Origin of the sequence: Streptomyces sp. NPDC003038 (assembly GCF_040611115.1) — a bacterium.
Classification (GTDB): Bacteria; Actinomycetota; Actinomycetes; order Streptomycetales; family Streptomycetaceae; genus Streptomyces.
Window position 1 is genome coordinate 1 of sequence record NZ_JBEXNN010000009.1, and the last position, 56,224, is coordinate 56,224.

The window sequence follows — 56,224 nt, forward strand, 5'->3', positions numbered from 1 at the left end:
GGGTCTCCGGGGGCCGGGGGGGGGACCCCCCGCGGGGGGGCCGGGCGGGGCGCGGGGCGGGCGGGGCCCGGCCGTGGGTCACGGCCGGGCCCGGCCGTGACCGACGTCCGGGCCGGACCCGTCACCCCCTCCGCAGCAGGCGGGACGCACCCGCCGCCACCGTCGTGGCCAGGATCCAGCCGAGGACGACGAGGGCTGCGGCGCCCCACTGCCAGCCGCCCGCCACCTTCCAGTGGCCCTCCTGGCCGAGGTCGATCACCGGCAGCAGCAGGTCCAGGGCGTACAGGGCGGCATTCCACTGCGGGTGTTCGCCGGCCTTGATCGGGGGCGGATCGTGCTGGGAGAACAGCAGCGCGCCCGCCGCCCACAGGACCGCCATCCACAGCGCCGCCCGGCCGGGGCGGTACCCGTAGACCACCGTCCAGTCCTGGACGTGGCCCCAGGCCCTGGCCGCCGCGGGCAGGGTGGCCCTGCGCCGCCGCTGCTTCGCCAGCAGCACCTCGCGGGCGTCCGCGTCCTCACCGCTGGCCCGCAGGACCGTGGCCAGCCGCTCGTACGGCTCCGGCGAGTACTCGGGGGTGGCCGCCTCGACCCAGGCCAGCCGGCGCGACAGCGGGAAGTGGCCGCGGGGCGCGAGGTTCTCGTAGACGAAACCCTCGATCGACACCCCGCCCGGGCCGGGCCAGCTCGTGGCGGTGTCGACGAGCTTGACCACCTTGGCCCCGGACACCACCACGCGACCGTGCTCCGGCCGCTCGCCCACGAAGCGGAACTCGGGCGTCTGGATCCGGCGCAGGGATATCTCCTGCTCGGCGGTGAGCAGGAACCGCGAGCCGTAGAAGTCGACGGCGTCGCCGAAGCGCCCGTCGTCCAGCCGCAGCCCGCCCCGGCACTCGAAGCGCTGCGCCCGCTGTCCGCGCGTCGGCGTCTGGCCCAGCCCGTACGGGGGAGTGGAGGAGCCGGAGCCGCCGGGGACGTAGTCCAGGGCGATCGAGGTCAGGTACAAGGTCCGCTCGACGGTCAGCTGCGGGGCGTTCAGGGCGTACCGTCCGTACGCGTTGCGCAGGCGGGCCCCGCGCAGGTTCATCGACACGCCGACCTTCGCGCCCCGCAGGCTCACCTCGCCGTACGTCTCCAGCAGCTCGCCCTGGAAGTCCTGTGCGACCGACATCCCGTCGGCGGCGATCGCCCGGCCCTTGGTGTCGCGCTGCACCACGGCCTGGCTGATCAGCAGGTCGGTGCCGATCTGCGCGTCGGTCAGCCGGATGCCCCGGGCCACCCGGCAGCGCGGCAGGTGCAGATCCCCCTCGGTGTGCAGGCGGGCCGCGTCCAGCCGGGGAATCGCGCAGTTGACCAGGCGCAGCGTGCCGAAGCGGGCTTCGGACAGCTGTACCTCGCTGTCGAAGCGGCAGGACTGGAGCTCCACATACGGCGTCACCGTGCCGCCGGACAGGTCGAGCCGCCCGGTGATCCGTACGCCGCGCAGCTTGAGCGAGGCCACCCGGCCCGGGACGGGCGGCGGCCCGTGGAGCAGCAGCAGGGCCACGATCTGGGCGCGGACGCCGCGCTCGGGCCCCCACGCCCGGTCACTGTGCGGATCGTCACGGTCGGCGGCGCGGGCACTGAGGTCGCAGACGCTGCCCGTGCGGTAGGCGTTCCACATCCGGCGCTCGGGACCGGTGAGATCCGCCGGTTCCCCGTCCGCGCGTGCCTCGGTCATGGCGGCCCCCCTCCGCTGTGTGCTGCGTGTAAGGGAACGCTAACGGGCGGGTGTGACAGCCGGGGCTCGTATCAGCCAGTGATACAGGGGAACGGTGCCGCGAGCCGGTCTGAGAGAATTGTGGCGTGATCTCTCGTATCGACCTGCGCGGTGACGCCCTCCCCGAGGGCGGCGCCCTGCGCGATCTGCTGCCCCGTGCCGAGTTCGACGTAGAAGCTGCCCTGGAGAAGGTGCGGCCCATCTGCGAGGACGTCCATCATCGTGGCACGGCGGCGCTGATCGAATACGCGCAGAAGTTCGACGGTGTCGAGCTCTCGCAGGTACGGGTGCCCGTGGAGGCCATCGCGGCCGCCCTGGAGCAGCTGGACCCGGCCGTCCGCGCCGCCCTGGAGGAGTCGATCCGGCGCGCCCGGATCGTCCACCGCAACCAGCGCCGCACCGAGCACACCACCCAGGTGGTCCCGGGCGGCACGGTGACCGAGAAGTGGGTTCCGGTGGAGCGCGTGGGGCTGTACGCCCCGGGCGGCCGCTCGGTGTACCCGTCCTCCGTGGTGATGAACGTCGTACCGGCGCAGGAGGCCGGCGTCGAGTCGATCGCGCTCGCGTCCCCGCCGCAGGTCGAATTCGACGGCCTTCCGCACCCCACGATCCTCGCCGCCTGCGCCTTGCTGGGTGTCGACGAGGTGTACGCGGCCGGTGGCGCCCAGGCCGTCGCGATGTTCGCGTACGGGACCGAGGAGTGCCTGCCCGCGAACATGGTGACCGGCCCCGGCAACATCTGGGTCGCCGCCGCCAAGCGCTACTTCACCGGCAAGATCGGCATCGACACCGAGGCCGGCCCGACCGAGATCGCGGTCCTCGCGGACTCCACGGCCGACCCGGTGCACGTCGCCGCCGACCTGATCAGCCAGGCCGAGCACGACCCGCTGGCCGCGGCCGTCCTCGTCACGGACTCCGCCGAGCTCGCTGCCGCCGTCGAGAAGGAGCTGGAGCCGCAGGTCGCGGCCTCCAAGCACATCGAGGACCGGATCAAGCCGGCCCTCGCCGGCCGCCAGTCCGCGATCGTGCTGGTCGACAGCCTGGAGGACGGGCTCAAGGTCGTCGACGCCTACGGCGCCGAGCACCTGGAGATCCAGACCGCCGACGCCGCCGTCTGGGCCGCCCGGGTCCGCAACGCCGGAGCGATCTTCGTCGGCCCCTGGGCCCCCGTCTCGCTCGGCGACTACTGCGCCGGCTCGAACCACGTGCTGCCCACCGGCGGCTGCGCCTGCCACTCCTCCGGCCTGTCCGTGCAGTCGTTCCTGCGCGGCATCCACATCGTCGACTACACGCGCGACGCACTCGCCGAGGTCGCCCACCACGTGGTCACGCTGGCCGAGGCCGAGGACCTGCCGGCGCACGGCGCCGCAGTGAAGGCGCGTTTCGCCGGAGGCGAACAAGACGAGCACAGTGCCGGAGGCGAACAAGACGAGCACAGTGCCGGAGGCGACCAAGGTCAGCCCAGTGGGTGGAGGGTTCCACAGTCATGACCGGCACCATCGGCATTGACGATCTCCCCATCCGGGACGAACTGCGCGGCAAGACCCCGTACGGCGCCCCGCAGCTCGACGTGCCCGTCCAGCTGAACACCAACGAGAACCCGTACGAGCTGCCCGAGCCCCTCGTGCGGCGCATCGCCGAGCGCGTCGCCGACGCGGCCCGCACCCTCAACCGCTACCCCGACCGGGACGCGGTCGAGCTGCGGACCGAGCTCGCCGCCTACCTGACCCGTACGGGCAAGCACCCGGTCGCGCGGGAGAACGTATGGGCGGCCAACGGTTCCAACGAGGTCATCCAGCAGCTGCTGCAGACCTTCGGCGGGCCCGGCCGGACGGCGATCGGCTTCGAGCCCTCGTACTCGATGCACGGCCTGATCGCCCGCGGCACCGGCACCGGCTGGATCTCCGGCCCGCGCCGACCCGACTTCACGATCGACGTCGAGGCGGCCGAGCGGGCTATCGCAGAGAACGCGCCGGACGTCGTCTTCATCACCTCCCCCAACAACCCCACGGGCACCGCGGTCGAGGCGGAGACCGTCCTCGCCCTCTACGAGGCGGCCCAGGCGGCCAAGCCGTCCCTCGTCGTCGTGGACGAGGCGTACGTCGAGTTCAGCCACCGGGACTCGCTGCTGCCCCTCATCGAGGGCCGGCCGAATCTGGTGATCTCCCGGACCATGTCCAAGGCCTTCGGCGCCGCCGGCCTGCGCCTCGGCTACCTGGCCGCCCACCCCGCCGTGGTCGACGCCGTCCAGCTGGTGCGCCTGCCGTACCACCTGTCGGCCGTCACCCAGGCGACCGCACTGGCCGCCCTGGAGCACACCGACACCCTGCTCGGCTACGTCGAGCAGCTCAAGGCCGAGCGGGACCGCCTCGTCACCGAGCTGCGGGCCATCGGCTGCGAGGTCACCGACTCCGACGCGAACTTCGTCCAGTTCGGGAAGTTCGCGGACTCCCACACCGCCTGGCAGAAGCTCCTCGACCAGGGTGTCCTGGTCCGGGACAACGGCGTACCGGGCTGGCTGCGGGTCACCGCGGGCACCCCGGCCGAGAACGACGCGTTCCTGGAAGCGGTTCGCGCACTGAAGAAGGAGCAGCACGCATGAGCCGCATCGGACGGGTCGAACGGACCACGAAGGAGACCTCGGTCGTCGTCGAGATAAACCTCGACGGCAGGGGCGACGTCGCAGTGTCCACGGGTGTGGGCTTCTTCGACCACATGCTCGACCAGCTCGGCCGCCACGGCCTCTTCGACCTCACGGTCAAGACCGACGGCGACCTGCACATCGACACCCACCACACCATCGAGGACACCGCCCTCGCGCTCGGCGCCGCCTTCAAGCAGGCGCTCGGCGACAAGGTGGGCATCTACCGCTTCGGCAACTGCACCGTGCCCCTCGACGAGTCCCTCGCCCAGGTGACCGTCGACCTGTCCGGCCGCCCCTACCTCGTGCACACCGAGCCCGAGAACATGGCGCCGATGATCGGCTCGTACGACACGACGATGACGCGGCACATCTTCGAGTCCTTCGTCGCGCAGGCCCAGATCGCGCTGCACATCCACGTCCCGTACGGCCGCAACGCCCACCACATCGTGGAGTGCCAGTTCAAGGCCCTCGCCCGCGCCCTGCGCTATGCCGCGGAGCTCGACCCGCGCGCGGCCGGCATCCTGCCCTCCACGAAGGGCGCCCTCTAGCCGTGACCGGCCTGAACACCATCCTCATCGTCCTCGGCCTCTTCCTGGCCGGCGGCGTCTACTCCTTCCAGAAGCAGCAGATGCCCAAGTCGGTCGTCGTGCTGCTCGCCATCGGCTCCGCGATGTGTCTGCTCGCCGGAGTCCTGCGGATTCGAGGGATCTGGGAATGAGCGCAAACAAGACCGTCGTGGTCTTCGACTACGGCTTCGGCAACGTCCGCTCCGCCGAGCGCGCCCTCGCACGCGTCGGCGCGGACGTCGAGATCACCCGTGACTACGACAAGGCCATGGACGCCGACGGACTCCTCGTCCCCGGCGTCGGCGCCTTCTCCGCCTGCATGCAGGGGCTCAAGGACGTCCGCGGCGACTGGATCATCGGCCGCCGGCTCTCCGGCGGCCGCCCGGTCATGGGCATCTGCGTCGGCATGCAGATCCTCTTCGAACGCGGCATCGAGCACGGCGTGGAGACTTCAGGTCTCGACGAGTGGCCCGGCACGGTCGGCCCGCTCAAGGCCCCGATCGTCCCCCACATGGGCTGGAACACGGTCCAGGCCCCGTCCGACAGCCAGGCCTTCGCCGGCCTGGACGACGACGCCCGGTTCTACTTCGTGCACTCCTACGCGGCGCGCGAGTGGACCCTGGAGGTCACCAACCCGCTGATCCGTCCTCCCAAGGTCACCTGGGCCACTCACGGCCAGCGCTTCGTCGCGGCGGTGGAGAACGGTGCCCTGTGGGCCACCCAGTTCCACCCCGAGAAGTCCGGCGACGCCGGCGCCCAGCTCCTCACCAACTGGATCGAGACCCTGTGATGACCGCACGCACACTTGAGCTCCTGCCCGCGGTCGACGTCCGCGACGGACAGGCCGTCCGCCTCGTGCACGGGGTGTCCGGCAGCGAGACCTCCTACGGCTCCCCGCTGGAGGCGGCCCTCGCCTGGCAGCGCTCCGGTGCCGAGTGGCTGCACCTGGTCGATCTGGACGCCGCCTTCGGTACCGGCGACAACCGCGCCGTGATCGCCGAGATCACCCGCGCCATGGACATCAAGGTCGAACTGTCCGGCGGCATCCGCGACGACGCCTCGCTCGCCGCGGCCCTCGCCACCGGCTGCACCCGCGTCAACCTGGGCACGGCGGCCCTGGAGACCCCCGAGTGGGCGGCCAAGGCCATCGCCGAGCACGGCGACCGGATCGCGGTCGGCCTCGACGTGCGGGGCACCACCCTCAAGGGCCGGGGCTGGACGAGCGAGGGCGGCGACCTGTACGAAACCCTCGCGCGCCTGGACTCCGAGGGCTGCGCCCGGTACGTCGTCACCGACATCGGCAAGGACGGCACGCTGACCGGCCCCAACCTGGAACTGCTGCGGAACGTCTGCGCCGCCACCGACCGGCCCGTCGTGGCCTCCGGCGGCATCTCCTCGCTGGACGACCTGCGAGCACTGTCCGAGCTGGTGCCGCTGGGCGTCGAGGGCGCGATCGTCGGCAAGGCCCTGTACGCCAAGGCCTTCACCCTGGAAGAGGCGCTGGAGGCGGTCTCCGCATGAGCTCGTCCGACGCGGTACGCCGCATCTCCTCCGGCGGCCCCTACGAGGACGTCATCGGCTACTCCCGTGCCGTCCAGCTCCCGAACGGACTCGTCCTCGTCTCCGGCTGCACCGCGGCCGAGGGCGGCGGCCCGTACGAGCAGGCGATCACGGCCTTCGGCGTCGCCTTCAAGGCGCTGGAACAGGCCGGGCTCGGCCCGGAGCACGTGGTCCGTACCCGGATGTACCTCACGCACGCCCGGGACGTGGACGACGTGGGCCGCGCCCACAAGGAGCTGTTCGACGCGGTCCGCCCCGCCGCATCCATGATCATCGTCTCAGGCTTCGTCGGCCCCGGCATGGTCGTCGAGGTCGAGGTCGAAGCCTTCCGCGCCGAACCGGGAGAATCAGCATGACCCTGGCCGTAAGGGTGATCCCCTGCCTGGACGTGGACAACGGCCGCGTCGTCAAGGGCGTCAACTTCCAGAACCTGCGCGACGCCGGCGACCCGGTGGAGATGGCGAAGCTGTACGACGCCGAGGGCGCCGACGAGCTGACCTTCCTCGACATCACGGCGTCCTCGGGCAACCGCGAGACCACCTACGACGTGGTGCGCAGGACCGCCGAGCAGGTCTTCATCCCGCTGACCGTGGGCGGCGGCGTCCGCACCGCGGACGACGTGGACAAGCTGCTGCGCGCGGGCGCGGACAAGGTGGGCGTGAACACCGCCGCCATCGCGCGCCCCGAGCTCATCCAGGAGATCGCGGAACGCTTCGGCCGCCAGGTCCTCGTCCTGTCCGTCGACGCGCGCCGCACGGCCACGGGCTCCTTCGAGGTCACCACGCACGGCGGCCGTGTCGGCACCGGCATCGACGCCGTCGAGTGGGCGCACCGGGCGGCCGAACTGGGCGCCGGGGAAATCCTGTTGAACTCGATGGACGCGGACGGCACGAAGGACGGCTACGACACCGAGATGATCGCGGCCGTGCGCAAGCACGTCACGGTCCCGGTGATCGCCTCGGGCGGTGCGGGCGAGCTCGCGCACTTCCCGCCGGCGATCGCGGCGGGCGCCGACGCGGTGCTCGCGGCGTCGGTGTTCCACTTCGGCGACCTGCGGATCTCCGAGGTCAAGGCCGCCCTGCGCGAGGCGGGCCACCCCGTCCGCTGACCGCCCCCGGCCCTCAGCCCCGTCGGCGGGCCCTCGGCCTCGCCGGCGTTTGAGGCGCGGGGTCTGGGGCGGAGCCCCAGGGATCCCGGCTCCGCCGGGCACCGGGCGCCGCCCGGACTCGCGCCTCGAACGCCGGCGAGGCTGAGGTGCGGGGATCCGTCAGATGCCCAGTTTCGCCGTGGCCAGGCGGGCCACCGCGTCCTTGTCCCCGTCCAGCGTCACAGCGACAGCGTCCTGGCGGCCGAAGCAGAACAGCATCAGCTCACCCGGCTCCCCGGTCACCGTCACCACCGGCGTCCCCTTGTGCGCCACCGCCGTCTGGCCGTCCGGCCGGCGCAGCACCAGGCCCACCGGTGAGCGTCGGCCCGTCAGGCGGGCCAGTTTCTCCAGCCGGGACCACAGCGCGTCCGAGAAGACCGGGTCCAGCTCCCGCGGCGACCAGTCCGGCTGGGCCCGCCGCACGTCCTCGGAGTGGACGTAGAACTCCACCGCGTTCGCCGCCTCGTCGATCTGCTTCAGCGCGTACACGGACATCTTCGGCGGGCCGGTCCGGATCAGCCGGATCAGTTCCTCGTACGGCTTGGCGGTGTACTCCTCCATCACCTTGTCCAGCCGGGCCTTCAGCACGTTGAGCAGCAGACCGCCCGCCGCGTCCGGCCGGCTCTCGCGGACGACCACGTGGGCCGCCAGCTCCCGCGTCGTCCAGTTGTCGCACAGCGTCGGCGCCTCCGGTCCGGCCGCCTCCAACAGGTCCGCCAGCAGCAGGCGTTCACGCTTCGCATGGGTAGACATACGGGCCAGCCTACGGCCGGAAGACGCCGTCCGCCTGCTCATCAGGCGGACAGGGGCCCGTGGTCACCGCTCCCGCCCGGCACAATGGCCGCATGAGTACGTCCCCCCGCTCCGGCAACCTCGACCCCGCCATCGCCGCGCGCCTCAAGCGCTCCGCCGACGGCCTGGTACCGGCCATCGCCCAGCAGTACGACACCGGTGAGGTGCTCATGCTGGGCTGGATGGATGACGAGGCCCTGCACCGCACCCTGACCACCGGCCGCTGCACCTACTGGTCCCGCAGCCGCCAGGAGTACTGGGTCAAGGGGGACACTTCCGGTCACTTCCAGCACGTGAAGTCCGTCGCCCTCGACTGCGACGCCGACACCGTGCTCGTCAAGGTCAACCAGGTCGGGGCCGCCTGCCACACCGGCGCCCGGACCTGCTTCGACGCCGACGTCCTGCCCCTCGCCGCCGCGCCCGGCCAGTCCGCCGAATAGGTAGGGTCCCACGCCATGGATCTTGAGACGTTCCGCAAGCTCGCGGCCGACCGCCGCGTCATCCCCGTGAGCCGCAAGCTGCTGGCCGACGGGGACACCCCCGTCGGGCTCTACCGCAAGCTGGCCGCCGAACGCCCCGGCACCTTCCTGCTGGAATCCGCCGAGAACGGCCGCTCATGGTCCCGCTACTCCTTCGTCGGCGTACGCAGCGACTCGACCCTGACGGTCCGGGAGGGCCAGGCGCACTGGATCGGCACCCCGCCCGTCGGCGTGCCCACCGACGGCGACCCGCTCGAAGCCCTGCGCGCGACCGTCGAGGCCCTGCACACCCCCCGCGACCTGGCCGACCTTCTGGGCGGGGCCCTGCCGCCCTTCACCGGCGGCATGGTCGGCTACCTCGGCTACGACATCGTGCGCCGCCTGGAGCGCATCGGCGAGCACGGCACCGACGACCTCCAGCTGCCCGAGCTGACCATGCTGCTCGCCTCCGACCTGGCGGTCCTGGACCACTGGGACGGCACCGTCCAGCTGATCGCCAACGCGATCAACCACAACGACCTGGACTCCGGGGTCGACGAGGCGTACGCGGACGCCGTCCGGCGGCTCGACGCCATGGAGGCCGACCTCGCGCGGCCGGCCCCCTACCAGCCCGCCCCGCTGCCGGCCTCCGAGCCGCCGGGCTTCGCCGACGGCACGGTCTCCGCGCTGTGGGGCGGCGAGAAGTACCAGGCCGCCGTCGAGGACATCAAGGAGCGGATCCGGGCCGGCGAGGCCTTCCAGGTGGTGCCCTCACAGCGGTTCGAGACCCCCTGCCACGCCTCCGCGCTGGACGTCTACCGGGTGCTGCGGGCCACCAACCCGTCCCCGTACATGTACCTCTTCCGCTTCGAGAACGGCTTCGACGTGGTCGGGTCGAGCCCCGAGGCCCTGGTCAAGGTCGAGGACGGGCGGGCCATGGTCCACCCCATCGCCGGCACCCGGCACCGCGGCGCCACCCCGCAGGAGGACCACGACCTCGCCGAGGAACTGCTCGCCGACCCCAAGGAGCGCGCCGAGCACCTGATGCTCGTCGACCTGGGCCGCAACGACCTCGGGCGGGTCTGCGAGCCCGGCTCCGTCGAGGTCGTCGACTTCATGAGCATCGAGCGGTACTCGCACGTCATGCACATCGTCTCCACGGTCACCGGGAAGGTCGCCGAAGGGAAGACCGCCTTCGACGTGCTCACCGCCTGCTTCCCGGCCGGCACCCTTTCCGGCGCGCCCAAGCCCCGCGCCATGCAGATCATCGAGGAGCTGGAGCCCTCCCGGCGCGGCCTGTACGGCGGCTGCGTGGGCTATCTCGACTTCGCCGGGGACTCCGACACGGCCATCGCCATCCGCACCGCGCTGCTGCGCGACGGTACGGCGTACGTGCAGGCCGGCGCGGGGGTCGTCGCCGACTCCGTGCCGCAGCTGGAGGACGACGAGTGCCGCAACAAGGCGGCCGCGGTGCTGCGCGCCGTGGCAGCGGCGAACCGCCTCCACGGCTCTTGAGGGCGTAGGGGATAGTGGGGTGCGTGAGTGCCGCACCCCCGCCCCGTCCCGATGCCGCGTCCGAGAGCCACGAGAGCCCGGAGAGCCGCGGCGGCCGCCGCAGTGTGGCCGTCGCCCTCCTGCTCGGCGCGCTCGGAGCCACCGTCGTCCTGCTCGCCTCCGGCCGGACCTGGGCCCGGGGCACCGCCGCCGTCGGAGGCGGTGCGCTGCCCCTGACCGCGGACGGGCGGGCCGTCACCGGGCTCCCCGCCGCGCTGGCCATCGTGGGGCTCGCCGCGCTGGTCGCCGTCTTCGCCGTCCGCGGCAGGGGCCGGCTGCTGGTGTCCGGGCTGCTCGCGCTGAGCGGCCTGGGTGCGGCGCTGGCCGCTCTCTTCGCCGCCGACGACCGCCGTGCGCTGGACGCGGAGGCCGCCCGTACGACGGCGGACACCGCGGCGCGGGTGGCGGGACTGAGCCATACGGCGTGGCCGTACGTCACGGCCGCCGGCGGCATCCTGATCCTGGCCGCCGGACTGCTGGCCCTGTGGTTCGGCCGCGGCTGGCCCGCGATGGGCGGCCGGTACGAGCGTGACGGCAGCCCCCGGAGGCGTACGGTCGCGGCGGTGGATCCGGACCGGCCGGAAGATCTGTGGAAGGCTCTGGACCGCGGCGAGGATCCGACCCGCTGACCCGGTCCCCGACCCGGCCGCAGAGCCGACCCCCCTGGACGGCGACCCTGCCCGGTGCGGGACAATGGCCACCGAGCATTCGACACAGCACGTGCGACAGAGCAACGAGGAGCAACTCATGGCGGGCACAGACCACGGACACACCAAGGCCGCCTGGACCGGTGTCTTCATCGCCTTCATCGGTTTCTGCATCTCCGGCGCCTTCATGGTGCTGGCGAACCCGCTCGGTTTCTGGGCCGGTCTCGTCGTCGTCGCCCTGGGCGGTGTCGTCGGCATGGCGATGAAGGCCGCGGGCATGGGCGCGCCGAAGCCCGCCCACAAGGACCTGGCCGAGGTCATCGCCGCCCGCAAGACCCCCGCCAAGGTCTGAGTGCGGTCGGCGCGGTCGGCGCGGTCGCATCAGCGCAGCCGAAAGGCGCGGCCCGGTCGGGCTGCGCCTTTTGTCATGACCGGAGAGAATCAGCGGGTGGACGCTTCCCGCACCCCCGATGTCGTGCCGCCGACGGCGCGAGAACAGCCCGAAGGGCGCGACCGGCCCGAACGGTCCGAAGGGCCCGACCGGCCCCCGTGGCCGCAGCAGGCCGGACCGGCGCGAGCGCCGGCGTCCGCGGTACGGCGCTCCCGGGCCCGGCGGCTCGCCGCGCCGGCGCTCACCCTCGCCGCGGCCGCCTCGGCCTTCGCGTACGTGGGCACCGTGGACCCCAACGAACCCGGCCACTACCCCGTCTGCCCGCTGCTGAGCCTGACCAGGATCCTGTGCCCCGGCTGCGGCGGCCTGCGCAGCGCACACGCGTTCGCCCACGGCGATCTCGCTACAGCTTTCGGGGCAAATGCCCTCGCGGTCGCCGGCTATTTCGTCTTCGCCGTCTTCATGGTCCTGTGGCTGGTGCGGGCCTTCCGTGGCGGGCCGCCCCCGCGGCTCGCCCTGAAGCCGCTGTACTGGTGGGGAATCGGCGCCGTCGCGCTGGTTTTCGTGGTGATCCGGAATCTGCCATTCGGCTCCGCGCTGGCGCCCTGAGGGCCCCGGTGAAGCCCGCATGAAGCCCATATTCCGAATGTCCAGTTACTGGGACGGCGTCAACCGCGTGCGGAGGGCAACGCCTCCTGCGGATACCATTTGATTGCTGACCTTGCAGTTGTACGTGTCTGCAAGGCGGCCGACCGTCATCGACCCGGAAGGGGGCCGCTCGCGTGAGTGTGCTCGACGAGATCATCGAAGGGGTCCGCGAAGACCTTGCCGAACGGCAGGCCCGCGTGAGCCTCGACGAGCTCAAGGAGCGTGCCGCCAAGGCGCCCCAGGCCAAAGACGGCGTCGCCGCCCTACGCGGCGACAGCGTCAAGGTGATCTGCGAGGTCAAGCGTTCCAGCCCGTCCAAGGGCGCGCTGGCCGCGATCGCCGATCCGGCCGGGCTCGCCGCCGACTACGAGGCGGGCGGTGCGGCGGTCATCTCCGTCCTCACCGAGCAGCGCCGATTCGGCGGCTCGCTGGCCGACCTGGAGGCCGTCCGCGCCCGCGTGGACATCCCGATCCTGCGCAAGGACTTCATCGTCACGGCGTACCAGCTGTGGGAGGCCCGCGCCTACGGCGCCGACCTCGTGCTGCTGATCGTCGCGGCCCTGGAACAAGAGGCCCTCGTCTCCCTCATCGAGCGGGCCGAGTCCATCGGCCTCACCCCGCTCGTCGAGGTCCACGACGAGGAGGAGGTCGAGCGCGCGGTCGCCGCCGGTGCCAAGATCATCGGCGTCAACGCCCGCAACCTCAAGGACCTCAAGGTCGACCGCTCCACCTTCGAGCGCGTCGTCCCCGAGATCCCGGCCCACATCGTCAAGGTCGCCGAATCCGGCATCCGAGGGCCGCACGACCTCATCGCCTACGCGAACGAGGGCGCCGACGCCGTCCTCGTCGGGGAGTCCCTGGTCACCGGACGCGACCCGAAGTCGGCCGTGGCCGACCTCGTCGCCGCCGGCGCCCACCCCGCCCTGCGCCACGGACGGAGCTGACCCGTCCCATGGCCCCTAGGGAGTGTCGTCAAAGTCCCGTCTGGCTGGTGGGGCCCGCCCTTCGGGCGGCCGACGCTACTTTGACGACACTCCCTGGCCGCCCCTCCGTCCGCACCCGACCCGGCCGACGCGGCCCGGTCGGCGTGCCGACGGCGCACGCGCCGCTGGCGCGCGGCTGCCGCCCCCGCGGCTGCCGCGCCCCGGCCCGGCGTGTGCACGGGCGGCGGGTCCGGTACGTGATCGGCTCCGAGCCCGGTCAGGTCAACGGCATGCGATGGCGTCGCGGAGGCGCGCTGTAACGAGGAATGCCACGCGGTGGATGCCGCGCGGCGCTCCCGTACGGCCTGCCGCCCGGGCCTGACGGCTCCGGGCGCGGGCCGCTCCGTACCGTACGCACGATGCCCCCCGGCGGGGAGCGCGCGTCGCGGGCGGACGGCGCAATACGGTGAAAACCAACCCGCCGCATCTCGCACCCCGTAGGAGCACTGGACATGTCCAGCGAGTTCTTCATTCCGGACCCGGACGGTCACGTCCCCAACGCCGAGGGTTACTTCGGCGACTTCGGCGGCAAGTTCATCCCGGAGGCGCTCGTCGCCGCCGTGGACGAGGTCGCCGTCGAGTACGAGAAGGCCAAGACCGACCCGGCCTTCGCGGCCGAGCTCAATGAGCTCATGGTCCACTACACCGGCCGGCCCAGCGCCCTCACCGAGGTGCCCCGCTTCGCCGAGCACGCCGGCAACGCGCGGATCTTCCTCAAGCGCGAAGACCTCAACCACACCGGCTCGCACAAGATCAACAACGTGCTGGGCCAGGCACTGCTCACCAAGCGCATGGGCAAGACCCGGGTCATCGCCGAGACCGGCGCCGGCCAGCACGGCGTCGCGACCGCCACCGCCTGCGCGCTCTTCGGCCTCGACTGCACGATCTACATGGGCGAGATCGACACCCGGCGCCAGGCGCTTAACGTGGCCCGGATGCGCATGCTGGGCGCCGAGGTCATCGCGGTGAAGTCCGGCTCGCGGACCCTCAAGGACGCCATCAACGAGGCGTTCCGCGACTGGGTCGCCAACGTGGACCGGACGCACTACCTCTTCGGTACGGTCGCCGGTCCGCACCCCTTCCCCGCCATGGTCCGCGACTTCCACCGCGTCATCGGCGTCGAGGCCCGCCGCCAGATCCTGGAACGCGCCGGCCGGCTGCCCGACGCCGTCGCGGCCTGCGTCGGCGGCGGCTCCAACGCCATCGGCCTCTTCCACGCCTTCATCCCGGACGCGGACGTCCGCCTCGTCGGCTTCGAGCCCGCCGGGCACGGCGTCGAGACCGGCGAGCACGCGGCCACGCTGACCGCGGGCGAGCCCGGGATCCTGCACGGCTCCCGGTCGTACGTCCTCCAGGACGAGGAGGGCCAGATCACCGAGCCGTACTCGATCTCGGCCGGCCTGGACTACCCGGGCATCGGCCCGGAGCACTCCTACCTCAAGGACTCCGGCCGCGGCGAGTACCGCGCGATCACCGACGACGCGGCGATGCAGGCCCTGCGCCTGCTCTCCCGTACCGAGGGGATCATCCCGGCGATCGAGTCGGCGCACGCCCTCGCGGGAGCGCTCGACCTGGGCAAGGAACTGGGCAAGGACGGCCTGATCGTGGTCAACCTGTCCGGCCGCGGCGACAAGGACATGGACACGGCCGCCCGCTACTTCGGGCTGTACGACACCGACGGGGAAGTCGCCGAGAACGAGTTCGCCGAGGGGGACGACAAGTGAGCGCCACCACCGCCACCGGGAACGTCGAGCTGCTGAGCGCGACCCTGGCCAAGGCGAAGTCCGAGAACCGCGCCGCTCTGGTCGCCTACCTCCCGGCGGGCTTCCCGACCGTGGACGGCGCCATCGAGGCGGCCAAGGCCGTCATCGCGGGCGGCGCGGACATCGTCGAGATCGGGCTCCCGCACAGCGACCCGGTGCTGGACGGCCCGGTCATCCAGACGGCCGATGACATCGCCCTGCGCGGCGGCGTCAGGATCGCCGACGTCATCCGTACGGTCCGCGAGGCGCACGAGGCGACCGGGGCCCCGATCCTGGTCATGACGTACTGGAACCCCATCGACCGCTACGGCGTCGAGCGGTTCACCGCCGAGCTGGCGCAGGCGGGCGGCGCCGGCTGCATCCTGCCCGACCTGCCGGTCCAGGAGTCCGCGCTGTGGCGGGAGCACGCGCGCAAGCACGGTCTGGCGACCGTCTTCGTCGTGGCCCCCAGCAGCAAGGACGAGCGCCTGGCCACCATCACGGCGGCCGGATCCGGCTTCGTCTACGCCGCCTCCCTCATGGGAGTCACCGGCACCCGCGCGTCGGTCGGCACCCAGGCCCAGGACCTGGTGCGGCGCACCCGCGCCACGACCGAGCTGCCGGTCTGCGTCGGCCTGGGGGTCTCCAACGCCGGCCAGGCCAAGGAGGTCGCGGGATTCGCCGACGGAGTGATCGTCGGCTCGGCCTTCGTGAAGCTGCTCCTGGACGCGCCCGACCTGCCGGCCGGGCTGGCAGCCGTACAGGCGCTTGCGGGCGAACTTGCGGAAGGCGTACGCAGGAGCTGACGCGGAGCGGCTCCACGGCGGGTTCTGTAGCCCGATCGAGTGGAAGTGGGAGCGGGGAGGCACGCGAGTGCCTCCCCGCTTCGTTTGGCCGAACGTGAGCGAGAAGAACGACGGTGCGAACCGCGATGCGACGAAACGATCGGCCCGGGAGCGACTCCTCGAGGAGCGCGAGCGGCAGAAGGCCCGGGACAAGCGACGGCGGACCCTCATCGTGTCGGCGGCGGTGGTCGGCGTACTCGGCCTGGCCGCCGTCGTCGGCCTGATCGCGGCGAACACCGGCAAGAACGGCGGCTCAGCCAAGGGCGGTCCGGTGGTGGCCCCCTCCGGGGCCGCCGGCAAGGACGCCCTCGCCATCCAGACCGGCAAGAGCGACGCCAAGTCCACGCTGACCGTGTGGGAGGACTTCCGCTGCCCGGCCTGCAAGGCCTTCGAGGACAACTACAGAGCCACCATCCACGAGCTGGTGGACAAGGGACTGCTCAAGGTGGACTACCACCTGGTCGCCCTCATCGACGGGAACATGGGCGGCAGCGGCTCGCTGAAGAGCGCGAACGCGGCGGCCTGCGCGCAGGACGCCGGCAAGTTCCCGGCCTACCACGACGTGCTCTTCCAGAACCAGCCGGAGGAGGTCGACGACGCCTACGGCAAGAACGCCAGGCTGCTGGAGCTGGCGGGCACGGTGGACGGGCTGGACACGCCCGCCTTCCGCTCGTGCGTCGAGGACGGCACGCACAACAGCTGGGTGGGCAAGGTGCACGAGGCGTTCCGGGCCGGGAACTTCCGGGGGACGCCGACCGTGCTGCTGAACGGCAAGGACATCTTCTCCGACCAGGCGAATCCGCTGACCCCGCAGAAGCTGAAGGAGCAGGTGGAGGCCGCGGCCAAGGGCTCCGGCGGCGGCAGCGCGGCCGGAGCCCCGAAGGCGACGGCGTCCAAGGCGTCCGCGTCCGCGTCGGCCACGCGCTCGGCTTCGGGCCGCTCGGACTCCGGCTCGGACTCCGGCTCCGGCTCCGGCTCCGGAGCGGGCGCTGCGGGCTCGGGCTCGCCGTCGGGCACCCCGAAGGCATCGTCGACGACCGGGTCGAAGGCGGTGTCGAAGGGGACCTCAGAGGACTGAGGGACACGCCTGGGTCACGCCTGGGTCATGTGTGGATTTGGTTTCGGCTTGCCGGGCGGGTTGCGGTCCGCACCGCCCGGCAGGGTAGCGTCAGCCCTGCCATGGACATTGCTTACATCCCCAGCCCCTCGACCGGCGTGATCCATCTCGGACCGATCCCGCTGCGCGGCTACGCGTTCTGCATCATCATCGGCGTCTTCGTCGCTGTCTGGCTCGGCAACAAGCGCTGGATCGCGCGCGGCGGGAAGCCGGGCACGGTCGCGGACATCGCCGTGTGGGCGGTGCCGTTCGGCCTTGTCGGCGGTCGCCTCTACCACGTGATCACCGACTACCAGCTCTACTTCGGCGAGGGCCGCAACTGGGTCGACGCCTTCAAGATCTGGGAGGGCGGCCTCGGCATCTGGGGCGCGATCGCGGTGGGCGCGGTGGGCGCGTGGATCGGCTGCCGGCGGCGCGGTATCCCGCTGCCGGCCTGGGCGGACGCCCTGGCCCCCGGCATCGCGCTGGCCCAGGCCTGCGGACGCTGGGGCAACTGGTTCAACCAGGAGCTCTACGGCCGGGCCACCGACCTGCCCTGGGCGGTGAAGATCAGCGAAGGCCCGAACCGGGTCGAAGGCACCTACCACCCGACCTTCCTGTACGAGTCGCTGTGGTGCATCGGCGTCGCCGCACTGGTGATCTGGGCCGACCGCCGCTTCAAGCTCGGCCACGGACGGGCCTTCGCCCTGTACGTCGCCGCGTACTGCGTCGGCCGCGGGTGGATCGAATACATGCGGGTCGACGAGGCGCACCACATCCTGGGCCTGCGGCTGAACGTCTGGACCTCGATCGTCGTCTTCGTGCTGGCCGTCGTCTACCTGGTGCTGTCCGCGAAGCTGCGGCCGGGCCGCGAAGAGGTCGTCGAACCGGACAGGCCCGCGTCGGAGCCGAAGGACGGCGTGGCCGACGCGGCTGCGGGTGCGGCGGAGCCGGAGGGCGGCGCGAAGACGGCCACCGAGGCGAAGCCGGACGTTGCCGGGAAGGCCGAGCCCGCGGACTCCGCCGTCAAGGCGAGCCTGCGCAAGGCGGAACCGGCCGGGGACGCGCCCGCGGAGGCCGAGAAGAGCTGACCGGACCGGGTCCGGAGGGGGCGCCGCGCGACGCGGCGCCCCCTCCGCACGCCCGGGGCCAGCCACCCGCCCGCCCGGGGCCAGCCACCCGCCCGCCCGGGGCCAGCCACCCGCACGGTCGGAGACGACGCGGCGACGTCTGCCGGTACGCCCGCGTCACGGGCATCTGCCGCTGGGCCGGCGGCTTCGCGTCGGCGCCCGTGACCGGCCCGGCCGGTCGGCGCTCACCGCATGGTCACCCGCTCCGCCAGCGCCAGAGTGCGGTGCGCCGCCGCCACGACGGCCGGATCCACGAACCGGCCGTCGGGCAGGGCCAGCGCGCCCGGGGTGGCGCGGGCGGCCGCGAGGATCTCCTCGGCGGCCGTCACCTCCGCCGGCGCCGGCAGATAGGCCGCCTCGATCACCGGGAGCTGGCGGGGATGGATCGCCGCCCGGCCGAGAAATCCGAGCGCCCGGCCGCGGGCACAGGAGGCGGCCAGCGCCTCCACGTCCCGGATGTCCGGGAACACCGACTGCGCCGGGGGCACGAGCCCGGCCGCCCGGGCCGCCACCACCACCCGGCAGCGGGACCAGTCCAGGCCCGCCTCCCCGCTGATGCCCAGGTCGGCCCGGAGATCCGCCTCGCCGAGGGAGAGCCCGCGCAGGGCGGGGTGGGCGCGGGCGATCTCGTACGCGCGCTCCACGCCCAGCGCGGATTCCAGCAGGGCATGGAGGCTCACACCGCCGGTGCGGTCGGCGACGGTGGCGATCTGCTCCGGGGCGCTGATCTTGGGCAGCCGCAGCCCGGCCAGGCCGTGCAGCCCGGCGAGGGCGCTGAGGTCGGCGCCGCCCCACGGGGAGTCGAGCGCGTTGACACGGACGTGGACGGGGACCGGGGGCCGCTCGGTGAGCAGCGCGACGGTGGCGGCGCGGGCGAACTCCTTGCGGGAGCACGGAACCGCGTCCTCCAAGTCGACGATGACGGCGTCCGCCCCGCTGCGCAGGGCCTTGGCCACCACTTCCGGGCGGTCGCCCGGTGCGTACAGCCAGGTCAGGATCACACCGCCCCCTCGGTCCGGAGCGCGGCGATCTCGGCCTCGTCCAGGCCCAGTTCGGTCAGGACCTGCTCGGTGTCCGCGCCGTGCGGGCGGCCGGCCCAGCGGATCCCGCCCGGGGTCTCGGAGAGCCGGAAGAGGACGTTCTGCATCCGGAGCGGGCCGAGCTCCGGGTCCTCGATCTCCGTCACCGTGTCCAGGGCCGCGTACTGCGGATCGGCCATCACGTCCCGGACGTCGTAGACCTGTGCCACCGCCGCCTGCGCCTCCTCGAAGGCGGCGATGACCTCCTCCGCCTTGTGCCGGGCGATCCAGCCGCCGACGGCCTCGTCCAGGACGGGTGCGTGGGCGGCCCGCCCGGTGCCGTTCGCGAACCACGGCTCGGCGATCAGCTCCGGCCGTCCGACCAGCCGCATGACCCGCTCCGCGATGGACTGGGCCGAGGTGGAGACCGCCAGCCAGCGACCGTCCGCGCTGCGGTAGGTGTTGCGGGGGGCGTTGTTGGTGGAGCGGTTGCCGGTGCGGGGCTGGACGTAGCCGAGCTGGTCGTACCAGAGCGGGTGCGGGCCCAGCACGGTGAGGATCGGCTCGATGATGGCCAGGTCCACTACCTGCCCGTGCCCGGTGCGGTCGCGGCCGGCGAGCGCGGTCATCACGGCGTACGCGGTGGTCAGTGCGGCGATCGAGTCCGCGAGCCCGAAGGGCGGCAGGGTCGGCGGCCCGTCCGGCTCCCCGGTGATCGCGGCGAAGCCGCTCATGGCCTCGGCCAGGGTGCCGAACCCGGGACGGCCGGCGTACGGGCCCTGCTGGCCGAAGGCCGTGACGCGGGTCAGGATCAGGCGCGGGTTGGCGGCGGACAGCTCGGGCCAGCCGAGGCCCCACCTCTCCAGGGTGCCGGGGCGGAAGTTCTCGATGACCACGTCGGCGGTGGCGGCCAGCCGCAGCAGGGTGTCCCGGCCGCCGGATGTGGACAGATCGAGGGTCATGGTCCGCTTGTTCCGGCCGAGCAGCTTCCACCACAGGCCGACGCCGTCCTTGGCCGGGCCGTGGCCGCGGGAGGGATCGGGGCGTTCGGGGTGCTCCACCTTGACGACCTCGGCGCCGAAGTCGCCGAGCAGGGTGGCGGCGAGCGGTCCGGCGAAGAGGGTGGCGAGATCGAGGACGCGGAGCCCTTCCAGGGGTCCGGAGGGTGGGGCGGGATTGGGGGCGGGCGCGGGTCCGGCTCCGGCCGGGGGGTTCGCCCGGTTCGGGCCCCGAGCGCCGGCCCCCGCCGCCGCGTCGGCGGGTGTCACGAAGCGGCTCCGGAGCCGGTGCCCGCCCGTGGGGCCGGCGCAGGTCCCCCCTCCCGCCCGGCCGACGCGAGCGCGTCCGTCTCGGCGCGGGTCGGCATCGAGTCCTGGGCGCCCGGCCGCTGGACGGAGAGTGCGGCCGCGGCCGAGGCCCAGCCCAGGGCGTGCGCGATGGGACGTCCCTCCCCGAGGGCCACGGCGAGGGCGCCGACGAAGGTGTCCCCGGCCGCGGTGGTGTCCACGGCCCGGACCCGGGGTGCGGGTACGGTCAGCGGCTCCCGCCCGCGAGCCGCGTACAGCGCCCCGGCCGCGCCCAGCGTGATGACCACTTCGGGCACGTCCCGGAGCAGGGCCGCGGCGGCCTGGTACGGGTCGGTGAGACCGGTGAGGGCGGCCGCCTCGTGCTCGTTCGGGACCAGGAGGTCGGTGGCGGCGAGGAGTTCGGCGGGCAGCGGCTGGGCGGGAGCCGGAGTGAGGACCGTACGGACGCCGTGCGTGCGAGCGGCTCGGGCTCCGGCCAGGACGGCCGCCATGGGCAGCTCCAGCTGGAGGAGGAGCGAGTCGGCGGCCGCGATCCGGGAATCGTCGCCCGCCTCCAGGCCGGTGACGTGGGCGTTGGCACCCGGGATGACGATGATGCTGTTGCCGCCCTCGTCGTCCACGGTGATGTGCGCGGTGCCGCTGGCGCCCTCGACGGTACGCAGGGCCGCCGTCTCGACCCCGGCCGCGGTGAGCGCGGAGCGCAGCCGTACGCCGAACTCGTCGGCGCCGACCGCGCCGATCATCACCACCTCCCCGCCGCAGCGGGCGGCGGCGACGGCCTGGTTGGCGCCCTTGCCGCCGGGCACGGTGCGAAACGCGCGGCCGGTGACGGTCTCCCCGCGCCGGGGGGCCTTGGGGACGTAGGCGACGAGGTCCATGTTCGTACTGCCGAGCACGGCGATGGCCGTCATGAGCGTGCTGCCTCCTGTGCGGTGAGGTGAGCGAGGGTGTCGAAACCGATGCCGTCGAAGCCGGGGACGGTGGTGGCGAGGCGGTTCTTGAGGGGTGCGGTCCAGCGGTGCGGGAGGTTCTCCGGCGACCCGGCGAGCAGCCCGGCGAGCGAGCCCGCGGTGGCCCCGTTGGAGTCGGTGTCCCAACCGCCGGAGACCGCCCGGCAGATGGAGTGGGTGAAGTCGCCGTCGGCGTGGGTGAGGGCGGCGGCGATCAGGGCGGTGTTGGGGACGGCGTGCACCCAGTGGTAGTGCCCGTAGCGCTCGTGCAGCCGGTCGACGACACGGTCGAAGTCCTCCTCCTCGACCGCCGCCCGGATCCCGAAGCGGACCGCCTCGGCGAGGCGCGAGCGGGGCGGTACGACCGTCAGTCCGGCCCGGAGCGCGGCGTGGACGTCGGCCCGGCCGGTAGCGGCCTCGGCGATGGCGGCGGCGGTGAAGAGGGCGGCGTACAGGCCGTTGCCGGTGTGGGTGAGGGCCGCGTCCCGGTACGCCTGGGCCGCGGCGGCGGCCGGCTCGCCGGGGTGGGTCCAGCCGTGGACGTCGGCGCGGATGAGGGCGCCGATCCACTCGCGGAACGGGTTGTGGTGGGTGGCGGTGGCGGGTGGCTCCAGCCCGAGGAGGAGGTTGCGGTACGCGACGCGCTCGGCGGTGAAGGTCCGCCCGGCGGGCAGTTCGCCGAGCCACAGACGGCCGACGTCGGCGGTGGTGAAGCCCTTGCCGTGCCGCTGGAGGAGGAGCAGATCGAGGAGGGGGTAGTTGAGGTCGTCGTCCTCGGGCATGCCGTCGATGTTCTCGGCGAGTGAGGTGGGGGCGGAGCGGCGGTTCCAGGGGTACGCGGCCAGCAGCTCGGGCGGGACGCGCCGGGCGGTGAACCAGTCGCCCAGCGGCCAGTTGCCGGCGGCCCGGGCGAGGGCGCGGATGCCGGCCAGGGGGAGCTTCTCCACGGGCTTGCCGAGGAGGCAGCCCGCGGCGCGGCCCAGCCATGAGGCTTCCAGCCGGGGGAGCAGGCGCGGGTCCCGGCCGTACGCACGGCCTGCCGGGAGCGAGCGGGCGGCTCCGCGCTGTGCGGGGCGGACGGCGGTCGCGGCGGAGCCGGGGCCGCCATGCCCCGGCTGCTCCGGGCGGGGCATGGCCTGCCGGAGGCCGAGGGGGTGGCCGGCCGGGGCTCGGTCGGGGGGTCCCGGATCCTCGGGCTGGGCGGGGCCATGGGCGGCCGGTGCCGGTGCCGGTGCCGGTGTCCGTGCCGGGGCGTCATGGCTTGGACCTGCCGTACGGGCGTCCGCGCGCGCGGGAGCCGCGGCGCCGGGCGCGGCCTCGGCCGGCGGGCGCGGAAGCCGGGGCTTCGCCGGGCGGGGTGCGTCCCTCACGCTCCTTCCCGCGGTGTCGGTGTGCGGCTCCGCCGGGTGCCGGCCCGGCCGGGGCCAGGCGGCCTGGATGGCCGCCCACGACTCGGGCTCGTCGGCGGCTCCGGGGGAGGGGAGCCGGGCGAGTTCGTCCAGCAGGCGCCCGGCCAGGGCACGGAGTTCCGGCGGCGCCGGTGCGGGGGAGGCCCCGGCCCGCTCGGGCGCCGGGTGCCCGCCCGCCGCCAGCCAGGCCCGCCGGACGGCCTCCGGGTCCCGGCCGTCTTCGGTCGCCTGGCGCAGCTCGTGGCCGATGAGGTCCTCGGGCTGCGCCCAGGTGAGCCGGACCAGGTCGTCGGCGCCGGTGGGCGGCCGAGGGTCGGTCCCGGACGGGAACGCCGTTGCCGGGCCGGGCGCGGACGGCGGCGGACGGTCCGGCGGGTCCGGCTTCGAGGGGGCCGTCATCGGGGCGAGGAGATCGACGCGAAGGCCGCCTCGTGGGCGCGGCGGCGGGACCGGTCGCGGGCGAAGATCTCCCGGGCCACGGCGGCCAGCGCCCCGGCGGGGGCGTGCAGGTCGAGGCGGCTGGCCTCGGCGACCTGCTTGGCCCAGGCCGCGGGCACCACGCTCTCGCCGCCCAGCGCCCCGGCGATCGCCCCCGCCATGGTGGCGATGGAGTCGCAGTCCCGGCCGTAGTTGACCGCTCCCAGGACGGAGGTCTCGTACGCCCCGTCCGCGACGATCAGCATTCCGAGCGCGATCGGCAGCTCCTCGATCGCGTGCAGCCGGGACGGGCGCCGGGCATCCAGCGAGGGTTTGCGGTAGTCCGGGCCGACCGAGTCGTACGGGGCCACCGCCGCCCGGAGCGGAACCAGCGCGGACTCGAAGTCCCGGTGCCGGTAGGCCACTTCGCAGACGGCGGAGATCGCCTCGCGCGTGCCGTCCTTGGCCAGGGACAGGGCCGTGTCCACCACCGAGGCGGCCGTCGCTCCCGGGAGGCACGCGGCCGCCACCGCCGCCGCGAAGACACCCGCGGCCTCCCGCCCGTACGAGGACTGGTGCGCGCCGGCGACGTCCAGCGCCTCCGCGTACGCGCCCGCCGGATTGCCCGCGTTGGCGATGCCGACCGGCGCCATGTACATCGCCGCACCGCAGTTGACGATGTTGCCGCTGCCGGCCTCGCGCGGGTCGGCGTGTGCGTAGTGCAGCCTGGTCACGATCCACTTCTCGGCGAGGAAGATCCGCTGCAACGGTAGGGCCTCCGCCTCCAGTTCAGGGATCCAGCGCGGGTTGTTCATCAGATCGGGGACCAGGTGCTCGGCGATCGCGTAGGCGTCCAGGTGGTCCCGTACGGCCTCGTAGACCCGTACCAGCGCGTGCGTCATCAAGGTGTCGTCCGTGACGTGCCCGTCGCCCTTGTGGTACGGGGCGATGGGGCGGGCCGTGCGCCAGTTCTCGTACCACGGGCCGACGATGCCGTGCACGCGGCCGCCGTGCCGTTCCACGATCTGGTCCGGGGACCAGCCCTCCACCGGGCCGCCGAGCGCGTCGCCGACGGCGGCTCCGACGAGAGCGCCTGAGGCCCGGTCCTCCAACGTGAGCGTCATGTCCGAATCATCCCCTGGGTCTTGGGTGAGGTGAGCTCCGTACGCGCGAGAAGCGCGGCGAGTTCCACGAGGTCGGTGCCGGCGAGGCGGGGAAGGGCGCAGCCCGAGAGGGTGCGGCAGGCCTCGCGCCAGGCGGCAGGGATCGAGTCGCCGCCGCCGAGCGCGCCGGTGAGGGCGCCGGCGAGGGCGGGGGCGGAGTCCGCGACGCGGGACAGGCAGGCGGCGGCCGGGACGGCCCCGGTCACCTTGCCGCGGGCGGCGGTCGCGAGGGCGAGGGCCACGGGGACGGTCTCGGCGGCGGCGATTCCGTAGCTGTAGACGTGGTCGACGATCTCGTGTTCGAGGGTCGGGACGATGGCGAAGGCGCCGCCGCCTCGGGCCGCGCGGGCGAGCTTGACGGCGTGGCGGGCGTTGCGGCCGATCTCGGTGGCCTCGGGAAGCTGGCCGAGGGCCGCGTCGACGGCGGCGTCGACGTCCGCGCCGGCGAGGGCGGTCGCGATGGCGGCGGCCATGGCGCGGGCGCCGTGGACGCCGTCGCCGTCCTGGGTGTAGCGGGCGTCGAACTCGGCGAGGTCCGCCGCCGCGCCGGGGTCGCCGGGGTGGACGACGGCGAGGACGCAGGCGCGGATGCAGGCGGCGTCGTCGAAGTAGTGCGGGTTGTCGTGGCCGGTGGCCGGCGGGCGCAGGCCGGCGGCGAGATTGCCGAGGCCGGCGCGGACGGAGATCCGGGCACGGAGGGGGAGTACGGCGGACTCGACCTCGGGCGCGCGTTCCGCTGCCGCCGCGACCTCGGAGGCGAGGGCGTTCCACGCCAGGTCGATGGCCGCGCGCATGCGGCGGGACCGGGAGAGGTCGCTGAGCAGCACGCCCGCGGCGGTGAGAACGGACTCGGCGACGAAGGCGGCCCACTCGGCGTCGTCGGACGGCCCGAGGCGCAGGGGCTCGGGGGGCTGGTTGAGGGCGATCGGGACGGGGAGGGTGGTGGTGGCGTTCTGCTCGGCGAAGGTGTCGAGCTCACGGGTGAGGCGCCGGGTCCACTCGGGCATCCGGCTGGCGCGGTGGCGGGCCGCGGGCCACCCGGCGGCGTCGCCTGCGGCGAGGCCGAGGAGAAGCCCCTCGATCCGCCGGGCCCCTGCGGGGGGCTCGGCGGCAACGTCCCCGGGCCCGGTCCCGGGCTCCGCCCAGACGGTGGGGGCGTCGGCCTGCGCGGGCGGTCGCGGGGCGGTACGGGGCTCGGCGGGGGCCGTTTGTGCGGTTGCGGTTTCCGGGCCGGCCCAGGCGGTACGGGGCTCCGGGGGTGCGGTGTCGGGTGGCGCGGCGGGGGATGGGGCGGCGGGGGGTGGGGCGGCAGGGGGTGGGGCGGCGTCGGGTGGGGCCGTTTCCGCCGGCCCGCCTCTTTCCGCCAGTGCGGGCACGCCCCCGGACCTCCGTTCGGCCGGGGCGGTGCGTGCCGCCCGGGGCGTCGGGGCCGGCTGCGGGCGCTCGGGCCGGCCGCCCGGGACCGGCAGGGCAGGCGGGTGTGCGGCCCGGCCTCCTGCCGGGTCCGCCGGGTCCGCCGGGTGCGCCGGGGGCGGGGCGGCGGTGGGGCGGGGGGTGCCCGAGGAGGTGGGGGACGCCGACGGGTCCGGGGCGTACGGGGACGGGGACGGGGTCATCGCGGCGCCTCGTATTCCGGGGTGAGGAGGTCCGCGATGTCCAGGACGTGGTAGCCCCGCATCGAGGGGAGGCAGCTGCCGCGCACCGGGCCGATCGCCGACGCCCAGGCGGCGGGGATCGCCGCCGCGCCCGACATCGCGCCGGACAGCGCGCCCGCCACCGCCGCCGTGGTGTCCGCGTCGCGGCCCATGTTGACCGCCATGAGGACCGAGGCGGAGAAGTCGCCCGCCGAGGCGGCGAAGGCTCCGAAGGCGAGGCCCACCGCCTCCGGGGCCAGGTCCGTCCACGGGTAGCCGCCGATCACGACCGCCGAGCGGACCGCCCGTTCGCCGCGCGGGGCGGCGGTCACCGCCCGGCGCAGGGAGCGGGCCGTCCAGGAGTCCGAGGGGATGACCGACACGGCCGCCGAGATGACGGAGGCGGGGCTGCCGCCCGCCATGGCCACCGCCACGCCGGCCGCGACCGCCTGGCCGCCGTAGATGCCCTCGCCGTCGTGGCTGACGCAGCCGTCGATGGCGACGAGCCGCGCCGCTTCCGCCGGCCGCCCGGCCGCGAAGACGCCGAACGGCGCGGCCCGCATCGCCAGGCCGTCCGACCAGGCGTGCCGGTGCTGGGCCGAGATGGGGGCCGCCAGGCCCCGGCGGAGGTTTTCGAGGGTGCCGCGCTCGGAGAAGCCCGCGCCGCGGAAGGGGCCCTCGTCCAGGTCCGCGATCCAGTGGTGCCACGCCCGTTCCACGTGGGACACGGCGAGCGCCGACCCGTGGCGGGCCAGCAGCAGGCCGGAGAAGATCGCGTACTCGGTGTCGTCCGTGCCCGCCGGGTCCTCCGAGACGAAGCCCTCGATACGGCCCCACTTGGCCCGGATCTCCGACGGCTTCATGTTCTCCGCGGGGGCGCCCAGCGCGTCGCCCACCGCCAGTCCCAGAAGAGCGCCCCTGGCCCGTTCGAGGAGGACCTGCGGATTGGATGCAATCAGCTCCATGGCGCGCCTCTCCACTTGATGGGACTCATGATGAGCCCTTGGGGGATTTGTGCCATGGCATGTGGTTTGTCGCTCGTCGCGAAACACCCCGCACGCGCCCTCGTCACCCGGTCGCCGACCCGCAAAACCGCAGGTAAGTACGGCCTTCCTTGCTGGCGGGCGGCCGAAATCGTGCGTAGTTTCGAGGTGTTCAGGGGGAACGGGAAGCCTCATGAGGTCCGTTCGCGCAAAAGGGGAGATACGCCGCATGTCCATCATCGACATCGAAGCACCACTGCACACCGCCCACCGCGACAACCACACCCACCGCGACGTCAATGGTGGATGGCTGCGGCCGGCCGTCTTCGGTGCGATGGACGGGCTCGTCTCCAACCTCGCCCTGATGACCGGCGTGGCGGGCGGGGCCGTCGCCCCGCCCGTCGTCGCGATCACGGGCCTGGCGGGCCTGGCGGCCGGCGCCTTCTCGATGGCGGCCGGCGAGTACACCTCCGTCGCCTCGCAGCGCGAGCTGGTCCTCGCCGAACTCGACGTAGAGCGTCAGCAGTTGCGCAAGCACCCCGTCGACGAGATGGAGGAGCTGGCCGAGCTGTACGTCTCGCGCGGCGTCGAGCCGGCCCTGGCCCGCGAGGTCGCCATGCAGCTGTCCCGCGACCCGGAGCAGGCGCTGGAGATCCACGCCCGCGAGGAGCTCGGGATCGACCCCGACGACCTGCCCTCGCCGCTGGTCGCCGCGGTCTCGTCCTTCGGTTCCTTCGCGCTGGGCGCGCTGCTCCCCGTACTGCCGTACCTGCTCGGGGCCACCTCCCTGTGGCCGGCGGTGCTGCTGGCGCTGGTCGGGCTCTTCGCCTGCGGTGCGGTCGTCGCCCGGGTCACCGCCCGGTCCTGGTGGTACAGCGGGCTGCGCCAGCTCGTCCTGGGTGGCGCGGCGGCGGGTGTGACGTACATCCTGGGAACCTGGATCGGCGCAGCCATAGGCTGACCGGGCCGGGAGTGAGACACTATGCAGAGCGCAACATAAGTAGTCCGTTACTCGGCGGTTTCGATTCGGTGTCCGCCGGGAATCAGACCAGGACCCCCCGGCTCGCGGCCGGGCCGGTACCTCGCGGGCAATGACGCCCGCCTGCTCATGCTCGGGACCTTCGCCCCGCTCGCCCAGATTCGCACGTGAGCGTCTGCGAAAAGTCCCCTCTTTTCCGCTCATTTCCGCCTCGTACAGTCCGCATGCTGGAATGACGTATCCGCTTCTCGGGATTGTCGTCATCATGTAATCTGCACGAAATTTCGCAGAGGGCCAACGTCGTCCCTCGGCTATGCACATATGCCACGACGACGACGGGAGAGCCGATGCGTTCCGCATCCACGCACTCCGCGACCGGCCTCAGCAACACCGCCTGGTCGCCCATGGACGGTCGCCCCGCCCAGCAGGGCATGTACGACCCTCGCAACGAGCACGACGCCTGTGGCGTCGGCTTTGTGGCCAACCTCAGCGGCGAGGCCAGCCACACGCTGGTCGAGCAGGCGCTGACCGTATTGCGGAACCTCGAGCACCGTGGTGCCACCGGCTCCGAGCCGGATTCGGGCGACGGCGCCGGAATCCTCTGCCAGGTGCCGGACGCGTTCCTGCGCGAGGTGGCCGGTTTCGACCTCCCCGAGGCCGGCGCGTACGCCGTCGGCATCGCCTTCCTCCCTGCCGACGGCTCCGCACAGGCCGTCGCGCAGATCGAGGCGATCGCAGCCGAGGAGAACCTGACGGTCCTCGGCTGGCGCGAGGTCCCGGTCACCCCGGACCTGCTCGGCAACGGCGCCCGCGCCACCATGCCGGCCTTCTCGCAGCTCTTCGTCACCGGCGGAGGGACGAGCGGCATCGAGCTGGACCGCAAGGCCTTCGTGCTGCGCAAGCGCGCCGAGCGTGAGGCCGGGGTGTACTTCCCGTCGCTCTCCGCCCGCACGATCGTCTACAAGGGCATGCTGACCACCGGCCAGCTGGAGCCCTTCTTCCCCGACCTCTCCGACCGCCGCTTCGCGTCGACGCTGGCCCTGGTCCACTCGCGGTTCTCGACGAACACCTTCCCCTCCTGGCCGCTCGCCCACCCGTACCGCTTCGTCGCGCACAACGGCGAGATCAACACGGTCAAGGGCAACCGCAACTGGATGAAGGCCCGCGAGTCCCAGCTGGCCACGGACGCCTTCGGCGAGGGCGCGCTGGAGCGGATCTTCCCGATCTGCACCCCGGACGCCTCCGACTCGGCCTCTTTCGACGAGGTCCTGGAGCTGCTCCACCTCGGCGGCCGGTCGCTCCCGCACAGCGTGCTGATGATGATCCCGGAGGCGTGGGAGAACCACACCTCCATGGACCCGGCCCGCCGCGCGTTCTACAAGTACCACTCCACGCAGATGGAGCCCTGGGACGGCCCCGCCTGCGTCACCTTCACCGACGGCACCCAGGTCGGCGCGGTCCTCGACCGCAACGGTCTGCGCCCCGGCCGCTACTGGGTCACCGACGACGGCCTCGTCGTGCTCGGCTCCGAGGTCGGCGTGCTCGACATCGACCCGGCCAAGGTCGTCCGCAAGGGCCGCCTGCAGCCCGGCAAGATGTTCCTCGTCGACACCGCCCAGAAGCGGATCATCGAGGACGAAGAGATCAAGGCCGAGCTGGCCGGCGCGGCGCCGTACGCCGAGTGGCTGGAGACCGGCGAGATCGAGCTCGAGGACCTCCCCGAGCGCGAGCACATCGTCCACACCCACGCCTCGGTCACCCGCCGCCAGCAGACCTTCGGCTACACCGAGGAAGAGCTGCGCGTCATCCTCGCGCCGATGGCCCGTACCGGCGGCGAGCCCCTCGGCTCCATGGGTACGGACTCCCCGATCGCGGCCCTGTCCGAGCGCCCCCGGCTGCTCTTCGACTACTTCACGCAGCTCTTCGCGCAGGTCACCAACCCGCCGCTGGACGCCATCCGCGAGGAGCTCGTCACCTCGCTGCTGTCCTCGGTGGGCCCGCAGGGCAACCTGCTGGACCCGAACGCCGCGTCCTGCCGCAGCGTCACCCTGCCCTTCCCGGTGATCGACAACGACGAGCTGGCCAAGCTCATCCACATCAACGCCGACGGCGACATGCCGGGCATGAAGGCCGCCACGCTGTCGGGCCTCTACCGGGTCTCCGGCGGCGGCGAGGCGCTGGCCGCCCGGATCGAAGAGATCCGCGCCGAGGCCGACGCGGCGATCGCGAACGGCGCCCGCCTGATCGTCCTGTCGGACCGCCACTCGGACGCCGAGCACGCGCCGATCCCGTCGCTGCTGCTCACCTCCGCGGTGCACCACCACCTCATCGCCACCAAGCAGCGCACCCAGGTGGGTCTGCTGGTCGAGGCCGGTGACGTCCGCGAGGTCCACCACGTCGCGCTGCTCATCGGCTACGGCGCGGCCGCGGTCAACCCGTACCTCGCCATGGAGTCCGTCGAGGACCTCCTGCGCGCCGGTACCTTCCTCTCCGGCCTGGAGCCGGAGCAGGCCATCAAGAACCTGATCTACGCGCTCGGCAAGGGCGTCCTGAAGGTCATGTCCAAGATGGGCATCTCCACCGTCGCCTCCTACCGCGGCGCCCAGGTCTTCGAGGCCGTCGGCCTGAACGACGACTTCGTCGACACCTACTTCAACGGCACCGCCACCAAGATCGGCGGCGCCGGCCTGGACGTCATCGCCACGGAGGTGGCCGCGCGCCATGCCAAGGCGTACCCGGCCTCCGGCATCGCGGCCACGCACCGCGCACTGGAGATCGGCGGCGAGTACCAGTGGCGCCGCGAGGGCGAGCCGCACCTGTTCGACCCCGAGACGGTCTTCCGCCTCCAGCACGCCACCCGCAACCGCCGGTACGACATCTTCAAGCAGTACACGGACCGGGTGAACGAGCAGTCCGAGCGCCTGATGACGCTGCGCGGGCTCTTCGGCTTCAAGTCCGAGGACCGTCCCTCCCTCTCCATCGACGAGGTCGAGCCGGTCGCCGACATCGTCAAGCGCTTCTCCACCGGCGCCATGTCGTACGGCTCCATCTCCAAGGAGGCGCACGAGACCCTCGCCATCGCCATGAACCAGCTGGGCGGCAAGTCCAACACCGGTGAGGGCGGCGAGGACCCGGACCGCCTGTACGACCCGGCGCGCCGCTCCTCCATCAAGCAGGTCGCCTCCGGCCGCTTCGGTGTCACGAGCGAGTACCTGGTCAACGCGGACGACATCCAGATCAAGATGGCGCAGGGTGCCAAGCCCGGCGAGGGCGGCCAGCTGCCCGGCCACAAGGTCTACCCGTGGGTCGCCAAGACCCGGCACTCCACCCCGGGTGTCGGCCTGATCTCCCCGCCGCCGCACCACGACATCTACTCCATCGAGGACCTGGCTCAGCTGATCCACGACCTCAAGAACGCCAACCCGGCCGCTCGCATCCACGTGAAGCTGGTGTCGGAGGTCGGTGTCGGCACCGTCGCCGCGGGTGTCTCCAAGGCCCACGCGGACGTCGTCCTCATCTCCGGCCACGACGGCGGTACGGGCGCCTCCCCGCTCACCTCGCTCAAGCACGCGGGCGGCCCCTGGGAGCTCGGCCTGGCCGAAACCCAGCAGACCCTGCTGCTCAACGGCCTGCGCGACCGGATCGTCGTCCAGACGGACGGCCAGCTCAAGACCGGCCGCGACGTGGTCATCGCCGCGCTGCTCGGCGCCGAGGAGTTCGGTTTCGCGACCGCGCCCCTCGTCGTCTCCGGCTGCGTCATGATGCGCGTCTGCCACCTGGACACCTGCCCGGTCGGCATCGCCACCCAGAACCCGGTCCTGCGCGACCGTTTCTCCGGCAAGCCCGAATTCGTCGTGAACTTCTTCGAGTTCATCGCGGAGGAGGTGCGCGAGCTCCTCGCCGAGCTGGGCTTCCGTACGCTCGAAGAGGCCGTCGGCCACGCCGAGCTGCTCGACACGACCAAGGCCGTCACGCACTGGAAGGCGCAGGGACTCGACCTGGAGCCCCTCTTCTACGTGCCCGAGCTGCCCGAGGGCGCGGTCCGCCACGCCCTGATCGAGCAGGACCACGGTCTGGAGAAGGCACTCGACAACGAGCTGATCGAGCTCGCCGCCGACGCGCTGAACGCTGCCACCGCCGAGGACGCCCAGCCGGTCCGCGCCCAGCTCGCGATCCGCAACATCAACCGGACCGTCGGCACCATGCTCGGCCACGAGGTCACCAAGAAGTTCGGTGGCGCCGGCCTGCCCGACGACACGATCGACCTGACCTTCACCGGTTCGGCCGGCCAGTCCTTCGGCGCCTTCGTTCCGCGCGGCATCACCCTGCGGCTCGAGGGCGACGCCAACGACTACGTCGGCAAGGGCCTCTCCGGCGGCCGGATCGTGGTCCGCCCCGACCGCGGCGCCGACCACCTCGCCGAGTACTCGACCATCGCCGGCAACACCATCGGCTACGGCGCCACCGGCGGCGAGATGTTCCTGCGCGGCCGCACCGGCGAGCGCTTCTGCGTCCGCAACTCGGGCGCGCTGGTCGTCTCGGAGGGCGTGGGCGACCACGGCTGCGAGTACATGACCGGCGGCCAGGCGGTCGTCCTGGGCGAGACGGGCCGCAACTTCGCGGCGGGCATGTCGGGCGGCGTCGCGTACGTCATCGACCTCGCCGCGGAGAACGTCAACGTCGGCAACGCGGGTGCGGTCGAAGCCCTGTCCGACGCCGACAAGCAGTGGCTGCACGATGTGGTGCGCCGCCACGAGGAGGAGACCGGCTCGACCGTGGCCGCGAAGCTCCTGGCCGACTGGTCCGTCGCCGTGGACCGCTTCAGCAAGATCATCCCGACCACGTACAAGGCAGTGCTCGCCGCCAAGGACGCCGCTGAGCTGGCCGGACTCTCGGAATCCGAGACGACCGAGAAGATGATGGAGGCGGCGACCAATGGCTGACCCGAAGGGCTTCCTCACCACCCCGCGCGAGACCGCCTGCACCCGTCCCGTCGCCGAACGGCTGAAGGACTGGAACGAGGTCTACGTCCCGGGCTCGCTGCTCCCGATCATCAGCAAGCAGGCCGGCCGCTGCATGGACTGCGGCATCCCGTTCTGCCACAACGGGTGCCCGCTCGGCAACCTCATCCCGGAGTGGAACGACTTCGCGTACCGCGAGGACTGGACGGCCGCCTCCGAGCGCCTCCACGCCACGAACAACTTCCCGGAGTTCACGGGCCGCCTGTGCCCCGCTCCGTGTGAGTCCGCGTGCGTCCTCGGCATCAACCAGCCGGCTGTCACGATCAAGAACGTCGAAGTCTCGATCATCGACAAGGCGTGGGACAACGGCGACGTCACCCCGCAGCCGCCCGAGCGCCTGTCCGGCAAGACCGTCGCCGTCATCGGCTCCGGCCCGGCCGGCCTGGCCGCCGCCCAGCAGCTGACGCGGGCCGGCCACACGGTCGCCGTGTACGAGCGCGCCGACCGCGTCGGCGGCCTCCTGCGCTACGGCATCCCCGAGTTCAAGATGGAGAAGGTGCACATCAACCGCCGCATCGAGCAGATGCGCGCGGAGGGCACCAAGTTCCGCACGGGCGTGGAGATCGGCCGCGACCTGGACGCCGTACAGCTGCGCAAGCGGTACGACGCGGTCGTCATCGCGGCCGGCGCCACGGTCTCCCGCGACCTGCCGGTGCCCGGGCGCGAACTGCGCGGGATCCACTTCGCGATGGAGTACCTCCCGCTCGCGAACAAGGTCCAGGAGGGCGACTTCCTGGCGCCGCCCATCACGGCCGAGGGCAAGCACGTGGTCGTCATCGGCGGCGGTGACACGGGCGCGGACTGCGTGGGCACCGCCCACCGCCAGGGCGCGGCCTCGGTCACGCAGCTGGAGATCATGCCGAAGCCGTCCGAGGACCGGATCGCCTCGCAGCCGTGGCCGACGTTCCCCATGCTGTACAAGGTGACCTCGGCGCACGAGGAGGGCGGCGAGCGGGTCTACTCCGTCTCCACCACCCACTTCGAGGGCGACGAGGACGGCAACGTCAAGGCCCTGCACCTGGTCGAGGTGGAGTTCGTCGACGGCAAGCTCGTCCAGAAGCCGGGCACCGAGCGCGTCCTCCCGGCGCAGCTGGTCACCCTCGCGATGGGCTTCACGGGCACGGACCAGGAGAACGGCCTGGTCCAGCAGTTCGGCCTGACCCTGGACGCCCGCGGCAACATCGAGCGCGACGCCTCCTACGCGACCAACGTGGACGGCGTCTTCGTCGCCGGTGACGCGGGCCGCGGCCAGTCGCTCATCGTCTGGGCCATCGCGGAGGGCCGCTCGGCCGCCCGCGGCGTGGACCGCTTCCTGACGGGCACGAGCGCCCTCCCGTACCCGGTCAAGCCGACGGACCGCTCCCTGACCGTCTGATTCCGACGCCGTGCTCGCACCGCTCGGCCGCAGTCGGCCTCCCGGGCTTCGACCCGGCTGCGCCGGCCTCCGGCCGTCGGTGCGCGGTCGGCGCCCGTCCCACCGGTAAGACCCCCCTCGGGGGACCCCTCATACGGTCCGTACAACGGTGTGCGGAACTCTGACACAGCGCCCGCCAAGTCCCCGACCAGGGATGGCGGGCGCTGTGGCGTGCGGGGTGAGGCTTGACGAGGGCGTGGGCAAGACTGCTCGGGCCGGCTTCAAACTGGCGCAAGGGTGAGCTGAGCGTTCACCGTCGCGGCGCCCGCCGGCCCCCGAGCGGGGCGGCGGGGGCCGGGGCCGCCTGGCTTGCGTTGTCGCGGGTCGTTCTAGGGTCGGCGGCATGGAGTTTCAGGAAGAGTTGTACGCGCGGGCCGTCGCGGCCGTGGAGGTCGAGGTGAGGGCGCCCCGGGAGGGAGACGTCGAGGTGCTCGCCGAGTTGCGGGCCGAGGTCTTGCGGGCGGATCTGGAGCGGCTCGGGCGCTACGACGAGCTCGGGGTGCGCCGGCGGCTGCGGGACTCGTTCTCCGTCGAGCACTCGTCCGTCCTCGTGGTCGGCGGGCAGGTGGTGGGGTGCTTCACGGTGCGGCCCGACCAGGGCGGGTTGCTGTTGGAGCACTTCTACCTGGCGGCCGAGTACCAGGGGCAGGGGATCGGCTCCGGAGTGCTGCGCGGGGTGCTGGAGCGAGCGGACGCGCAGGGGATGACCGTACGGCTGAACGTGCTGCGGGGGAGCGCCGCGCAGGGCCTGTACGAGAGGTACGGGTTCGTCGTCGAGGTCCAGGACGAGGTGGACGTCTTCATGGTGCGTGCGGCGGTGCGGAGGGTCGGCTCGATGCTACCGAGCGGTATTGACTCTTAGTCAATGAGGCAGCACGCTCGGGGCGAGCCGTCGTCTCTGCGTGGGAGGTCTCGCCGTGAGTACGGAAGAACTGGGCCGGTTGAGTGCGGAGTTGGGAGGCGTCGAGCCGCCCGGGTCGTTCGGCGGGCTCGCGCCGCAGGAGCTGGCGGGGCTGGCCGAGGCGGTGAAGGCCGAGCGGGCGCGGCGGGCCGACGGGCTGAACGAGGCCGCCGAGGACGCGCTCAAGCTGGTGCCCGCGCTCGCGCGCGGGGCCGTACGCAAGGTGCTGTTCCGGTGAGCGCCGTGACGAGCCGGGCGGAAGGGGACAAGGTCGCCCGGCTGCTGGGGGAGGAGCCGGAGGCACTCGCGTTTCTGCGGGGACTGCCCAGTGAGGACGTGCGGCGGTTCCGGGAGCAGGCGAGCGCCGCGCTGTTCGACCGGGCGCCCGAGATGCTCGACCGGATCGCCGCCGCGACCAAGCTGGTGCCGGCCGGGGTGGCCGCGGCCATCTCGCAGAAAGCGCTGGGTCCCCGGTTGGCGGCCGCCGTCGCCGGGCGGCTGGACGCATCGCGTGCCGCCGACATCATCGAGAAGCTGCCGGTGTCGTTCACGGCCGAGTCCTGTGCCCACCTCGACCCGCGGAGGATCGCCGCAATCGTGGACCGCCTCGACGACGGGCTGGTCGTACGGATCGCCGTCGTGCTCGCCGGGAACCGCGACCACCTCACCATGGGGCGGTTCGTCGGGCACCTGCGGGACCAGGTGCTCGGGCGGATCCTGGAGCAGGTCAGCGACACGGACGTACTGCGCGCCGGATTCTACGTCGACCTCCCCGAGCGGCTCCCGCGGATCCTGGAGCTCATGGGCGACGAGCGGCTCCAGGCGGTCGTGCGCGCCGCCGCGGACGGAGGGCTCTGGCAGGAGGCGCTCGCCGTCGCCGGGACGGTCGCCGGCGAGCAGCGAACACGGATCGCCGAGATCACCGCCCGGCTGGACGCGCAGGCGCTCGATTCGCTCGTGCGGGTGACGCACACCGAAGGGCTGTGGGAGTCGCTCCTTCCGCTCGTCGCGCTGCTCGGCGAGGACGACCGGCTCGCCGTGGCCCGCCTGGACTCCCTGCGCGATCCGCAGGTGCTGGCCGGAGCGGTCAGCGCCGTCGTGGCGACCGGCCTGTGGGGGGAGTTCCTGCCGCTGGTCGGTGTCCTGCCCGAGGAGGCGCGCAAGGTGATCGCGGGCGCCGTCGCCGGGCTGGGCGACGCCGAGCTCGACGCGCTGGTCCGGGAGGTCGGCGAGAAGGACCTGTGGGAGCCGGCGCTGCCGCTCGTCGAGCTCATGGAGGATGCGGGGAAGCAGCGGATCTTCGACCTGCCCGCCTTCCGGGACCAGCGGGCTCCGTAGCCCGTACGGACCATCTGCGGGGCTTCTTCGTACAGTTGGCAGGCCCTGCCGTCTGGTACCTATCGGCACCATGGCCCCCACCCGAACCCTGCTGTGCGGTCTCCTCGGCGCCGCCCTGCTCATCCCCGCCTCGCCCGCCGCCACCGCCGACGGGCGGAGCGTCGACTACCGAGGGCTGCGCCTCACCGTCCCCGCCGACTGGAGGGTCGTCGACCTCGACCGCGACCCAGGCGCCTGCCTGCGCCTCGACCTGCCCACCCTCTACCTCGGCCACGCCGGCACCCAGACCGACTGCACCGCCGGCCGCGCCGTTGCCACCCGCGCCGACACCCTGCACCTGGAACCCCTCGACGGGGCCCCGCCGCGCGCCGACATCCCGACCGTCGCGGTGGACTCCGCCGATGACCTGCCCGAGGCCCCGGACCGGCCCGACAGCAACGAGCTGCGGTACGCCCTGCGCCGCTCCGGGGTCATGGCCACCGTTTCGTACGGGGCCGCGCCCGACGCCGTACGAGGGATCCTGGCGCGGGGCCTTGCGGTGGCCGCGGGCATCCCGGGAGCGATCACCCCGATGCCGTCGCCCGTGCTGTCCGTGCTGTCTGTGCCGTCCGTGCTGTCCGTGCGTCCGTCCGTCGTTCCGTCCGTGCTGCCGTCCGTGCTTCCGCCGGTCCCGGGAGCCGCGCCGGCCGCCGCCCTCGCGGGTTCCCGTACCGCCCAACAGCCCTTCACGGGCGAGGGCTTCGACGCCTGCACCGCCCCGGCCCAGCGCGCGATGGACACCTGGCGGGCCGAGTCCCCCTTCGGCGCGGTCGGCGTCTACATCGGCGGCCGCGCCCGGGCCTGCGCCCAGCCGCAGCTCACGGCCGACTGGGTGCGCCGGCAGGACGAGGCGGGCTGGCACGTGATGCCGATCTGGGTGGGTCCGCAGCCCTGGCGCAGCGCCACCACCGGCCTGTCCACCGACCCCGCCGCGGCCGGGCAGCAGGGCCGGTCGGCCGCCGAGGGCGCGGTGAAGGCGGCCCGCTCCCTGGGCCTGGCCGAGGGCACGGTGCTCTACAACGACCTGGAGCACTACACGGACCGCGCCGCCTGGGACGCCCCGGTCGTCTCCTACCTGGTCGCCTGGACGGAGCGGCTGCACGAGCTCCGCTACCGCTCGGGCGCCTACGTCTCGGCGAGCTCCGGCGCCAAGGCGCTCAGCGCCCACCACCACCAGGCCCCGGCGTCCATGCCGGACGTGCTGTGGGTGGCCCGCTGGAACGGCTCGGCCTCCGTCAGCGACGCCGACATGGGACTGCCCGCGGGCACGCGCCAATGGCCGGGCCGGCGTCGCGTCCACCAGTTCCGCGGCGACCACAACGCCTCGTACGGCGGGATCACCATCAACATCGACCGCAACCGGCTCGACGTCGACCCGACGGTCTTCGGCGCCGACGCCGGCGGTCTCCTGTCCCTCAGCTAGCCGGCCCCTCGCGCGGCGGCTCTTCACGCGGTCCCTCCTGGTACGGCGCCTCCTAGCGCGGCGGCTCGTCGTCATTGCCCCGGCGGATGGTGCGCAGGCCGCGCGCCGGGGTCCATGACCGGATCACCAGTTCCTCGCCGTCCACGCCGATGTGGACCACCTCCGTCAGATCGGCGTGGAAGAGGTGGAAGGGGTGCGGGCTCTCCGTCTCCTCCGCGTACCGGTGCAGCTCGGGCGGGTCCACGATCTCCACCGCGCGCCCGGAGACCCGTACGTCCCCGTCCGGCATCGTCTCGCCCGCGCCGGGGTTGGTGTGCAGGGCGAAGCGGGGGTCGCGCTGGAGGTCTTTGGCCTTCATCGAGCCCGGCATCATGCCGAGCCACAGTTCGCCGCCGCGGATGTCGACGTTGAGACCGGCCACCCGAGGGGAGCCGTCCTTGCGGAGGGTGGCCAGGACGTGGTGCGGGTACTGCGCGAAACGGGCCCGGACGGCCTCCGCGAATTCCGGTTCCGCCTTCTCGAACGCAGCCCAGTTGTTCGTCGTCATCCCCCCATCAAAGCGCCCGGCAGGAGCCCCCGCCGCTCAAACGCGATCAAACACGCACGATGCCCGCCGCGCGCGCCGCGGCCAGCCACGACGGGAACTCCCCGACCAGGCGGTCGTACAGCTCCGCGTCCGGGACGGTGCGCGGGTCCAGCCCCGCGTGGAAGTAGCCCGCGTTGTCCACCACGCGCTTGGCCGGGACGGGCAGTTCGTCCAGCCGGCGCAGGAAGTCGAACTGCGTGCTGCGCGTGTTGCCGAAGCCGACGAACTGCCAGAACAGCGGGAGCCGGGCCGCCTTGCACAGGTACTTCTCCGCGGCGAGCTTGCTGACCGGGCCGCCGTCCGTCTGGAAGACGACGAGGGCCGGGTCCGCCGACCCCGAGTCCAGGTAGTGGTCGATCACCGCGTCCATCGCGGCGTCGTACGCCGTCTTGCCCATGTGGCCGAGGCGGGAGGTGATCTCGCCGACCCGCCCCTGGTGCCCGGCGAGGGTGATGTCCTCGACCGCGTCGACCTCCGTGGAGAAGAAGACCACCGGTACCCGGCCGTCGTCGTCCAGGTGCGCCGACAGCCCCAGCACCCGGTCCGCGAGGGCCTGTACGGTGCCGTCCTCGTAGTACGGCCGCATCGACCCGGAGTAGTCCAGCACCAGGTAGACGGCGGCGCGCCCGCCCTCCAGGCCGTGCTTGCGCAGGCTCACCCCGGCGCTCTTGTAGAGGCTCACGAGCGCCGGAGCCGTCTCCTGCACCTTGCGGAGGTCGATCGCGCTGGCGGACATGGGCCCGAGGGTACGTCAGAGCACGTGATATCCCCGTGGCCGACCCCGTGCCCGGGCCGTAGGGTCGCCCGCATGTCCACCACCACCCTGTGGCGTCCGACGGGACCCGCCGAGCTCGACCTGGTCCGCGCCCTCGACTGGCGCGCCTGGCCCCCGCGCCTGCCGGAGCAGCCGATCTTCTATCCGGTCCTGAACGAGGACTACGCGATCCGCATCGCCCGCGACTGGAACGTCAAGCACGACGGGGCGGGCTTCGTGACCCGCTTCGAGGTCGACTCGGCCTTCCTCACGCGTTACCCGGTCCAGCAGGCGGGCGGCGAGACGATCCTGGAGCTCTGGGTTCCGGCGGAGGAGCTCGACGAGTTCAACGCGCACATCATGGGCCGCATCGAGGTGGTGCGCGAGTTCCGCTGAACCCTCGGCCGCGCACCGGCGCCGGTCGCGGACGCCCTGCTGTGGGGCGCCTTCCCCGCTCGGTAGTCCCGGTACGGCGTTCCCCTGCCCGAGCCCGGCCCGCGGAAGCCCTCCTCCAGGCGGCCGGGCCGGGGCAGGGGCAGCTCGCCCCCGGTTCGCGGCGGTGGTGTGCGGGAACTGTTCGTGCACACCGTCCTCGTCACGTACCACCGCGCGCGGCACCGAAGGTCCCGCGCAGGACCTCCGCCCGGCACGCCGAGGGCGTGCCCCACGCGTCCCGCAGCGGGCGGGCCTTGCGCAGCCACAGCGACAGGTCCAGCTCCTGCGTGTAGCCCACCGCGCCGTGCAGCTGGAGCGCCGCCATCGCCGCCCGGTAGCACGATTCCCCCGCCGCCAGCTTCGCCGCGGCGACATCGCCCGGGGCCGGCGACAGCCCCGCCGCCCACACCAGCGGCCGGGCGAACTCCAGGCCCAGCAGGGTGTCCGCCAGCCGGTGCTTGACCGCCTGGAAGCCGCCGATCGGCGTGCCGAACTGCGTGCGCTGCTTCGCGTACTCCACCGTGCGGGCCAGCAGCGCCTCGCCCACGCCCAGGCACTGCGCCGCCGTCAGCAGCCGCGCCCAGCGTCCGGCCGCCTCCGCCGCCGCCGTCACCCGGGGCCCCGACGCCAGCAGTTCGCCGCCGGCCGCGGGCAAGGACAGCCGACGCGTCGGGTCCGTCGAGCGGAGCGGCGCGCCGGGGGCGCGGCCGGCCAGGCGGAGTTCGCCCGCCGTCGACACCGTGAAGCGGTAGGTCGCCGCGTCGGCGTCCAGGGCGTACGGACTCCCGTACGGCACGGTCAGCGTGGCCGAGGCCTCGCCGGCGACCAGCCCCGGCAGGAACCGCTTCGCCACCGCCTCGTCCCCCAGCTCCGCCAGGAGCACCGACACGGCCGCGGTCTCCACCACCGGCCCCGGTACTCCGGCCCGGCCCAACTCGACGAAGCCTAGAGCAAGTTCGAGCGGGTGCAGGCCCATCCCCTCGTACGACTCCGGCGCGGCCAGCGCGAACAGGCCCGTCCGCGCCAGCCGGGACCAGAGCGCCCGCCCCGGTGCGTGATCGCCGCCCGCCCAGGCCCGTGCCGTCTCCGGGACCTCCGCCGAAGCCAGCAGGGAGCGCACGGTACGGGCGAAGTCGCACTGCTCGTCGGTCAGCAGGAAGCGCATCAGCGACGGCCCTTCGGAAGGCCGAGCAGCCGCTCGGCGATGATGTCGCGCTGGATCTCGTTCGTTCCCGCGTAGATCGGCCCGGCCAGGGAGAAGATCCACGGCTCCGACCAGGCGCCGTCGGCGAGTTCCGCGTCCGGGCCCAGCAGGTCCAGTGCCGTCTCGTGCAGGGCGATGTCGTACTCCGACCAGAACACCTTGTTCAGGCTGGACTCGGCGCCGATCGCCCCGCCCGCCGCGAAGCGGGAGGCGCAGCCCCAGGTGAACAGCTCGTAGGCGCGCGCCCCGACCACCGCGTCCGCCACCCGGTCCCGCAGCGCGGTGTCCGCCGGATCGCCCGCCGAGCGCCACAGCCCGGCCAGCCGGGCGGACGCCGCCAGGAACCGGCCGGGGGAGCGCAGGGTGAGCCCCCGCTCGTTGCCGGTCGTCGACATCGCGATCCGCCAGCCCTGCCCCGGCTCGCCGATCACGTCCTCGTCCGGTACGAAGACCCGGTCCAGGAAGATCTCCGCGAAAGCCGGCTTGCCGTCCAGGCGGCCGATGGGCCGCACGGTCACCCCCGGCGCCCGCAGGCCGAACATGAGGTAGGTCAGGCCCTGATGCGGTTTCGCGGCGTGCGGGTCGGTGCGGAAGATGCCGAACGCCCGGTCCGCGAAGGCGGCCCGCGAGGACCACGTCTTCTGCCCGGACAGCAGCCAGCCGCCCTCGGTCCGCACCGCGCGCGACGTCAGGGAGGCCAGGTCGGAGCCCGACTCGGGCTCCGACCAGGCCTGCGCCCAGATCACCTCGCCGCTCGCCATCGACGGCAGCACCCGCGCCCGTTGTCCGGGGCTCGCGTGGTCGAAGAGCGTCGGAGCCAGCAGGTTGATGCCGTTCTGTGAGACGCGGCCGGGCGCGCCCGCCGCCCAGTACTCCTCCTCGAACACCAGCCACCGCACGATGTCCACGCCGCGGCCCCCGTACTCCTCGGGCCAGGACACCGCCGACCAGCGGTCCGCGTGCAGCCGCGCCTCCCACTCCCGGTGGGCCGCGAAGCCCTCTTCCGTCTCCAGGGAGGGCAGGGGGGACGCGGGGACGTGGCGGGCCAGCCAGGCCCGGGCCTCGGCGCGGAACGCCTCCACCTCCGGCGTCTGGGTGAGATCCATCAGGCGTCCGCCTCCCTCCGTACCGCTTCCCTAACAACTGTTTGGTAGGTTAACGTACGGCCATGAGCAGCGTCGAGGAGTTCCGCACCGGCGCTCGGAGTCGGCTACGGGAGGTCGGGCTTGAACGCGCCTGAGTACATCGCCGGCCACACCCTGCTGAAGGGCCGCACCGCCGTCATCACCGCGGCCGCCGGAGCCGGGATCGGCGGGGCCACCGCCCGCCGCTTCCTCGAAGAGGGCGCCCGCATCGTCATCGGCGACGCCCACGCCCGCCGCCTCAAGGAGACCGAGGACGCGCTCGCCGCACGGTTCGGAGCGGACCGCGTCGCCTCCCTCCCCTGCGACGTCACCGACGAGGACCAGGTGCGAGCGCTCTTCGCGCTCGCCGAACAGACCCACGGCGGCCTCGACATCGTCGTCAACAACGCGGGCCTCGGCGGCACCGCGGCCCTCGTCGACATGACCGACGACCAGTGGGGCAAGGTCCTCGACGTCACCCTGAACGGCACCTTCCGCTGCACCCGCGCCGCCCTGCGCTCCCTGCGCGCCGCCGGCACCGGCGGAGTCATCGTCAACAACGCCTCCGTCGTCGGCTGGCGCGCCCAGGCGGGACAGGCCCACTACGCCGCCGCCAAGGCCGGCGTGATGGCGCTGACCCGCTGTGCGGCGCTGGAGGCCGCGGAGTTCGGCGTACGGATCAACGCGGTCGCCCCGAGCCTGGCCATGCACCCGCACCTGGTGAAGGTCACCAGTGAGGAACTGCTCTGCGAACTGACCGCCCGCGAGGCCTTCGGCCGGTACGCGGAGCCGTGGGAGGTCGCCAACGTCATCGTCTTCCTGGCCAGCGGGTACTCGTCGTACATGACGGGCGAGACCGTCTCGGTCAGCAGCCAGCGCGCTTGAGTTACGTGTCCGCGAAGTCCCGCCCGCCTCACGCCCGCCCGCCGGGCGGCAGCGGGCGCCGCCCGGCGGTATCCGGGGGAGCCGCTTCGCGGACGCTCCCTGGCACCAGAATGGGTGTGTGCCCACGAACAAGCCGACAGTCAAGAAGAAGCCGCAGGTGACCGCCGCGCCCGAGCGGCGCAGGGAACTCCTCGACACCGCCGCCGAGGTCTTCGCCGCGCAGGGCTACAACGCCACCACCGTCCGCAAGATCGCCGACGCCGCCGGGATGCTCGCCGGCAGCCTCTACTACCACTTCGATTCGAAGGAATCGATCCTCGACGAGATCCTCTCCGACTTCCTGACCGAGCTGTGGGACGGGTACGACACCGTCCTCGCCTCCGGTCTCGGACCCAGGGAGACCATCGAGGCCCTCGTCACCGAGTCCTTCCGGGAGATCGACCGGCACCGCGCCGCCGTCGCGATCTACCAGAAGGAGGCCCGGCACCTGTCGGTCCAGCCCCGTTTCCACTACCTCGCCGACTCGCAGCAGAAGTTCGAGAAGGCCTGGCTGGGGACGCTGGAACGAGGCGTCGCCGACCAGGTCTTCCGCGCGGACCTCGACATCCGCCTCACCTACCGCTTCGTGCGCGACACGGTGTGGGTGGCGGCGTCCTGGTACCGGCCGGGCGGCCAGCACAGCCCCGAGGAGATCGCCCGTCAGTACCTGTCGATGGTCCTCGACGGGATCGCCGTACGTACGTAGCCGTACGTACGTAACCGACCAGAGGAGTTCCGATGCCCGAGGCCTACATAGTCGACGCGGTACGCACCCCCGTGGGGCGGCGGGGCGGCGGGCTGTCCGCCGTCCACCCGGCCGACCTCGGAGCACACGTGCTCAGGGCCCTGGTCGAGCGGTCCGGGGTGGATCCGGCCGCCGTGGAGGACGTCGTCTTCGGCTGCCTCGACACGGTGGGGCCGCAGGCGGGGGACATCGCGCGGACGGCGTGGCTGGCGGCGGGGCTGCCGCAGGAGGTGCCGGGGGTCACCGTCGACCGCCAGTGCGGCTCCTCCCAGCAGGCGGTGCACTTCGCGGCGCAGGGCGTCCTGTCCGGCACCCAGGATCTGGTGGTCGCCGGCGGTACCCAGAACATGTCGATGATCCCGATCGCCTTCGCCTCCCGGCAGGCGGCCGAGCCGCTGGGCCTCACGCAGGGACCGTACGCGGGGAGCGCCGGCTGGCGGGCCCGGTACGGCGACGCCCCGGTGGACCAGTTCCACGGAGCCGAGCTGATCGCGCGGAAGTGGGGCATCTCGCGGCAGGACATGGAGCGGTTCGCCCTCTCCAGCCACCAGCGGGCGATCCGCGCGATCGACGAGGGCCGCTTCGCACGCGAGACGGTGGCGTACGGGGAGGTGACGGCGGACGAGGGCCCGCGGCGGGACACGAGCCTGGAGAAGATGGCGGCCCTCAGGCCGGTGGTCGAGGGCGGCACCATCACGGCGGCGGTCTCCTCCCAGGTGTCGGACGGCGCTGCGGCCATGCTGATCGCCTCCGAGCGGGCGGTCCGCGCACACGGCCTGCGGCCGCGGGCCCGCATCCACCACCTCTCGGTACGGGGCGAGGACCCGATCCGCATGCTGTCCGCACCCATCCCCGCCACGGCGTACGCCCTGAAGAAGACCGGCATGTCCCTGGCCGACATCGACCTGGTGGAGATCAACGAGGCGTTCGCCCCGGTGGTACTGGCGTGGCTGAAGGAGACCGGAGCCGATCCGTCCCGGGTGAACGTGAACGGCGGCGCCATCGCGCTGGGGCATCCGCTGGGCGCGACGGGCGTGAAGCTGATGACGACGCTCCTGCACGAGCTGGAGCGCACGGGCGGCCGCTTCGGCCTCCAGACGATGTGCGAGGGCGGCGGCCAGGCGAACGTGACGATCATCGAGCGGCTGTAGGTCCCCAGGTCCCCCGCGGATGCGGGCGGGACCCTGCGCGCGGATACCACAGGGGACGGAGATCACACTCTCCCGGCGGCGCTCTCCGGCGGACCTGTGCTAGCGTAGAGCTCGTTGCAGTTGTGGTACCCATGAACTTTATGTGCGCCTGACGGGACTGATCCTCAGGCGCTTTTATTGTTTTGCCGGAATCTCCGGATGGGGCCCTTTGCCGCCTATTCAGGAGATTTAAAATGGCACTTGGCACCGTGAAGTGGTTCAACTCGGAAAAGGGCTTCGGCTTCATCGAGCAGGACGGTGGCGGCCCGGACGTCTTCGCCCACTACTCGAACATCGCCACCCAGGGCTTCCGTGAGCTCCAGGAGGGCCAGCGCGTGTCCTTCGACGTCACCCAGGGCCAGAAGGGCCCGCAGGCCGAGAACATCCTGCCTGCCAACTGACGTCATCAGCACGCCGGGGTCCGCACCGTGAGGTGCGGGCCCCGGCTTGTCTGCTGTTTCGAACCATTTGTAGTACCTGCCGGTTTCAGGAGGGCATTTCCGCATGACCAGCTCCAGCTCCGCACGACCCAGCCGCCGCCCCACCCGGGGCCGAGGTGCGGCCCAGGGACGTCCGAAGGCTGGCGCGGGACGGCAGAAGTCCGCCCCCGTTGCCAGGCCCCAAGAATTCACCATGCCCGAACCGCTGGCCCCGGCGCTCCCGCCGGTCGCCGCGTTCGAGGACATGGGCATGCCCCCGGCGCTGCTGAAGACCCTCGTGGCCCAGGGCGTCACCGAGCCGTTCCCGATCCAGGCCGCGACGCTGCCGAACTCCCTCGTCGGCCGTGACCTGCTCGGCCGCGGCCGTACCGGATCCGGCAAGACGCTCGCCTTCGGCCTGGCGCTGCTGGCCCGGACGGCCGGCCGCCGTGCCGAGCCGAAGGCGCCGCTCGCGCTGGTCCTCGTACCGACCCGTGAGCTCGCGCAGCAGGTGACCGACGCCCTGACCCCGTACGCCACGGCCGTCAACCTGCGCATCGCGACCGTCGTCGGCGGCATGTCGATCAACCGGCAGTCGGGCGCCCTGCGCCGCGGCTCCGAGGTGCTCGTCGCCACCCCCGGCCGCTTGAAGGACCTCATCGACCGCGGTGACGCCGACCTCTCCCAGGTCGCGATCACCGTCCTCGACGAGGCCGACCAGATGACCGACATGGGCTTCATGCCGCAGGTCACGGCGCTGCTCAAGCAGGTTCAGCCCGGCGGTCAGCGCATGCTCTTCTCGGCAACGCTGGACAAGAACATCGACAAGCTCGTCAAGATGTTCCTCACCGACCCGGTCGGGCACTCCGTCGACCCGTCGGCCGGCGCGGTCACCACCATGGAGCACCACGTCCTGTACGTCATGGACGAGACCGACAAGAAGGCCGTGGCGACGCGTATAGCCGCTCGCGACGGCCGGGTGATCATGTTCGTGGACACCAAGCGCGCGGTGGACCGCATGGTCAAGAAGCTCTTGGCGGACGGCGTCCGCGCCTCCGGTCTGCACGGCGGGCGCTCGCAGCCGCAGCGCAACCGGACCCTGGACTGGTTCAAGACGGGCGAGGTCACCGCACTGGTCGCCACCAACGTGGCCGCCCGCGGCATCCACATCGACGACCTCGACCTCGTCGTCAACGTGGACCCGCCCAGCGACCACAAGGACTACCTGCACCGTGGCGGCCGTACCGCGCGCGCCGGTGAGTCCGGCAGCGTGGTCACCCTGGTCCTGCCCGACCAGAAGCGGGACATGACCCGTCTGATGTCGGACGCCGGGATCTCCCCGCGGACCGCGCAGATCAAGTCCTCCGACGAGGAGCTGTCCCGGCTGACCGGCGCCAAGGAGCCCTCGGGCATCCCGGTGGTGCTTGACGTGCCGCAGCCGACCCCGCCGCGCCAGCGCTCCGCGTCGAAGCCCGCTTCGGGTACCGGCGCCGGTGGTGGCGGGCGCCGCCGTTCGGGCGGGCCGCGCACCGGCGCCGCCCCTACGGGTGCGGCTCCGGCCGCCGGTGGTCGTGGACGCCGCTCCGGCGGCGGCGCCGCCGGTCAGGCACCGGCCTCCGGGTCGGGCCAGGCCCGTCGCGGTGGCCAGGGCGGCCAGGGCGCCGGAGCCAACGGCTCCGGCGAGCGCGGCCGGCGTACCGGGGGCGGCGCCTCCGGGGGTGCGGCAGCCGCTTCCTCCCGCAGCCGGGTCGGCACCCAGTCCGCCGGCCAGGGCCGCCGTCGGGCCGTCTGACCCGCAGAACCGTCCGGTAGTCCACTACGCCGGGCAGCGCCACGCGCGCTGCCCGGCGCAGTCGCGTCCGGGGGTGATCCGGGGGTGATCCGCCAGTGGTCCGCCGGTGATCCGCGGGCGGTCCGCGGGCGGTCCTCGGGCCGTCCTACGAGCGGACCAGCTGGTCCTGGAGCTTCGCCAGCGTCCGCAGATCCAGGCCGAGGCCCTCGGTCAGGTAGCCGTAGAGACTGCCGTAGTCGGCCTCCATCTGCGCCGTCGCGGAGTCCAGGTAGTCCTGGCGGACCTCCTGGAGCGGGATCAGCAGATCCGGGTTCTGCATCCGCCCGGACTGCTTCAGGGCCGCCCGCACCTGGGCGTCGTAGGCGGCACGGAAGGTGTTCGACGCCAGGTAGTCGCCCTCGGCGGTCTCCTGCGGCACGGCCAGGGCGCGCAGCAGTACGTAGCTCATCCAGCCCGTCCGGTCCTTGCCCGACGTGCAGTGGTACAGGACCGGGCCCTGACCGGCATCGGCGATCTCCCGCAGGGTCGCCGCGAACCGCGCCCGGTTCTCGGGGCTGGTCACGAAGGTGCGGTAGATGTCGCGCATGTAGGCCTCGGCGCGGCCGCCGCCGAGGATCTGCTCCTGCCGGGCGGGGTCGCCGCTGGAGATCACGGTGACGAGGGTCCCGAAGAGACCGAGATCGCTGACCGGGCGGGCGGTGGGGGTGAGGCCGGCGGGCAGCCTGTCGGGGCCTTCGTACTGGAGCTCCATCGGGATGCGGAAGTCGACGACCTTCGTGAGGCCCAGAGCGGAGACGGTGGTGATGTCCGCGGCGGTCAGCCTGCTCAGCGCGTCGGAGCGGTACACCAGCCCCTGGCGTACCCGGCCGCCGGTCCAGGTGCGGTAGCCGCCGAGGTCGCGCACGTTGACGGCGCCCTGCAGGGGTATCTGGCGGATCGCTTCCACGGTGTGGGGGTGAAGCCGGTGGTGCAGGGTGGCGACCCCGGCTCCGGGCGCCGACGCGGCGTACGCGGAGGCGGGCAGGGTCCCGACGGAGAGGGCGGCGGCGAGGACCGCGGCCGCCAGGCGGATTCGAGCACGGCTCATCTTGCGACTCCTGTGACGGAGAAGGGGGATCACCCTGGTGGTGGCAGGGTGCGGAGCGAGTGCGGGCCTTCCACGTGGTGCAGCTGGTGCAGGTGGTGCGGGTCGGGTAGGTGATGCAGCTGGTGCAGGTGTTCCAGCACGGTGTGTGCCTCGGCCATGACGCGGGAGACCAGCTCCGCGCACGACGGGAGATCCTCGATCACCCCCGCGACCTGGCCCGATGCCATGACGCCGAGGTCCGTACGGCCCTCGACCATGGAGGCCCGCAGGAGCATGGGGGTGTTCGCGGCGAGCAGGACCTGGCTCCAGGACAGCTCCTTGCCGTGCTTCATCGCGAGGCCGTCCCGCACCATCCGGGACCAGGTCAGGCCGGAGAGCTTCCTGAATCCGGCCGCGTGCCGCAGGGCCCGGACGAGCGCCCCGGCGCGGCCCGCCCGCTCCAGGGAGTCGACCAGCTCGCTGCGGAGCATGCGGTGCGGCAGCCCGTCGACGGCCGTGGTCACGGTGACGTCCTTGACGGTGGCCGCCAGGTACCGGGCCTTGACCGCGTCCGGGACGGTGGAATCGCTGGTCAGCAGGAAGCGGGTGCCCATGGCGATGCCCGCCGCCCCGTACGACAGCGCCGCGACGAGCCCGCGGCCGTCGCTGAAGCCGCCCGCCGCGATCACCGGGATCTCCACGGCGTCCACGACCTGCGGCAACAGCACGGTCGTGGCCACGTCCCCGGTGTGGCCCCCGCCCTCGCCGCCCTGCACGATCACCGCGTCGGCGCCCCAGGCGGCGACCTTCTCGGCGTGCCGGCGGGCGCCGACGGACGGGATGACGACCACGCCCGCGTTCCTGAGCCGCGCGATGAGCTCCTCGGAGGGCGCGAGGGCGAAGGAGGCGACCCGTACGCCCTCCTCGATGATCAGCTGCGCGCGATCGGCCGCGTCGCCGGCGTCCGCCCGCAGATTGACCCCGAAGACGGTGCCGTGCGCGGTACGGGACTTGACCTCGCGGACCGCCGAGCGCAGTTGGTCCATCGTCATCGTCGCGGAGGCCAGGATGCCCAGCGCCCCCGCGTTGGCCGCGCCCGACACCAGCCGCGGCCCGGCGACCCAGCCCATGCCCGTCTGCACGATCGGGTGCTCGACGCGGACCAGCTTGGTGAATGCCGTCTCCATCGGATCAGACCCGCACTTCCCGGTCGCGCAGGCCCTCGGGGTCGATCACCTCGCGGATCAGCCGCAGCTCGTCCGCGGTCGGCTCCCGGGTGTACGGAACGTCCCCGGCGACGGCCGGCTCGAAGCCGGTGGCCGCCCGGACCTGCTCGACGGTGACCCCGGGGTGCAGGGAGGCCAGGCGCATCGTGTGGCCGGGGCCCGCGAAGTCGAAGACGCCGAGGTCGCTGACCACCCGGGGAAGGCGGTGGTAGCGGGTCACCCCGGCCTCGGCCGCGCGGTCGTAGCCGACGCCGCAGACCATGTCGACGCGTTCGACGAAGACCCGGGTGGAGTGTTTCGGCACCCAGTAACTCACCGGGTGGTTGAGGGTGTTGACAGGCGCGCCGCGCACTCCGAGGAGCTGGCGCGCCGGCTGCTCCCAGGCGCCGATGCAGGAGATGTTCTGGTTGCCGAACCGGTCGATCTGGCTGGCGCCCATCATCACGTGCCGCTTTCCGCCGGTGACCATGGCCAGGTGGCGGCGGTACGGGAGCCAGCCCTCGGCCGTGCCGTCGAGCGAGACGAGCATGGCTTCGCCGTCGGTCAGCAGGAGGTCGGGGGAGAAGGTGCGCTTCGCGAGGCGGGCGCCGAGGGAGGGGATGAGGCCCATCGGGCTGGCGAGGACCTCGCCGTTGTCGCGCCAGGCCTCGGCGCATGCGATCACGCAGTACTCGGCGCGGGTGGCGTCCACGGGCGGGAGAGTCGGCGGGGCTGTGGGCGGGGGCGTGGACTGGGGTGTCGGCGGGGTCGCCGGTGTGGTGGTCACCGCTGCTCCTCGTGCCAGGTCCGGACGGCGGACTGGTAGTCGTGCTCACTCGCGCCGGAGAGGAACCGCCCGGCGAACTCGGGCCAGGAGGTGGTCGCGTACAGCTTCTGGAAGGCCTCGTCGCGGCCGTAGTCGGGCGCGCAGGAGGTGAAGTGCGCGCCGTTCGGGGTCTCGACGACCCCGGAGACGCAGTGGCGGCTGACGAGGAGGGACTGCGGGGGACCGGCCTTGGACAGCTCCGCGGTCTCGACGAGCTGTTCGCAGGAGACGTAGGCGCTGTCGGCGGCCTCGCAGAAGAGGTCGTCGAAGTAGGGGTCGGGGCCCAGGTACTGGGCGTTGCCCAGGCGGTCGGCGCGGTTGAGGTGGACCAGCGCGGCGTCCATGCGCAGTGCGGGTACGGCCACGAACTCCTCGCCGTCGGCGTAGGGGGAGGTGACCGTACGCAGCTCCGGATTGACCCGCATGACGTCGGAGCCGAGGCCGGCGCGGACGGGCAGGAAGGGCAGCCGGTGCGCGGCGGCGTGCAGTCCCCACATGAACATGGCCTCGTCGAGCTCGGTGAGCGCGAAGGCGGCGCGCTCGCGGGCGGCCCGGAAGTGGGGTTCCAGCGGGACCGAGTCGAGGGTCGCGAAAGGGGCCACGAGCCGGCGGATCCGGCCGGCGGCGGCCAGCAGGCCGACATCGGGGCCACCGTACGAGATCACGGTCAGATCGGTGATCTCCGAGCGCAGCAGCGCGCGCACCAGGGCCATGGGCTTGCGCCGGGAGCCCCAGCCGCCGATGCCGACGGTCATCCCGCTGCGCAGCCGGCCGATCACGTCTTCGCAGGTCATGCTCTTGTCGGTCATGCCGGTCCCTCCTGCCGCGCGGCGCCGGCGAAGGTGTCGCGGACCCGGTCGGCCACCCCGCTGAGATTGGCCTCGAAGGTGAAGCCCTGCTCGAAGCGGTAGCTGCGGCGCACGTCCACGGGGTCGATGCCGTTGATGGCGGCCTTGGCGAGCCGGATCAGGTAGCCGTCCTTCCGCGCGATCTCGGCGGCCAGTTCCAGGGCCGCGGCCCGCAGTTCCGCGCGGGGGACCACCTTCCAGACCGAGCCGTGCGCGTGCAGTTCGGCGGCGGTCGCGGTCCGCGAGGTGTAGTAGAGGGCGCGCATCAGGTGCTGCGGGACCAGCCGGGCCAGGTGGGTGGCGGCGCCGAGCGCGCCCCGGTCGAGCTCCGGCAGGCCGAAGGCGGCGTCGTCCGAGGCGACGATCGCGTCGGCGTTCCCGGCCAGGCCGACGCCGCCGCCCAGGCAGAAGCCGTGCACGGCGGCGACGACCGGCACCTCGCACTCGTACACGGCGGCGAAGGCCTCGTAGCAGCCGCGGTTGGCGCCGATGAGGGAGGCGTGGCCGGTGTCGCGCTGCAACTCCTTGATGTCGACGCCGGCGTTGAATCCGCGGCCCTCGGCGGCGAGGACGACACAGCGGACCTCGGGGTCGCGGCCGGCCGCGCGCAAGGCGTCGGCGAGCTCGTACCAGCCCTGTACGGGCAGTGCGTTGACGGGCGGGAAGTCGACTGTGACGAGCGCGATGCCCTTGCCGGGGCTTGAGGTGGAGACACCCATGAGCGGATCAGCTACCTTTCCACCAAACATTTGTTAGGCGAGGAAGGTAGCAGCCCATGGAGCTGGACGGGAGGGTCGCCGTCGTCACCGGGGGAACCCGGGGCGTCGGCGCCGGCATCGCCCGGTCGTTCCTCGCGGCGGGGGCGCGGGTCGTCGTCTGCGCGCGCCGGCCACCTCGGGAGCCGGTGACGGCGGGTGCCCTGAAGGCGGCCTTCACCCCGCTCGACCTGCGCGATCCGGGCGCCGTTCAGGACTTCTTCGGCGCGGTCGCGCAGCGGTACGGACGGCTCGACTGCCTGGTCAACAACGCGGGTGGGACCCCGTACCGGCTGCTGGACGAGGGCGAGGCGCAGCGGCACGCGCGGGTCGTCGAGCTCAATCTGCTGGCGCCGCTGACGGCCTCGCTGGCGGCGTACCCCTGGCTGCGGCGGGCCCGTGGATCGGTGGTGATGATCGGCAGCGTCAGCGGGACGCGGCCGTCGCCGGGAACGGCCGCGTACGGCGCGGCGAAGGCGGGGCTGGAGAACCTGGCCCGGTCCATGGCCGTGGAGTGGGCACCGGAGGTACGGGTGAACTCGCTGGTCCTCGGCATGGTGCGGACCGAACTGTCCCACCTGCACTACGGCGACGGGGCGGGCATCGCGGCGGTGGGCGCGACCGTCCCGCTGGGGCGGCTGGCGGAGCCCTCGGAGGTGGGAGAGGCGGCCGTGTTCCTGGCCTCCGGCCGGGCCGGGTACGTCAGCGGGGCGAGCCTGCTGGTGCACGGGGGCGGGGAGCGCCCGGCCTTTCTGGACGCGGCCACCGTCAACAGGGTGAACGAGGACGGCACGGGAAGCACGGGTGGCACGGGTGGCACGGGTGGCACGGGAAGCGAGGAGGGCTGAGATGGCCGGTCTGTGCGAGGGACGAGTCGTGATCGTGACGGGCGCGGGGCGGGGCCTGGGCCGGGCCCACGCGCTGGCCTTCGCGGCGGAGGGGGCGCGGGTCGTGGTCAACGACCTGGGAGTGGGCCTCGACGGACTGCCGGGGCCGGACAGTCCGGCCGCGCAGGTAGTGGCGGAGATCCGGGCGCTGGGCGGGGAGGCGGTGGCGCACGGCGGGGACATCGCGACGAGCGAGGGGGCGTCCTCACTGGTCGAGAGCGCGGTGTCGGCGTTCGGAAGGCTGGACACGCTCGTCAACAACGCGGGGTTCCTGCGGGACCGGATGCTGGTCAACCTGGACGAGGACGACTGGGACGCGGTCGTGCGGGTGCACCTGAAGGGGCACTTCCTTCCGCTGCGGTGCGCGGCCGGGTGGTGGCGGTCGGAGGCCAAGGCCGGGCGGCCGGTGGCCGCCCGCGTGGTCAACACGTCGTCCGGGGCGGGGCTGTTGGGCTCGGTCGGCCAGGGGAACTACAGCGCGGCCAAGGCCGGCATCCTGGGCATGACCCTGGTCGCGGCGGCGGAGATGGGCCGGTACGGGGTCCAGGTCAACGCGATCGCCCCGGCGGCGCGGACGCGGATGACGGAGGAGACCTTCGCGCAGACCATGGCCGCGCCGGGGGAGGGCGACTTCGACGCGATGGCCCCGGAGAACGTGTCCCCGCTGGTGGTCTGGCTCGGCGCCGACGCCTCGGCGGGCGTCACGGGCCGTGTCTTCGAGGCGGAGGGCGGCCGGATCACGGTCATGGAGGGCTGGCGTCCCGGTCCCACCGCCGACCGGGGGGCCCGCTGGACCCCCGCCGAGGCGGGGGAGGCGGCGGCGAAACTCCTGTCGGCGGCCGCAGCCCCGCTGCCGGTGTACGGGGCGCGCTGATCCGGCGGCGGCATGGGTGGGTGCGGACCAGCTGTCGACCGTACGGCTGTGGGGCGGGGCGGCGCGGTCTGGCGGCCGTACGGCCGGGCTGCGGGGCGGCGCGGTCTGGCAGCCGTACGGTCGGGCCGGGTGGCGGGGCGATCGGGCGGCCAGCCCCGGCCGCGCGGCCGTCGGCCGGCATGATGGAGGGCCCGGCCCCCTGGCGAGGGGTCGGGCCCTGGTCCTTCACTCGTGCGCTGAGGTATCACTACCCGCTGCGGCCCCTCGCCGAACCACGCCGCCCCATCGACTTGTCCGTCGTTCACGCCGCCGGGGACGCGCGCGGAGGCCGGATCGCCGGAGTGCCGTGCGCGGGCGCTCTTCGCCCCCGCCGGCCTCGACCGCCCCGGGTCAGGAGAGCTTGCCGTCGTAGTCCGGCAGCTTGACGGTGCGCTCGGCGTGGCCGCCGACGAGGTCGCTCTGTTTGTTGCCGATGTTGGCGATGATCGTGTAGCCGCGTGCTTCGATCTCGGCACGCTTACCCGTCTTGTACGCGCTGACCTCCTCGAACAGGTCGGGCAGGTCCCTGACGTAGAGGCCCGAGACCGGGTAGCCGACGGCCTTGAGGCTGCGGCGGTGCGGGTCGTGCGGGCCGTGCGGGTGCGGCGGGTGACGCGCATGGGGGGCGCTCCTCAGGTCGCGAACTGGCATGTCCACGACCAGAGTCGGGGTGGCCGGAAGCCATGTCTACTGGTCGGTAGGAAACTTTTCGTGGCCGCGCGGTGAATCCGCGAATCCGCCGCTCCCGATGGCCTACGTATCGCACTCCAGGACCGTCCGGCACAGGCCGCACCGCGCCCGCAGCGGCCCGCGCACCGGCACCCGCAGCCGTTGCCCGCACACCGGGCAGGGGAAACTCACCCGCGGCTCGGCGCCGTCCCGCTCGAAGCGGTACGCCGCCGCGCCCGCCGGGGTCGTCCCGGTGCGCCGGTCCCTGGTGTAGCGGAGCCGTTCCAGCCGGCCCGCGGCGGCGAGGGGCGCCCGGCGGTGGTCCCGCTCGGCCAGGGCGCGGCCGCGCACGTAGGCCTCGTACGCCTGCGGGCTGGTGAACCAGGTGGAGGGGTCCTCGCCGAACAGGGCGGCCCGCTTGGCGAGGACGTAGCCGAACTCCTCGGGGGTGAGGTAGCCGAACTTCTGGTGGGTCAGCTCGTCCTCGCGGTAGGCGTCGAGCAGGAGCCAGCCCGCCCCCAGGTAGGTGGCGGCGGTGTCGGTGAGGATCTCGTCGTCCGCGGTGGTGGGGAAGCTCAGGCCGAGCCGGTGCAGCAGTACGTGGGCGACCTCGTGGGCCAGGGCCGCCGCCAGATCGCGGCGGTGCGTGCGGAAGCGGTCGCTCACCTCGATGAAGTACTCGGGCCCGGCGGCCAGTTCCACGGTGGCCGCCTGCTCCATCGGCCGGAACTCGACCACCATGCGGGCGTCGGGCAGCCGCAGGGCGCGCACCATCGCGGAGGCCACCCGGTGCGCCCCCAGGTGCAGGTCGTCGGTGGTGTCGAAGGCCGCGTCGGCGGAGACGACGCTCGGTGCGTAGGCGCGGATCCCGTCGGGCGACAGGCGCCGGAAGAGGGCGGTGATCGAGGCCCGCACGGTCGTCAGGTGTGGAAATCCGTGCTCCACCGGGCTGTGGCGCCTGCGGTTCTGCGTCATCGGCTGCCCCTTGCCGCAATCCCTGCCGTCTGCGACGGGAGTTGGCCAAAAATGCGTTCTTGATGCCCGCCATACGTCTGATGTGTCATGGACCCGTCATTCACCCGATGGCACGCACGGCCCAACCCCCCACGAAAGGCAGTGTGTTGACTGTGTCCACTCTTGCGCGGTTCATGAAGCGAACCCTCGCCGCCGGCGCGGTGGCCCTCGCGGCCGTCAGCCTCCAGCCCGCCTCCGCCACCGCCTCCCCGGCCCCCGTCGTCGGCGGCACCCGCGCCGCCCAGGGCGAATTCCCCTTCATGGTCCGCCTCTCCATGGGCTGCGGCGGCTCCCTCCTCACCCCGCAGATCGTCCTCACCGCGGCCCACTGCGTGAACGGCTCCGGCAACAACACCACCATCACCGCCACCGCCGGAGTCGTGGACCTCAGGAGCTCCAGCGCCATCAAGGTCAAATCCACCAAGGTCCTCCAGGCCCCCGGCTACAACGGCCAGGGCAAGGACTGGGCCCTCATCAAGCTCGCCCAGCCCATCAACCTGCCCACCCTCAAGATCGCCGAGACCAAGGCCTACGACAACGGCACCTTCACCGTCGCCGGCTGGGGCGCCACCCGCGAGGGCGGCAGCCAGCAGCGCTACCTGATGAAGGCCACCGTCCCCTTCGTCTCCGACGCCAGCTGCCAGGCCTCCTACGGCAGCAGCCTCGTCCCAAGCGAGGAGATCTGCGCCGGCTTCGACCAGGGTGGGGTCGACACCTGCCAGGGTGACTCCGGCGGTCCCATGTTCCGCCGCGACAACACGAACGCCTGGATCCAGGTCGGCATAGTCAGCTGGGGCCAGGGCTGCGCCCGGCCCGACTACCCCGGCGTCTACACCGAGGTCTCCACCTTCGCCGCCGAGATCAAGGCGGCCGCGGCGAGCATGTAACTCCCGCTCGTCCTTCCGGCCG

General features: G+C 72.9%; 52 protein-coding genes and 2 pseudogenes. 34 read left to right on the forward strand and 20 right to left on the reverse strand.

Annotated features, from left to right (window positions below; all coding sequences use genetic code 11):
* Positions 1-121 precede the first annotated feature (121 nt).
* Positions 122-1,720, reverse strand: coding sequence for an oxidoreductase (locus tag ABZX75_RS13905; RefSeq protein ID WP_355410382.1), 1,599 nt, complete (start codon positions 1,718-1,720; stop codon positions 122-124).
* 125 nt (positions 1,721-1,845) lie between these two features.
* Between ABZX75_RS13905 and hisD the strand changes: the two genes are divergently transcribed.
* From hisD to hisF, 8 genes are read left to right on the forward strand one after another with little or no spacing between them, the layout of a single operon-like run.
* Complete coding sequence (hisD, locus tag ABZX75_RS13910) at positions 1,846-3,249, forward strand: histidinol dehydrogenase (protein WP_355410383.1); 1,404 nt, start codon at positions 1,846-1,848, stop codon at positions 3,247-3,249.
* Positions 3,246-4,361: a histidinol-phosphate transaminase gene (locus ABZX75_RS13915; RefSeq protein WP_355410384.1), complete on the forward strand. Its 1,116-nt coding sequence runs from the start codon at positions 3,246-3,248 to the stop codon at positions 4,359-4,361. The genes hisD and ABZX75_RS13915 overlap by 4 nt, the downstream gene beginning before the upstream one ends.
* Positions 4,358-4,951: an imidazoleglycerol-phosphate dehydratase HisB gene (gene hisB, locus ABZX75_RS13920; RefSeq protein ID WP_355410385.1), complete on the forward strand. Its 594-nt coding sequence runs from the start codon at positions 4,358-4,360 to the stop codon at positions 4,949-4,951. The genes ABZX75_RS13915 and hisB overlap by 4 nt, the downstream gene beginning before the upstream one ends.
* 2 nt (positions 4,952-4,953) lie before the next feature.
* A complete protein-coding gene (locus tag ABZX75_RS13925; protein WP_355410386.1) occupies positions 4,954-5,121 on the forward strand; it encodes a hypothetical protein in 168 nt (55 codons plus the stop codon).
* Positions 5,118-5,759: an imidazole glycerol phosphate synthase subunit HisH gene (hisH, locus tag ABZX75_RS13930; RefSeq protein WP_355410387.1), complete on the forward strand. Its 642-nt coding sequence runs from the start codon at positions 5,118-5,120 to the stop codon at positions 5,757-5,759. Before ABZX75_RS13925 ends, hisH begins: the two co-directional genes overlap by 4 nt.
* Positions 5,759-6,490, forward strand: a complete 732-nt coding sequence (priA, locus tag ABZX75_RS13935) for a bifunctional 1-(5-phosphoribosyl)-5-((5-phosphoribosylamino)methylideneamino)imidazole-4-carboxamide isomerase/phosphoribosylanthranilate isomerase PriA (RefSeq protein ID WP_355410388.1) — start codon at positions 5,759-5,761, stop codon at positions 6,488-6,490. The genes hisH and priA overlap by 1 nt, the downstream gene beginning before the upstream one ends.
* On the forward strand, positions 6,487-6,885 hold the full coding sequence (locus ABZX75_RS13940; RefSeq protein WP_355410389.1) for a RidA family protein: 399 nt from the start codon (positions 6,487-6,489) through the stop codon (positions 6,883-6,885). Before priA ends, ABZX75_RS13940 begins: the two co-directional genes overlap by 4 nt.
* On the forward strand, positions 6,882-7,637 hold the full coding sequence (gene hisF / locus ABZX75_RS13945) for an imidazole glycerol phosphate synthase subunit HisF (protein ID WP_355410390.1): 756 nt from the start codon (positions 6,882-6,884) through the stop codon (positions 7,635-7,637). The genes ABZX75_RS13940 and hisF overlap by 4 nt, the downstream gene beginning before the upstream one ends.
* 159 nt (positions 7,638-7,796) lie before the next feature.
* On the opposite strand, the gene ABZX75_RS13950 is transcribed toward hisF, so the two are convergent.
* Entirely contained in the window at positions 7,797-8,429 is a 633-nt protein-coding gene (locus tag ABZX75_RS13950) for a TIGR03085 family metal-binding protein (RefSeq protein WP_355410391.1), read from the reverse strand.
* Positions 8,430-8,521: 92 nt separating this feature from the next.
* Between ABZX75_RS13950 and hisI the strand changes: the two genes are divergently transcribed.
* The 10 genes and pseudogenes from hisI to lgt all read left to right on the forward strand — a co-directional run bounded on the left by hisI (position 8,522) and on the right by lgt (position 17,923).
* A complete protein-coding gene (hisI, locus tag ABZX75_RS13955; RefSeq protein ID WP_355410392.1) occupies positions 8,522-8,908 on the forward strand; it encodes a phosphoribosyl-AMP cyclohydrolase in 387 nt (128 codons plus the stop codon).
* Between the two features lie 15 nt (positions 8,909-8,923).
* Positions 8,924-10,441: an anthranilate synthase component I gene (locus ABZX75_RS13960; protein ID WP_355410393.1), complete on the forward strand. Its 1,518-nt coding sequence runs from the start codon at positions 8,924-8,926 to the stop codon at positions 10,439-10,441.
* Between the two features lie 14 nt (positions 10,442-10,455).
* Entirely contained in the window at positions 10,456-11,109 is a 654-nt protein-coding gene (locus ABZX75_RS13965) for a TIGR02234 family membrane protein (protein ID WP_355410394.1), read from the forward strand.
* A 118-nt stretch (positions 11,110-11,227) separates the two neighbouring features.
* Complete coding sequence (locus ABZX75_RS13970; protein WP_355410395.1) at positions 11,228-11,479, forward strand: HGxxPAAW family protein; 252 nt, start codon at positions 11,228-11,230, stop codon at positions 11,477-11,479.
* Between the two features lie 75 nt (positions 11,480-11,554).
* Positions 11,555-12,127, forward strand: coding sequence for a DUF2752 domain-containing protein (locus ABZX75_RS13975; RefSeq protein ID WP_355410396.1), 573 nt, complete (start codon positions 11,555-11,557; stop codon positions 12,125-12,127).
* A 173-nt stretch (positions 12,128-12,300) separates the two neighbouring features.
* On the forward strand, positions 12,301-13,110 hold the full coding sequence (gene trpC / locus ABZX75_RS13980; RefSeq protein WP_355410397.1) for an indole-3-glycerol phosphate synthase TrpC: 810 nt from the start codon (positions 12,301-12,303) through the stop codon (positions 13,108-13,110).
* Between the two features lie 491 nt (positions 13,111-13,601).
* Positions 13,602-14,873 (forward strand): tryptophan synthase subunit beta, encoded by a 1,272-nt coding sequence (trpB, locus tag ABZX75_RS13985; protein WP_355410398.1) that lies wholly within the window; start codon positions 13,602-13,604, stop codon positions 14,871-14,873.
* Positions 14,870-15,697 (forward strand): tryptophan synthase subunit alpha, encoded by an 828-nt coding sequence (gene trpA, locus ABZX75_RS13990; RefSeq protein WP_355410399.1) that lies wholly within the window; start codon positions 14,870-14,872, stop codon positions 15,695-15,697. Before trpB ends, trpA begins: the two co-directional genes overlap by 4 nt.
* 94 nt (positions 15,698-15,791) lie before the next feature.
* Positions 15,792-16,586: pseudogene (locus tag ABZX75_RS13995) on the forward strand (thioredoxin domain-containing protein); the annotation flags it as partial.
* A 329-nt stretch (positions 16,587-16,915) separates the two neighbouring features.
* The gene (gene lgt / locus ABZX75_RS14000; RefSeq protein ID WP_355410400.1) at positions 16,916-17,923 is read left to right on the forward strand and encodes a prolipoprotein diacylglyceryl transferase; all 1,008 of its coding nucleotides are present in this window, start codon (positions 16,916-16,918) and stop codon (positions 17,921-17,923) included.
* Positions 17,924-18,147: 224 nt separating this feature from the next.
* Here lgt and ABZX75_RS14005 read toward each other — a convergent pair whose 3' ends face one another.
* The 7 genes from ABZX75_RS14005 to ABZX75_RS14035 all read right to left on the reverse strand — a co-directional run bounded on the left by ABZX75_RS14005 (position 18,148) and on the right by ABZX75_RS14035 (position 26,826).
* Positions 18,148-18,963: a CoA ester lyase gene (locus ABZX75_RS14005; protein ID WP_355410401.1), complete on the reverse strand. Its 816-nt coding sequence runs from the start codon at positions 18,961-18,963 to the stop codon at positions 18,148-18,150.
* Entirely contained in the window at positions 18,960-20,135 is a 1,176-nt protein-coding gene (locus tag ABZX75_RS14010; protein ID WP_355410591.1) for a CoA transferase, read from the reverse strand. The genes ABZX75_RS14005 and ABZX75_RS14010 overlap by 4 nt, the downstream gene beginning before the upstream one ends.
* 110 nt (positions 20,136-20,245) lie before the next feature.
* Entirely contained in the window at positions 20,246-21,199 is a 954-nt protein-coding gene (gene rbsK, locus ABZX75_RS14015; protein ID WP_355410402.1) for a ribokinase, read from the reverse strand.
* Positions 21,196-23,046 carry an ADP-ribosylglycohydrolase family protein gene (locus ABZX75_RS14020; RefSeq protein WP_355410403.1) on the reverse strand — a complete coding sequence of 617 codons (1,851 nt, stop codon included), beginning with the start codon at positions 23,044-23,046 and terminating at the stop codon, positions 21,196-21,198. The genes rbsK and ABZX75_RS14020 overlap by 4 nt, the downstream gene beginning before the upstream one ends.
* Entirely contained in the window at positions 23,043-24,188 is a 1,146-nt protein-coding gene (locus ABZX75_RS14025; protein WP_355410404.1) for an ADP-ribosylglycohydrolase family protein, read from the reverse strand. The genes ABZX75_RS14020 and ABZX75_RS14025 overlap by 4 nt, the downstream gene beginning before the upstream one ends.
* A complete protein-coding gene (locus ABZX75_RS14030; protein ID WP_355410592.1) occupies positions 24,185-25,603 on the reverse strand; it encodes an ADP-ribosylglycohydrolase family protein in 1,419 nt (472 codons plus the stop codon). The genes ABZX75_RS14025 and ABZX75_RS14030 overlap by 4 nt, the downstream gene beginning before the upstream one ends.
* A 236-nt stretch (positions 25,604-25,839) precedes the next feature.
* A complete protein-coding gene (locus tag ABZX75_RS14035; RefSeq protein ID WP_355410405.1) occupies positions 25,840-26,826 on the reverse strand; it encodes an ADP-ribosylglycohydrolase family protein in 987 nt (328 codons plus the stop codon).
* Positions 26,827-27,073: 247 nt separating this feature from the next.
* Here ABZX75_RS14035 and ABZX75_RS14040 point away from each other — a divergent pair, with 247 nt between their 5' ends.
* The 7 genes from ABZX75_RS14040 to ABZX75_RS14070 all read left to right on the forward strand — a co-directional run bounded on the left by ABZX75_RS14040 (position 27,074) and on the right by ABZX75_RS14070 (position 37,959).
* Positions 27,074-27,805, forward strand: a complete 732-nt coding sequence (locus ABZX75_RS14040) for a VIT1/CCC1 transporter family protein (RefSeq protein ID WP_355410406.1) — start codon at positions 27,074-27,076, stop codon at positions 27,803-27,805.
* Between the two features lie 422 nt (positions 27,806-28,227).
* Positions 28,228-32,766, forward strand: coding sequence for a glutamate synthase large subunit (gene gltB / locus ABZX75_RS14045; protein WP_355410593.1), 4,539 nt, complete (start codon positions 28,228-28,230; stop codon positions 32,764-32,766).
* Positions 32,759-34,219: a glutamate synthase subunit beta gene (locus tag ABZX75_RS14050; RefSeq protein WP_355410407.1), complete on the forward strand. Its 1,461-nt coding sequence runs from the start codon at positions 32,759-32,761 to the stop codon at positions 34,217-34,219. The genes gltB and ABZX75_RS14050 overlap by 8 nt, the downstream gene beginning before the upstream one ends.
* A gap of 382 nt (positions 34,220-34,601) precedes the next feature.
* The gene (locus ABZX75_RS14055; protein ID WP_355410408.1) at positions 34,602-35,120 is read left to right on the forward strand and encodes a GNAT family N-acetyltransferase; all 519 of its coding nucleotides are present in this window, start codon (positions 34,602-34,604) and stop codon (positions 35,118-35,120) included.
* 55 nt (positions 35,121-35,175) lie between these two features.
* Positions 35,176-35,397, forward strand: coding sequence for a hypothetical protein (locus ABZX75_RS14060; protein WP_355410409.1), 222 nt, complete (start codon positions 35,176-35,178; stop codon positions 35,395-35,397).
* Positions 35,394-36,497, forward strand: a complete 1,104-nt coding sequence (locus tag ABZX75_RS14065) for a hypothetical protein (protein ID WP_355410410.1) — start codon at positions 35,394-35,396, stop codon at positions 36,495-36,497. Before ABZX75_RS14060 ends, ABZX75_RS14065 begins: the two co-directional genes overlap by 4 nt.
* Before the next feature lie 70 nt (positions 36,498-36,567).
* On the forward strand, positions 36,568-37,959 hold the full coding sequence (locus ABZX75_RS14070; RefSeq protein ID WP_355410411.1) for a DUF1906 domain-containing protein: 1,392 nt from the start codon (positions 36,568-36,570) through the stop codon (positions 37,957-37,959).
* A gap of 52 nt (positions 37,960-38,011) precedes the next feature.
* Here ABZX75_RS14070 and ABZX75_RS14075 read toward each other — a convergent pair whose 3' ends face one another.
* Together ABZX75_RS14075 and ABZX75_RS14080 are read right to left on the reverse strand one after the other, a co-directional pair.
* The gene (locus ABZX75_RS14075; RefSeq protein ID WP_355410412.1) at positions 38,012-38,506 is read right to left on the reverse strand and encodes a pyridoxamine 5'-phosphate oxidase family protein; all 495 of its coding nucleotides are present in this window, start codon (positions 38,504-38,506) and stop codon (positions 38,012-38,014) included.
* Between the two features lie 46 nt (positions 38,507-38,552).
* On the reverse strand, positions 38,553-39,281 hold the full coding sequence (locus ABZX75_RS14080) for a VWA domain-containing protein (protein ID WP_355410413.1): 729 nt from the start codon (positions 39,279-39,281) through the stop codon (positions 38,553-38,555).
* Positions 39,282-39,353: 72 nt separating this feature from the next.
* Between ABZX75_RS14080 and ABZX75_RS14085 the strand changes: the two genes are divergently transcribed.
* On the forward strand, positions 39,354-39,695 hold the full coding sequence (locus ABZX75_RS14085) for a hypothetical protein (RefSeq protein WP_355410414.1): 342 nt from the start codon (positions 39,354-39,356) through the stop codon (positions 39,693-39,695).
* 199 nt (positions 39,696-39,894) lie between these two features.
* Here ABZX75_RS14085 and ABZX75_RS14090 read toward each other — a convergent pair whose 3' ends face one another.
* Both ABZX75_RS14090 and ABZX75_RS14095 read right to left on the reverse strand, forming a co-directional pair.
* Positions 39,895-40,899 (reverse strand): acyl-CoA dehydrogenase family protein, encoded by a 1,005-nt coding sequence (locus ABZX75_RS14090; RefSeq protein ID WP_355410415.1) that lies wholly within the window; start codon positions 40,897-40,899, stop codon positions 39,895-39,897.
* Positions 40,899-42,044, reverse strand: coding sequence for an acyl-CoA dehydrogenase family protein (locus tag ABZX75_RS14095; RefSeq protein WP_355410416.1), 1,146 nt, complete (start codon positions 42,042-42,044; stop codon positions 40,899-40,901). The genes ABZX75_RS14090 and ABZX75_RS14095 overlap by 1 nt, the downstream gene beginning before the upstream one ends.
* A 120-nt stretch (positions 42,045-42,164) precedes the next feature.
* Here ABZX75_RS14095 and ABZX75_RS14100 point away from each other — a divergent pair, with 120 nt between their 5' ends.
* The 5 genes from ABZX75_RS14100 (at position 42,165) to ABZX75_RS14120 (ending at position 47,132) form a co-directional block, all read left to right on the forward strand.
* Complete coding sequence (locus ABZX75_RS14100; protein WP_355410417.1) at positions 42,165-42,947, forward strand: SDR family oxidoreductase; 783 nt, start codon at positions 42,165-42,167, stop codon at positions 42,945-42,947.
* A 118-nt stretch (positions 42,948-43,065) separates the two neighbouring features.
* Complete coding sequence (locus ABZX75_RS14105) at positions 43,066-43,692, forward strand: TetR/AcrR family transcriptional regulator (protein ID WP_355410418.1); 627 nt, start codon at positions 43,066-43,068, stop codon at positions 43,690-43,692.
* A 32-nt stretch (positions 43,693-43,724) separates the two neighbouring features.
* Entirely contained in the window at positions 43,725-44,882 is a 1,158-nt protein-coding gene (locus ABZX75_RS14110) for an acetyl-CoA C-acetyltransferase (protein WP_355410419.1), read from the forward strand.
* A gap of 233 nt (positions 44,883-45,115) precedes the next feature.
* Complete coding sequence (locus ABZX75_RS14115) at positions 45,116-45,322, forward strand: cold-shock protein (RefSeq protein WP_030707191.1); 207 nt, start codon at positions 45,116-45,118, stop codon at positions 45,320-45,322.
* Between the two features lie 103 nt (positions 45,323-45,425).
* Positions 45,426-47,132 (forward strand): DEAD/DEAH box helicase, encoded by a 1,707-nt coding sequence (locus tag ABZX75_RS14120; RefSeq protein WP_355410420.1) that lies wholly within the window; start codon positions 45,426-45,428, stop codon positions 47,130-47,132.
* 145 nt (positions 47,133-47,277) lie between these two features.
* Here ABZX75_RS14120 and ABZX75_RS14125 read toward each other — a convergent pair whose 3' ends face one another.
* The 5 genes from ABZX75_RS14125 to ABZX75_RS14145 form a co-directional block, all read right to left on the reverse strand.
* A complete protein-coding gene (locus ABZX75_RS14125) occupies positions 47,278-48,219 on the reverse strand; it encodes a tyrosine-protein phosphatase (protein WP_355410421.1) in 942 nt (313 codons plus the stop codon).
* Positions 48,220-48,248: 29 nt separating this feature from the next.
* Entirely contained in the window at positions 48,249-49,385 is a 1,137-nt protein-coding gene (locus tag ABZX75_RS14130) for a nitronate monooxygenase (RefSeq protein WP_355410422.1), read from the reverse strand.
* 4 nt (positions 49,386-49,389) lie between these two features.
* Positions 49,390-50,115: a CoA-transferase gene (locus tag ABZX75_RS14135; protein WP_355410594.1), complete on the reverse strand. Its 726-nt coding sequence runs from the start codon at positions 50,113-50,115 to the stop codon at positions 49,390-49,392.
* A gap of 71 nt (positions 50,116-50,186) precedes the next feature.
* A complete protein-coding gene (locus tag ABZX75_RS14140) occupies positions 50,187-51,038 on the reverse strand; it encodes a CoA-transferase (protein WP_355410423.1) in 852 nt (283 codons plus the stop codon).
* Positions 51,035-51,796 carry an enoyl-CoA hydratase family protein gene (locus ABZX75_RS14145; RefSeq protein ID WP_355410424.1) on the reverse strand — a complete coding sequence of 254 codons (762 nt, stop codon included), beginning with the start codon at positions 51,794-51,796 and terminating at the stop codon, positions 51,035-51,037. Before ABZX75_RS14145 ends, ABZX75_RS14140 begins: the two co-directional genes overlap by 4 nt.
* 56 nt (positions 51,797-51,852) lie before the next feature.
* On the opposite strand from ABZX75_RS14145, the gene ABZX75_RS14150 reads away from it, so the two are divergent.
* Together ABZX75_RS14150 and ABZX75_RS14155 are read left to right on the forward strand one after the other, a co-directional pair.
* Entirely contained in the window at positions 51,853-52,680 is an 828-nt protein-coding gene (locus ABZX75_RS14150; protein ID WP_355410425.1) for an SDR family oxidoreductase, read from the forward strand.
* 1 nt (position 52,681) lies between these two features.
* On the forward strand, positions 52,682-53,593 hold the full coding sequence (locus ABZX75_RS14155; protein ID WP_355410426.1) for an SDR family oxidoreductase: 912 nt from the start codon (positions 52,682-52,684) through the stop codon (positions 53,591-53,593).
* 390 nt (positions 53,594-53,983) lie between these two features.
* On the opposite strand, the pseudogene ABZX75_RS14160 reads toward ABZX75_RS14155, so the two are convergent.
* A pseudogene (locus ABZX75_RS14160) lies at positions 53,984-54,202 on the reverse strand (HAD family acid phosphatase); the annotation flags it as partial.
* Between the two features lie 183 nt (positions 54,203-54,385).
* On the reverse strand, positions 54,386-55,276 hold the full coding sequence (locus ABZX75_RS14165) for a hypothetical protein (RefSeq protein ID WP_355410427.1): 891 nt from the start codon (positions 55,274-55,276) through the stop codon (positions 54,386-54,388).
* Positions 55,277-55,449: 173 nt separating this feature from the next.
* On the opposite strand from ABZX75_RS14165, the gene ABZX75_RS14170 reads away from it, so the two are divergent.
* A complete protein-coding gene (locus tag ABZX75_RS14170) occupies positions 55,450-56,202 on the forward strand; it encodes a serine protease (RefSeq protein WP_355410428.1) in 753 nt (250 codons plus the stop codon).
* Positions 56,203-56,224 lie beyond the last annotated feature (22 nt).

Bases quoted from the DNA above. Each gene is read 5' to 3' on its own strand.
- ABZX75_RS13905 (WP_355410382.1), bottom strand. From the start codon at position 1,720: ATGACCGAGGCACGCGCGGACGGGGAACCGGCGGATCTCACCGGTCCC.
- ABZX75_RS13915 (WP_355410384.1), top strand. From the start codon at position 3,246: ATGACCGGCACCATCGGCATTGACGATCTCCCCATCCGGGACGAACTG.
- hisB (WP_355410385.1), top strand. From the start codon at position 4,358: ATGAGCCGCATCGGACGGGTCGAACGGACCACGAAGGAGACCTCGGTC.
- hisH (WP_355410387.1), top strand. From the start codon at position 5,118: ATGAGCGCAAACAAGACCGTCGTGGTCTTCGACTACGGCTTCGGCAAC.
- priA (WP_355410388.1), top strand. From the start codon at position 5,759: ATGACCGCACGCACACTTGAGCTCCTGCCCGCGGTCGACGTCCGCGAC.
- ABZX75_RS13940 (WP_355410389.1), top strand. From the start codon at position 6,487: ATGAGCTCGTCCGACGCGGTACGCCGCATCTCCTCCGGCGGCCCCTAC.
- hisF (WP_355410390.1), top strand. From the start codon at position 6,882: ATGACCCTGGCCGTAAGGGTGATCCCCTGCCTGGACGTGGACAACGGC.
- ABZX75_RS13950 (WP_355410391.1), bottom strand. From the start codon at position 8,429: ATGTCTACCCATGCGAAGCGTGAACGCCTGCTGCTGGCGGACCTGTTG.
- hisI (WP_355410392.1), top strand. From the start codon at position 8,522: ATGAGTACGTCCCCCCGCTCCGGCAACCTCGACCCCGCCATCGCCGCG.
- ABZX75_RS13960 (WP_355410393.1), top strand. From the start codon at position 8,924: ATGGATCTTGAGACGTTCCGCAAGCTCGCGGCCGACCGCCGCGTCATC.
- ABZX75_RS13970 (WP_355410395.1), top strand. From the start codon at position 11,228: ATGGCGGGCACAGACCACGGACACACCAAGGCCGCCTGGACCGGTGTC.
- ABZX75_RS13975 (WP_355410396.1), top strand. From the start codon at position 11,555: ATGACCGGAGAGAATCAGCGGGTGGACGCTTCCCGCACCCCCGATGTC.
- trpB (WP_355410398.1), top strand. From the start codon at position 13,602: ATGTCCAGCGAGTTCTTCATTCCGGACCCGGACGGTCACGTCCCCAAC.
- lgt (WP_355410400.1), top strand. From the start codon at position 16,916: ATGGACATTGCTTACATCCCCAGCCCCTCGACCGGCGTGATCCATCTC.
- rbsK (WP_355410402.1), bottom strand. From the start codon at position 21,199: ATGACGGCCATCGCCGTGCTCGGCAGTACGAACATGGACCTCGTCGCC.
- ABZX75_RS14020 (WP_355410403.1), bottom strand. From the start codon at position 23,046: ATGACGGCCCCCTCGAAGCCGGACCCGCCGGACCGTCCGCCGCCGTCC.
- ABZX75_RS14025 (WP_355410404.1), bottom strand. From the start codon at position 24,188: ATGACGCTCACGTTGGAGGACCGGGCCTCAGGCGCTCTCGTCGGAGCC.
- ABZX75_RS14035 (WP_355410405.1), bottom strand. From the start codon at position 26,826: ATGGAGCTGATTGCATCCAATCCGCAGGTCCTCCTCGAACGGGCCAGG.
- ABZX75_RS14040 (WP_355410406.1), top strand. From the start codon at position 27,074: ATGTCCATCATCGACATCGAAGCACCACTGCACACCGCCCACCGCGAC.
- gltB (WP_355410593.1), top strand. From the start codon at position 28,228: ATGGACGGTCGCCCCGCCCAGCAGGGCATGTACGACCCTCGCAACGAG.
- ABZX75_RS14050 (WP_355410407.1), top strand. From the start codon at position 32,759: ATGGCTGACCCGAAGGGCTTCCTCACCACCCCGCGCGAGACCGCCTGC.
- ABZX75_RS14055 (WP_355410408.1), top strand. From the start codon at position 34,602: ATGGAGTTTCAGGAAGAGTTGTACGCGCGGGCCGTCGCGGCCGTGGAG.
- ABZX75_RS14070 (WP_355410411.1), top strand. From the start codon at position 36,568: ATGGCCCCCACCCGAACCCTGCTGTGCGGTCTCCTCGGCGCCGCCCTG.
- ABZX75_RS14075 (WP_355410412.1), bottom strand. From the start codon at position 38,506: ATGACGACGAACAACTGGGCTGCGTTCGAGAAGGCGGAACCGGAATTC.
- ABZX75_RS14080 (WP_355410413.1), bottom strand. From the start codon at position 39,281: ATGTCCGCCAGCGCGATCGACCTCCGCAAGGTGCAGGAGACGGCTCCG.
- ABZX75_RS14085 (WP_355410414.1), top strand. From the start codon at position 39,354: ATGTCCACCACCACCCTGTGGCGTCCGACGGGACCCGCCGAGCTCGAC.
- ABZX75_RS14090 (WP_355410415.1), bottom strand. From the start codon at position 40,899: ATGCGCTTCCTGCTGACCGACGAGCAGTGCGACTTCGCCCGTACCGTG.
- ABZX75_RS14095 (WP_355410416.1), bottom strand. From the start codon at position 42,044: ATGGATCTCACCCAGACGCCGGAGGTGGAGGCGTTCCGCGCCGAGGCC.
- ABZX75_RS14110 (WP_355410419.1), top strand. From the start codon at position 43,725: ATGCCCGAGGCCTACATAGTCGACGCGGTACGCACCCCCGTGGGGCGG.
- ABZX75_RS14115 (WP_030707191.1), top strand. From the start codon at position 45,116: ATGGCACTTGGCACCGTGAAGTGGTTCAACTCGGAAAAGGGCTTCGGC.
- ABZX75_RS14120 (WP_355410420.1), top strand. From the start codon at position 45,426: ATGACCAGCTCCAGCTCCGCACGACCCAGCCGCCGCCCCACCCGGGGC.
- ABZX75_RS14125 (WP_355410421.1), bottom strand. From the start codon at position 48,219: ATGAGCCGTGCTCGAATCCGCCTGGCGGCCGCGGTCCTCGCCGCCGCC.
- ABZX75_RS14130 (WP_355410422.1), bottom strand. From the start codon at position 49,385: ATGGAGACGGCATTCACCAAGCTGGTCCGCGTCGAGCACCCGATCGTG.
- ABZX75_RS14140 (WP_355410423.1), bottom strand. From the start codon at position 51,038: ATGACCGACAAGAGCATGACCTGCGAAGACGTGATCGGCCGGCTGCGC.
- ABZX75_RS14145 (WP_355410424.1), bottom strand. From the start codon at position 51,796: ATGGGTGTCTCCACCTCAAGCCCCGGCAAGGGCATCGCGCTCGTCACA.
- ABZX75_RS14150 (WP_355410425.1), top strand. From the start codon at position 51,853: ATGGAGCTGGACGGGAGGGTCGCCGTCGTCACCGGGGGAACCCGGGGC.
- ABZX75_RS14155 (WP_355410426.1), top strand. From the start codon at position 52,682: ATGGCCGGTCTGTGCGAGGGACGAGTCGTGATCGTGACGGGCGCGGGG.
- ABZX75_RS14165 (WP_355410427.1), bottom strand. From the start codon at position 55,276: ATGACGCAGAACCGCAGGCGCCACAGCCCGGTGGAGCACGGATTTCCA.
- ABZX75_RS14170 (WP_355410428.1), top strand. From the start codon at position 55,450: ATGAAGCGAACCCTCGCCGCCGGCGCGGTGGCCCTCGCGGCCGTCAGC.